A 56,520-nucleotide genomic window follows, 5' to 3' on the forward strand; every position below is an offset into this window, starting at 1 on the left:
ATTGCCCGAGGCTCACATGCCCCTGATTGGCGTCACGCCAAGCAGAGCCGTGATCGCGGAGGATGTCCGCGACCTCCGGGCTGGAGCGCAGCGACTTTGTGCTCTGGCCCATAGCTGGCTTGCTGCGTTGCCGCCGATGTGTCGGCTTGTGAGGCGAGACCGGACCTCGCGATGACGTAGTCAAACCGACGCGATTGCCCCCTCGCGACACACTGTAATCCGCACGTAATTGGTCCCTATTGGAGCAAAGCGACGTGGCCACAGTCACATGATGCCGCGGGGCTTATAGGTATGCGACCCAATCCGTCCGACGAGTACTACGCATTCACCCAAACACGTACGACGCCATCGCAACGCTAGCGACCTCGTCGACGAAAACGCGCTTGCCGACATCGCTGCCGGCAGCACCTGCCGCCACCATCAGCGGCAGAAGATGGTCCTCGCGCGGATGCGCCAGACGCGCGCTCGGCGCCTTCTCCCAATCGACCAGCATCGCGTTGCGGCGCGCCGCGTCCGGATTGCTGATCGCCTCGTTCAGATAGGCTTCGAAATCGTAGGAGACGGGTTTCGATTCCGCGCGCCCGAAACCGCGCATGTTGTGATAGGTGAGCCCGCTGCCGACGATCAGGATGCCCTCGTCACGCAGCGAGGCGATCGCTTCTCCGACCTTGATGTGCTCGGCTGCGTCATAGCTCGACTTGAGCGACAGCAGCACGATCGGCCTGTCGGCATTCGGATACATCAGCCCGAGCGGCACGAAGGTGCCGTGATCAAAGCCCTGATTGGGATCTTCCCGGCAATCGAGGCCGGCGCGCGCAAGCAGCGCCTTCACGTCTGCTGCGAGCTTGGGCTGGCCAGGCGCCGGATATGTGATGTGATAGGTATGCTCGGGGAAACCGTAGTAATCGTACACCATCGGCGGGTGCGCCGAGGTCGACACGGTGAAGGCGTCGGCCTCCCAATGGCCAGTGATAACAAGCACCGCCTTCGGTCTTTCAGGAAGCAGCTGCGGCAGCCGGCCGAACTCCGCGGCCGTCTTGGCATATTGCACCCGCCGGTCCTCCATGAAGGGCCAGGGGCCGCCGCCATGCGACAGAAACAGGGTCGGAAATCGCGTCATGTTGTCAGGCTCGCCTCGAAGACATCTTGCGCGGATGAGACCTCCGCGCGCTTCGCGGCGAGCATAGGCAAACCGGCATGGTTAGCAAGTCGTTAACGATTTGCCGCTCACAATCCTGATGTGGCCGAAGGAATCGGCCAGAAGACAAGCGAGACGTAAGATGAAGAAGTTTGCGCTGGGGGACGTCGTCAACAGTGACAAGGGCCGTCGCGGCGTGGTCCGTGCCGCCTACCGGTCCAAGGAAGGCCAGCAGTTCTATGCCGTCGAGAAGGACGGCACGATGGACTATCTCGAAGAAGACCGCCTGACGCCGGCGCCGCGCGTCGAGCTCGCGGCCTAAGTCCAACTCACTTCTTGCTCTCGCGCGCGAGCCGGTCCAAACGCTCCGACAACGGGTCATCGCCGCTCGCGATGCGATCGTTTGCGATCAGCAGCAGCTGGTCGCTGTCCGCGGCCGCATCCCAATGCGGTAGCTCGGGCCCGTTGGGGTCGCCGTTTTTCGCAAAATTGATCCAATAGGACCGCATCCGATTTGCGACCTCGCGATCCCGTCGCGAGAAGATGCCCGCGCCGGGCACGCCCTCGACGCCGAAGACGAACTGCAACTCGCGCCCGTGGCCCTCGTCGGGGTTGCCGCGCCGGGCTTCCGGCACGTAAGTGAAGCGATAGCGGAAGGTCGGCGCTCCGGTTGCGGCATGAAGCCGGGCGAGCATTCGCACCGGCTCGGAGAACACCTTGTCGGTGTAGAGACTGGCGGCAATTTCAGAGGGCGTCCTGGCGTCAGGATAGAGCTTGCGCAACTCATCGAGGCTCTCGGTGGACGATGACAGCACCTCCGTGACTTCCAGTTCGCTGTCGAAGCGGGTCTCGTCGTCGTTCGAACCGATGATGAGGGGAATGCGGCTCTCGTGTCCTGACGCAAACCCCGCGCCGATGTCTTCGGTCGTGAGGTTTCCGTCCATCGCCGGCGCAAATCTGCGCGGCGATTTTTCCAGCAATTTTCTTTCAGCAGCAAGCAGCCGCGCCGGTTTGACGGCACGCAGATCCGTCGCCTGTCCGAGCGCGGCGACGAACTGCCGCCCCGCGGCCTCGGCCTCCTGCGACGAAGCCAGACGCGCACGGCCGGGTATCGATTGCAGGATTGCTTTCTGGAAGAGATCGCGTGATTGGGCGCACAGCATCAGCAGCGCGATCGATGTCGCGCCGGCGCCGTTGCCGAACAGTGTGATGTTGTTCGCATCGCCGCCGAAGGCCGCGATGTTGTCGTGCACCCAGCGTAGCGCCGTGATCTGATCCATCAGGCCGAAATTGCCGGAGCTGTTCTCCGACAATGCGGGATGCATGAACCAGCCGAGCGCGCCAAGCCGATAGTTCACGGTCACGACGATGAGGCCGGCCTGCGCGAATCTTGCACCGTCGAACAGCGGATCATTGGCGGTGCCGCTGACAAAGCCGCCGCCATGGATGAACACCATCACCGGCAGCGGCCCGTCGACGCCGAAGGGCCTGAACACGTTGAGCGTGAGGCAATCCTCGCGCGCGGCCGGCAGCGACGGCTGCGGACAGGGCGAGCCATAATTGTAGGCCGTGCTCATCTCCGAGCTCTCGGGCAGGGCCTGCGGTGGACGCCAGCGCAGGCTGTCGACCGGCGGCGCCGCGTAGGCCAGCCCCTTGAAGGAGGCCACTTCGCCTTCGACCGCGCCGAGCATCTGACCTTCGCGCGTCAATGCAAATGGATACTGGCCGACCGGCTGGGCGACGGCGCGGCCGGCGCAGAGCAATGCAAGGGCTGCAATGAGCGCAAGCAGGGATCGCATCTTCAGGGGATCTCGATGCGCGGAAATGGTCCCTGGCAGGTTACGTCCGCAACGCGCGAAGAGGCAAGCGCCGAGGCGCGTCAGCTAACCGCCCTTGGCGATGATGTCCGCCAGCGCGCGTCGCGCGATGATGCCGAGCTCGCCGAGCGTGGAGTGGCCGGATTGCGCCGCCTCGATCAGGCGCTCGGCGATGAACCGGCGACTGTCGTGATCGCCGCCATGCGGCAATTGCCGGCACGTCTCCTCCAGGACGACGTCCATGTTGGCTTTGGTTCGCTCACTCAGCTCTGTCATGGCGCCCTGGATACGCGTGGCTAGTAGCCGCAAGCATACACAGACGGATCATCCATGATTAGCCCGGGCAATCACGGCCATTGTGCATCGCGATGCGTGCATCGAAGCAACGTTCGCGCCGCCACGATGATGCCGCAAAGGGACTACCGAAGATTGCACTTGTTCTGATGACAAGCCGGGCCTGCGGGACTAGCCTGCCGGCAAAACAAAGACACGGGAGGAATAACCATGCCGGAAGCAATGGTCGCCGCACGTGAGTCCAAGGCGGGAAGCGGAACCGTCCAAAACGTCGATGTTGCCGTGGTCGGCGCCGGTTTTTCCGGCCTCTATCTTCTCCATCGCCTGCGCAAGGCCGGCCTCTCCGCCGTCGGTCTCGAAGAAGCCGGCGACGTCGGCGGCACCTGGTACTGGAACCGCTATCCCGGCGCCCGCTGCGATATCCAGACCATCGACTACAGCTACACGTTCGATCCGGAGCTCGACAAGGCGTGGACCTGGTCGGAGAAATACGCGACCCAGCCCGAGATCCTGCGCTATCTCGGCTTCGTCGCCGATCGCTACGATCTCAGGCGCGACATCCGCTTCAGGACCAAGGTCACCGAAGCCAAATGGGACGAGAAAGCCGAGCGCTGGCAACTCACCACGGACAACGGCGCTGCCGTCTCCTGCCGCTTCTACATCATGGCGACCGGCTGTCTCTCCGCGCCAAAACCGCCGGAGATCGACGGCGTCAAGGATTTCAAGGGCGAGGTCTATTTCACCGGACGCTGGCCACATGACGGCGTCAATCTCGCGGGAAAGCGCGTCGCCGTGATCGGCACCGGTTCGTCGGGCATCCAGTCGATCCCTCTGATCGCCGAACAGGCGGCCCACCTGACCGTGTTCCAGCGCACGCCGAATTTCGCGCTGCCCGCCCATAACGGCCCCTCGCCGGCCGATCGCAGGGACCTGTTCCAGAGCGACCGCGCGGCCTATCGCGAGCAGGCGCGCCAGTCGATGGCCGGCGTACCCTATCCGCAGCAGACCGTCGTCAGCTGGCAGCTCAGCGATGCCGAGCGTCGCGAGCGGTTCGAGCGCGCTTGGGCTGCCGGCGACCTCGTCCACATCCTGACGCAGCTTTGGGCCGACCAGGCGGTCGATGTCGACGGCAACAAGATCGTCCAGGACCTGATCCGCGAGAAGATCTCGGCGGCCGTGAAGGATCCGGTGACGGCGGCAGCGCTGATGCCGGACGATCATCCGTTCGGCGCCAAACGTCCCTGCCTCGAAACCAACTATTACGCGACCTACAACCGGCCGAACGTCACGCTGGTCAATCTGCGCCAGGAGCCGATCAAGGCGATCACCGCAGGCGGCATCACGACGGCCAAGCGCAATGTCGATGTCGACGTCATCGTGTTCGCCACCGGCTTTGATGCCATGACCGGCGCGATCCGCGCCGTGCATCCGATCACCGGGCGCGGCGGCAAGTCGCTCACCGATGTCTGGGCACAGGGGCCGCAGAGCTATCTGGGGCTCACGGTCGAAGGCTTCCCGAACTTCTTCATGATCACCGGGCCCGGCAGCCCGTCGGTGCTGTCGAACATGGCTGTTTCGATCGAGCAGCATGTCGATTGGGTCGTGGACCGCCTCAAAGCGTTGGGCGAAGCCGGCTTCACCACCATCGAGCCAACCGAGACGGCGCAAGCCGGCTGGAACAGGCACATGGCCGACTGCTCGATGCTGACGCTGCATCGGCTCGCCAACACCTGGTACACGGGCGCCAACGTGCCCGGCAAGGTTCAGGGCCTGATGCCCTATACCGGAGGTGTCGGTCCCTATCGCAGCCTTTGCGACGAGGTCACCAGCCGCGGCATGCTCGGCTTCAGGCTGACCGGACCCAATGTCGCCGCACAATGCAATGACGGCGAGGTGGTGCGGCTGCAGCCGGACGTGCGGCTGGTGCTGAACCTGCTGGCCTCGTTGAACCTGCCACCGATCGAGTCGATGGGGGCGGCAGGCGCGCGCGCCTTCGTCAATGAGTTCAACAAGGGCCGGCCTGCGGGACGGCTGATCGGCGAGATCGTCGACGGCACGCTCCCCGGCGCCGACGGCCCGCTGCCCTACCGCGTCTACAAGCCGGCCACGCCGGGGCCGCATCAGGTCGTGGTGTATTTCCACGGCGGCGGCTGGGTGCTCGGCGACGAGCAGTCGGACGAGCCGTTCTGCCGCGACATGGTGCGACGGACCGGCATGATGTTCGTCAGCGTCGGCTATCGCCACGCGCCGGAGCATCGTTTCCCGGCGGCCATCGAGGACGGCTACGCGGCGACGCGCTGGATCTCGGAGCATCTGGCCGAACTCGGCGGCATCCCGGGCCCGGTGCTGGTCGCCGGCTGGAGCGCCGGCGGCAACATCGCGGCCGTCACCTGCCAGCTCGCACGCGATCGCGGCGGGCCGGAGATATCAGGTCAGCTGCTGGTATGTCCGGTGACGGACAGCAGCTTCGACCGGCCCTCCTACAACGACAATGCGACCGGCTACTTCCTGACGCGCTCGCTGATGTACTGGTTCTGGGACCTGTACTGCTCACCGGCCGACCGCACCGATCCGCGCGTCTCGCCGCTGCGCGGCAAGGTCTCGGGCCTGCCGCCGGCCTTTGTGGTGACGGCCGAGTTCGATCCGCTCCGCGACGAGGGCATCGCCTACGCCGAGGCGATGGCCGCCGCCGGCGTCCAGGTCGAGCAGTTGAAGGCGCACGGCCATTTCCACTCGTCCTTTGTGATGGTGGACGTGGTGATCACAGGCGTCCAGGGCCGGGTGCAGATGGCGCAAGCCCTGCGGCGCTTTGCAGGGCTGCCGCCCGAGGTCAGCCGCGACGAGAGAGCCCACGGCCATGCGAGCCCAGGGGATAAGATCGCAGCCGCCGCGAGCTGAGCCGCCATCGGCCGGGAACCTTTTCCCGGCCGCCGCGTTCTCGGTGCGTGGCATTGAGATGCAGTGATGGGTAATGGGCCCTGGCACGCAAGGTAAGCGTGTCAGGGTTCTTTTTGCGTGAGGCGGGGGACAATGGGGGACGCATCAAAGGTCGATTTCAGCGCGCTCGCCGTGCTGCAGAAATGGCCGTCCCTGGGAAATCAGCGCCGGCTGGACCGCGAGCCCTATCAGGTCAGCGAGGGCACGCTCGATGACTGCATCTCGGCATTCATGGCAAAGCCCGCGCCCACAAGGCATCTCTATGAGATCCGCACGGCCGCGCAGCCGCCGCTGGTCACGGACATCCTCTCGCCCGAGCATGTCATCGAGCTGTCGCGCTTGAGAGAATTTCTCTGAACTGTAGGCCAGCACCTACACGCCAGGGACATTAGTCTCATCCGCATCCCGAAATCTCGGCAGGAACCTTCCTCCGGTTTTTCCCGTTAACGGAGATCGGAAAGCCGAGATGTGAGCAATCCAGATGCTTGACGCTGGCGTACCATCCCCGGTCGTGCCCTATGGCGCCGACCAGACTCTGTTCGTGGTGATCGATCGCCTCGACGAGGCCACTGAAATTCGCGTCGAGCGAAGCGATCTCGATGCAGCAATCAACGATCTCGTCGCCGGCTGCTTCAACGATCCCATCAAGGTGATCTCGTTCAACACGCTCGAGCACTGGATGAAAGACATCTCGACCGATGTTGCCGATGAAATCCAGGCGCGCTGCGACATCGACGGCGTGACGCTTCCTGATTATCTCAGCGATTTCGTCGAGAGCCACAGCTGAGCGTGCTGTCGTAGCGACAAGCTTGCAGGCAACAAAAAGCGCCGCTTTCGCGGCGTTTTTCGCATCTTATCACGCTCTCAATGATGCCAGAAGATCGCCAGCAGCAGGATGACCGGCAGCGGCACGCCAAGCAACCAAAGCAAAGCACCTCGTCCAAAGCCCATGACTTCCTCCTCCATATTCATGACTGACATGACGCCGGAGAGAAGAAGAAGTTCCGCAGATGGCAGAGAGGCCAAATGCGTTCAGAGCATGGATCTAATGGGGTTAGACTACCCGCGCCGGCGGCCGGCGATAACCTCGATCTCGCGGCGGCGCTCGCCGGCGAAAGTCAGGAGCTTTTCGATCGTGGGCGTATCCGTGATCCGTTTGGCCAGCCGCTCGGCGCGCGCCGCCTGATCTTCGAGATACTGGATCGTGTTCAAGCGCCGTCCCCCCAAAGCCCCGAATTGCCGGACGCCTATGGTGCGGGAGAGCCGCTAATAGTCGGTTAAGCGCGGCAAAGGCGATTTATTGTTTGAGCATGATCTCCGCGCAAACGCGTTCCGCGTTTGTCGCGAGGGAAAACCGATACACACTTTTCCGGATCACGCTCTATTGCACGACGTCGAGCCTGACATTGGCGAGGCCCTTGTCGACCATGCCGAGCGCCTCGGCCGCGGACGGCGAGATGTCGACGACGCGGCCGCGCACGAAGGGCCCGCGATCGTTGACCCTGACCGTCACGAAGCGACCGGAGGAGACATCGGTGACGCGCAGCTTGGTCCCGAACGGCAGCGTGGGATGGGCCGCAGTCAGCTCGTTCTTGTCAAATCTCTCGCCGCTCGCGGTCTCCGTGTCCGAGTAGAAGCTCGCCACGCCCTGCGAGGCCGACGACTTGGCGCTTGCTGTGTCGACCGACCGATGCGGCCTGTAGATCGGACGCGGATGCAGCGCCGCCACGCGGTGCGGCCGCTCGATCGCAGCCTGCTTTGTGGTCGGAGCGAGATCGGCCCTCTGGCGGCCGACCGGTGATTGCGCGCAGGCGGCGAGCGATGCGGCCCCCATGATGACCAGCAGCAACCGTGACGAGGTTGCCGGCGAGGTCAGGGTCGTTTCGGCACGTGCAATGCGAGACATGATGCGCCCTCCGAACACCCCTGAGTTTCGGTGGGCAATGAGGGCAGAACCTTGGCTGAACAAAAGCGGCCTTGCGGCCGCCATCGTTTCGCGCCGGCTGTGATGAATCCACCACAGTCACCTGTCCTGAATCGACACAAAATGGCGAGAAATCAGCCCGATACGACGCGCCAGATGACCGGGCGCGTCTCCGGCCGCGCCTCGCCGGTCTCGACCTCACCCCTCATGAGCCGCGCGAGCTCGCGTCGATAGAGCAGCTGCCAGCCGGTTTTCAGGCTGGCAAGAAAGTCGAGCTCCCGTTGCGTCAGCATGCACATCATGAACCCGATCCGCCTGCGGGCCGTCCCTGAGGTCCCTAGCCGGCGCCCGCATCGAACATCCGCGGCAGACTGCCAAGCGTAATGTTACACAGCGTAACGGTTGCGGCAGACGGGCGCAAGCCGGGATCGGCCGCCTGCGCCCCTGATCACGACAACGCGAACGCAGCTAGAAATTGGGCCCGAGCGCGATCTTGGTGATCGTCCCATTCCTGACGCCGATGCGCCATTCCGCCGAGCCGTTGGCGAACTGGGCGAGATAGATGTCGCTGTCGAGCGCGGTGACGCCGCGGAACGAGACGGCGCGCAGCGCACCGAGCCGAGCCAGGATCGCCTGGTCGAACGGAAGCTGCGCACGCGTGATGTTGGCGACCTCGCTCGTCATATGATCGTAGTCGGGCTGCCCCTGGCCGATGCCTTCGATATAGTGCCGCAGCATCACCTCACCATTGGCGATCGGAACGGCGCGCCGCGCGGCGCGTCCCTGCCGCGCGAGAAGGTTCGAGGCCTCGACATTGTGGAAGCGCGTCTGCCGACCCGGCACCAGGATCTCCATGCACTTGCCCGACTTGTCGGCAATGACCCACGGATTGTTCACGCTGGTCAGCGTCGCCCAGGTCATGTCCGACCTGACGACGCTCTGCGCCCTGCGCTCGCCATTCGCATCGAGATTGAAGACCTGAATGTCGTCCGCGGTCTCGTTGTAGAGCATGATCCTGATCGGCGACGTGCCGGCGCGGCCGCGCACGTTCGCCTCCTCCGAACAGGGGACGATGCCGCCGAGCTCGTCGTTGCCGTCGGGCCGGAAGATCACGTCGCCGGCCTTGCCGTCGGGCTCGATCAGCAGGCGGAATTCCGCGGTGCCATTCTCGAACTTGGCGCCATAGATGTCGTAGCCACCGGGCCCGACGCCGCGGAAGAAGATCGACTCGACCGCACCGAGCGCTGCAAAGGTCGCGCGCAATTCGTCGAGGCGACGGTGGATGTTGGCCGCCAGCGGCGCGCTCATGCGATCATAGCTCGGCGTGCCGCGGCGCAGATCCTCGATTCCTTTCAGGATCATCTCCTTGCTGCCGGCCGCCGGGACCTGCTCCCTGAACCTGTCAGGCACTTCCGCCAGGCGCCGGGCGAAGTCGGCCTCGATCGCCTGGGCCTGCGCCGCGTCGATCCGCGGCGCGAGGCGAGCGCCGGACGCGGCGTTCTGGACCAGCACGCGCGAGACCGAGGCTGCATCGTCGCGCAGGAAGATCAGGAGATGATCGCCATGGACGGAGAACGCGTCAGTGCCCTCGGCCAGCACCGCCGATCGGCCCTGCCCGGTCTCCTGCACCTGCAGACCATCGCCGTCGCGCCTGATGGTGAGCACGCGGCTCGGCGCAATCTTGTACCAGCCGACATATTGATCAAGCGACACCGGATCCGTCGTCGATGCCGGCATCTCGGCGACGTTGATAGCGCGCACGTCGCGGCCGTTCATATGCAGCGTCAGCTCGGACGAGCGGCGCTCCATATCAACAGCGAACGTGATCTCGCCAAATGAGGCCGCGTAGGACGCGGTGCCGTCGCCTGCAACGGTCAAGCGCAGCTTGCGCTGGCCGGTGAGCTGACCGTAGAGGTCGTCGCCCTCGCGGAAGATCGCGAACACCGAAGCCGGGCCCATGGCGTAGAAATTGACCAACGGATGGTAATGCTCGGCCGGCACCTGACCGATATCAGAACCTGATGGCACAGGATCCGGCGTGCGGTAGGCGATCATGCCGGCCGACACGATCACGACAGGCACGATCGCCGCCGCGATCCACAGCCGCTTGCGCCAGCCGACCGCCACGGGCATGGCGGCAGCGGCGATGATGCGTTCGACCCGTGCGCGCACGGTCGAGACCTGCGCCATCGCAAGCTCCATCGGCCGCGGCTTCACCGACGTCGCGACATCGAGCAGGATTTCCGCATAGGACAGCCGGTCGTCGATCATCTCGATCGCGCGGGCATCGCTGATGATCTCCGCAAGCTCGGCCAGACGCGCCAGCTGCCACCACGAGAACGGGCTGAACCAGAACACCACGCGATTGAGCGAGGCGAGCAGCAGGACGTAGAAATCCCTGTTGGCGACATGCGCGCCCTCATGCGCGAGCACCGCGAGGCGCTTCTTGGCGTCCCAGCCGAAAAACTGCGGCGGCACCAGGATGGTCGAGCCGAAAGTGACGGGGCCGCCGACGTCGCGGCTGACGCGCACGTCCGCTCCGATCAGGCCTTTCACCGGCTTTGCCGCGCGCGCAAGACGCCATGTCAGGCAAAGGCCGATCGCCAGCCGCATCAGCAACAGGCCTGCGACGCAGGCATAAACGGTGGTGGCAATTGTCCACCAGTCGATCGGGATGCCATGCTTTGCCATCGGCGCGATGGCCGCACCTGATGCGGTCGGCAAGGACGGCTGCGGCCGGTCCAGCATCGCGATATCGGCCGGCCAGACGTCATCGGGCACTGGCACGGACAAGGGCAGCCGGTCGATGGTGAGCGTCGGCCAGTGCATCACGAACGGCATCGCCAGCGATGCCAGCAGCACGACCACCCACACCGTCATATGAACGTGCGGATTGCGCACACGAAAAAGGATGAGACCGATCCAGACGACGCCTCCCAGCGCGAAGGAGCGTAACGCCGCCTCAGCCAGAGCTGCGATCATTCTTTTTTCACTCCCCTCGCCTTCTTCGCCTTGGCCACCTGGTCGGCCAGCGCGCGCAATTGCTGCTGGTCGAGCATCGCATTGTCCACCATGCCGACGAGGACCTCCTCCATCGAGCCGTTGCAGAACCAGTCGACGATGCGCTGCACCGCCTTGGCCGCGACCCGGGCGCGCGCCTCGGTGGCGTGGTAGACGTAAGTGCGTCCGTCAACCGTGTGGCGAGCATAGCCTTTTTCTTCGAGGCGGCGCAGCACCGTTCGCACCGTCGATTCCTTCAGACGCCGCGACAGACGCTCGCGCACGATTTCGGCCGTGACCGGCCCATGGGCCCATACTATCTGCATGACCTCGTGCTCGAGATCGCCCAGGTCGGGCAAACGATCGTCCATGGTGGCTTACCTATTGAGATTCTTGTAACGCTACGAAGCGTCGCACATAAGGCCACGGCAGACAATTGCGATTGCGGTGATGCCGACCGGGCCGGGGAAAGGCTCTTGATGAGGCAGGCAGGGTGCCTCGCCCCTCACCCGGATCGCCCTGGACGGTGCTTCGCATCGCCGAGGCGATCCGACCTCTCCCCGCAAAGAGCGGGGAGAGGTTAGGCACATCAACTCGGCGCGCGCGGTAAGGCGCGCACCCGCTCTCTCACCCCCTCGCCCCGTTCTCACGGGGAGAGGGTGGGATGAGGGGCTGCCTCCGCGGATTCGACCGCATTGTGAGCGTCAGTATTTCGGCTCGTACATCTGCGACTGGACCAGGCCCTTCACGTCATTGGGCGCAGGCCCATCGGCGAGCCCTCGCTGAAAAGCGACATCAGCCACGGCCGCCGCAATGCGGGCCGAGACCTCGCGGATGCGCGGCAAAGCCGGATACAGGCTGCCCTGATCGAGATCCTCCTTGCCGACGCAATTGGCGAGCGTATGAGCGGCCGCCATGAACATCTCGTCGGTCACGAGCCGCGAGCGGCTGGCGATGACGCCGAGGCCGACGCCGGGGAAGATGTAGGAGTTGTTGCCCTGGCGCGGCACGAAGGTGCGGCCATTGAGCGTCACCGGGTCATAGGGACTGCCACAGGCGAACAGCGCGCGGCCCTCGGTGTAGCGATAGGCATCCTCCGCCGAGCATTCCGCCTTCGAGGTGGGGTTGGACAGCGCGAACACGATCGGCTGTTCGTTGAGCTCGGCCATCGTCTTGAGCACCTCGGGCGTGAAGGCGCCGCCGACCGCGGCAACGCCGATGATCGCCGTCGGCTTGAGCGTCTTGATTGCGGTGAGGAAGTCGGCGATTGGCGCCTGGTCGGTGTGGGCATAGCGGAGCTTGTGGCCGTGCAGGCCGTCGCGGCCGCTGACGACGAGGCCACGGGAATCCACCAGCCAGTTGCGACGGAGCGCCTGGGCCTCCGTTGCGCCCTCCGCCATCATGGCGGAGACGACGAGATCGGCGATGCCGGTCGCCGCCTCGCCAGCGCCGAGGAACAGGATGCGCTGGTCCCGGAGCTTGCCGCCGCTGATACGCAGCGCCGAGAACAGGCCGGCGAGCGCGACGGCCGCGGTGCCCTGGATGTCGTCGTTGAAGACGCAGGCTTCGTCCCGGTATTTGTGCAGCAACTTGAACGCGGAATGATTGGCGAAATCCTCGAACTGGATCAGCACGCCGGGGAAGGTCTTTCGCGCGGCGGTCATGAACTCGTCGACGAAGCTGTCATAGGCTTCGCCCGTCAGCCGCCGTTCGCGCAGACCGAGATAGTAGGGATCGCTCAGCAGCTCCGCGTTGTTGGTGCCGACGTCGAGCACGATGGGCAGGCACTGCTCGGGATGCACGCCGGCGCAGGCCGAATAGAGCGACAGCTTGCCGACGGGAATCCCCATGCCATTGGCACCGAGATCGCCAAGTCCCAAAATGCGTTCGCCATCGGTGACGACGATCAACTTGGCCTGATAGGGCCAGTTCTTCAGGATCTCGGCGATCTGGCCGCGATCGTGCGAGGAGATGAACATGCCGCGCGGCCGCTGGAAGATCAGGCCGTATTTCTGGCAGGCGAGCCCGACCGTCGGCGTGTAGATGATCGGCTGGATCTCGTCGATATTGTCGACGACGACGCGGAAGAACAGCGCCTCGTTGCGGTCATGCAGCGCGTTCAACGCGACGTATTTCTCCAGATCCGTCGGCAGCGAGCGCAGATTGATCAGCACGCGCTCGACCTGCGCCTCGATCGTCAGCACGCAGGGCGGCAACAGGCCGCGCAGGCCGCGCGCGGCGCGCTCGGCTTCCGTGAAGGCCGTGCCCTTGTTGAGCAGGGGGTCGCGCAGCAGCGTCATGCCTTGCGCGGAATCGGATGATGTCGAATGGGCGCTGACCCGAGCAGGTCTATTCACGAATTCCCCCAGGGAGTTTCTTATTGAAGGGCGAGCATTGTCGGCCAGCGGTCCATCGAGATCAAGGACGTTGCCCCCTGGGCCACGATTGTGATCTCGCACCGCAGCGAGGTTTTCGCGAACGATCCGCAGGTTGCTCTCTCCCCTCGTCATTCCGGGGCGCGACGAAGTCGCGAGCCCGGAATCCATTCATCCACTAACTCTGCCGCCCGATGGCTTCCGGGTTCGCGCTGACGCGCGCCCCGGAATGACGAGAAATCCTCAAGATGAGGGCGAAATGTGCCGCAACAGCTCTACTCCGGCCTGATATCCGCAGCTTTCACGACAGGCCACCATTTCTCGATCTCGGCCTTCTGGAAGGCGCCGAGAGCTGCGGGCGATTGCTGGTCCACCGGCGGAATCTCCTGCCCAAGTTCGGCAAAGCGCTGCCTGACGGCGGGATCGGCAAGAGCTGCGACAATGGCTGTGTTGAGCTTTGTGATAGTCTCCTTCGGCGTATTCTTCGGTGCCCAGATGCCGTGCCAGTAGGAGATGTAGAGACCGGGTAGCCCGGCCTCGTCGACGGTCGGAATGTCGGGCGCGGATGCAAGCCGCGTCGGCGAGGTCACGGCGAAAGCTTTGATCGCGCCACTCTTGACATGCGGCAGCGAATTGGTGGCCTGGTCGAACATGATGTCGATCTGTCCAGCGACGAGGTCGATCATCGCCGGCCCCGCGCCACGATAGGGCACGAACTGGAAGTCGGTGCCGGTCCTTTCCTTGAAGAAAACGCCGGCGACATGCGCGCCGGTGCCGGCGCCAGCCGTGCCCGCGGTGGCCTTGCCGGGATTGGCCTTTAGCCAGGCGATCATCTCTTTCAGGCTGTTTGCCTCGAGCGACTTCCGGCCGACAATCAGCTGCGTGCCCATCGCGACCAGCGCGACGGGCTCGAAATCGGCGAGCAAATCGTAGGGCAGCTTGAAGATCGCGCCGTTGAGCACATGCGTGCCCCAATGGCCGATGGTGATGGTGGTGCCGTCGGGCGCGGCCCGCGCGACGCGGGCGCCGGCGATACTGCCGGAGGCGCCGGCGACGTTCTCGACCACGATCGTCGCATGCAGATCGGCCGCGATCCGTTCCGACAGGATCCGCGCCAGCGTATCGGTCGGCCCGCCCGCCGCGAACGGGACCACGAGGGTGATGGGCCGAGAGGGGAACGATTGCGCACCGGCCGGTGCGGTCCACGCCGCGCATCCGATCACCGCGCACACGACGATTACATGACCGCGCAATCCGGCCCACAGCCCCCGCATCACTCTCTCCCACCGTTCTTGACGTCCGCATGTCGTCAGCGGACTGGAGGGCGAGTGAACGCCGCCGGTTGAGCGGAGGCAAGGCGGAAATTTACCGCGTACCTATCCGGCTGCCCGTCTTGGCGTCAGGTTGGCGGCGAGATCGACCGGCGGTGCGACATGCATCAAGATGGTCTGGGTCGCTGATGCGACCTCGATGCCGTTCTGCTGGAAGCGCTGCTTCATGCGACGGTTGAATTCGCGCTGGACCGGCCAGCGGCCAGCCTCGGTGCAGCGGATCTGGCCGACGATCGAGACCATGGCACCATCGACCTTGTCGATGCCCCAGAGCTCGAGGTCGCCGCGGATCAGCGGGCGGAAGTCGGGCTCGCGGCGCATCTCCTCGACGATCTCCTTGAGGATCTGGCCGGCGCGATCGGTGTCCTCCTTGTAGGCGACGTTGACGCTGACGGAGGCATTGCCGGCACCACGGCTGGCATTGGTGATGGTCGTCACCGCGCTGAACGGCACGATGTGCACGGCGCCGTCACCCGCACGTAGGCGAATGGTGCGGATCGAGACGTTCTCGACCACGCCAGTAAGCCCCGACACGCTGACGGTGTCGCCGACCTGCACCGTGTTCTCCAGCAGCAGGAACAGGCCGGTAATGAGATCCTGCACCAGCTTCTGCGAGCCGAAGCCGATGGCGATGCCGACGATGCCGGCGCCGGCGAGCAGCGGCGCGACATTGACACCGATCTCGCTGAGTGCCGTGAGGCCGACCACGGTGGCGATGAGGCACAAGAGCGCTGTCCGCAGCATCGGCTGAAAGGTGCGCAGGCGCGCGGCGCGGGCATAATGTCCGTCGCGCGACAGTGTGTTGATCTGGCGATCCAGCAGCGCATTGCTGGCCTCCCAGATCGCCGCAGCGATGACGACGGCGACGCCGATCGTCGCAACGGCCGAGAGCAGCCGGCTGCCGATCTGGCCGCCATAGAACCAGACGATGGCATCGACGCCCCAGACCTCGAGCACCGCAACGAAGCCGACGAAGGCGATCGCGCCGGAGACGATCTTGCGCAGCAGCGGCAGATAGCGATTGGCGCGGATCTCCAGCCCCGGAAAGCGCTGGAGGATGTCTGGCCGGATGCGAAAGCCACGATCGATCAAGCTCAGCGTCACCATGATGGCGACGCGCGTGATCAGCACGACCGCGATGGTGCCGACGAAATATTGCAGCAACAGCGAATAGCCGTTGTGGATGTTGAGCGCCCAGACCGCCCACAGGGCCAAATCGAGCGCGATCGCCAGATAATGCCAGCCGCCGGCGATGCGGTTGCGCAGACGCGCCGCAATCCCCTGCCGATCCGCCGGCGCGCGGATGGCGTCGGCGACCTGGCGGCGGCATTGCAGGATGATGACGACGACGAACAGATGCACGACCAGCATGACCATGCGAATGAGCGCGGCGTAGCCGGCACGATGAAGGCCGAGCAACAGCGCCACATTGGCGAACGCAATGCCGGTCACCGCGACACCGACAATGCGGCGCGCCCAGATCTCGATATAGGCCGCGGTCTCGGCCCGCGCCGGAAACAGGCCGAAGGGCCCGGCCAGGGCGCGGATGACGCAGATCAGCCCGCGCGAGAACGCGTAGGCGTTGACGACCGCAAGGATCACGAGACGGACGGTAGCGGGCTCGCCGATCTCCGTTCCGAGCAATGCGGTCGAGATGCCAAGGAAAGCAACGACCGGTAGCAGTTCGAATAGCAATCGTCCCAGCACCAAGGGCAGCCGCAGCATTAGCTGCCAGACACGCGCAAGGCTGTGCCGTCGCTTGTGCAAATCTGGCTCGGGCGTGACATCGGCGACCGATGACGGTGGATCGGCGATGGGCAGCGCCTGCACCGGCAGGCGTGCAGTCTGAGGCACGCGCCCTTCGAGGAAGGCGACCGGTCGCCGGATCAGGCGGACGCCAACCCATTCGGCCGTGAGCGCGCAGCCGAACACCAGCGCCAGCTTCCAGCCGATCTCGATCAGGAGATTGTAGGCATCAGGGTCGTCAGCGGTCCGGACGATCCAGTAGTAGAACGCCCAGAAATGCGTGAGCGTGCGCGCCATATCGACGACATCGCGCGAGATCTCTCCGATCTGTTCGGACACCGTGAGCAGAAGCTGGGCGCCGAGGCCATCGGCCGCGAGCGGGATCGGCAACTTCTGCTCGGGCGCGGGCGGTGCGGCCTGCTGCGGGCCAGACGCATTGGCGATCGCGCGCAACGTATCGATCATTTGCGCGCGCTTCTTGTCGTCCTGGAGCGTGTCCAGCGCCCGCCTCGCCTCGTCAGGCGACAATGCGACCGCGCTCCTGGGGGCAGGCGCAGGCGTCTCAGCGCGGGCTCCGGAGAACGACGAGATGGCGAGGAAGAGCGCTGCGAGAAGCGCCGAGGCAAGCTTGTGCGACACGCGGAATCCCCAAAATAAATGAAGCGCGCCGGCGGAATCGGGACCGCGCGAAGCACTGCGTCATGTCGGATCGGCGCTATTCGCCCCGATCGTGTGTCGGAAATTTGCCGATCAGGCGGCCATCTCTTGGCATTTCCCGCAACGCAAACGGTGGAACCGCGTCATGGTCAATGTTGCGAAGGCGTGCAAAATTGCTGATCGGAATTCGGGGCATCGAATGGCAGATTTCGATCGGCGCGAGCTCATGCTTGCGGGAGCTGCGCTCCTGCTCGGCACGCCGTCAGCGATCGCACAGAGCGGACCCAGCTTCATCTATCGCGGCATCACACGCTGCACGACAAACAGCCGATCTACTATCAATGGATCGGTGATCTCTTCGGCCTGCAGAAGAAGGCGTAGCCACCGAGGCGGTTTACAAAACGCACAGCGCCGGGCAGGTAGGGGCTCTGCCTTGCTGATGCAGCCCACTAAACCTTGACCCGGCGTGCCGTTCGCGGTTTCTGCCGCTATGCGATAGTCCGAACGAGCTCCATCGCACTTAACGCGGCTGGATTTGCGGAGGTGGAGTCATAGACCTCCCCTTGCTCATGAGGTGGACGTTACGCGTCGCGCTGATCGCGACCACAGGCATGCTCCTCCCGTGACATAAAACTGTCAAGCGGGATCGATGTCCCCAAGGATCACATTTGCACAGCTGTTCCGCGACAGACTGTCCGGGTGAGAGCGCGGAATAAATCCCTCTCCGCAGCGTTTGTGTGAGAGACAATTCTCCCTCTTCCCCGCCATCCTTTTTTCAGAAAGCCAGAGATGAAAGCATTATCTTGCATCGCCGTTCTCGCGGCCCTCGTCACCGGTTCAGCTTTTGCGCAAGCGCCACAGACCTCGACCAAGAAGGTCGACGGCACCGACAACGTCTACATCTTCCGCTATGGCGGCCATCAGTCGATGTTCGTGGTGACGCCGAAAGGTGTGATCGCGACCGATCCGATCTCCTATTTGCGTCCGGCAAAGCCCTATATCGACGCGATCAAGGCGGTCACCGACAAGCCGATCAAGTACGTCATCTACAGCCACCATCATTACGATCACATCGCCGGCGGCCAGCCGTTCAAGGACCTCGGCGCCACCTTCATCGCGCATCGCCGCACCAAGGAGCGGCTGCTCGAATTGAAGAAGCAGAATTCGCTGCTGGCCGATATCGTCATGCCGGACCAGATCGTCGACGACCAGAAGATCATCACGCTCGGCGGCACCACGCTGGAGCTCGACTATGTCGGCCGCAACCATTCCGACAATTCGCTCGTGATGCGGCTGCCGAAGGAGAAGATCGTCTTCGTCGTCGACTTCGCGCCGATCGAGAGCGTCCAGTTCCGCAACATTCCTGATAACGCCTCGCCGCTCGAATATATCGCTTCGCTGAAGAAGCTGGCCTCGCTCGACTGGGAGCGCATGATCCCCGGCCATCCCTATGCCGGCGGCCGGCTGGGCACCAAGAAAGATGTCGAGGACGACATTGCCTACATGGAAGACCTCTCGACCGAGGTGAAGAAGGCGGCTGATGCCGGCAAGTGCTTCGACACCGCGATGAAGGAAGTGAAGCTGCCGAAGTACGAGAAGTGGGCGAATTACGAGGCGAGCCTGCCAGCCAATATCGAGCGCTTCTGCTACTGGTGGGGCCGGGGATACTAGCGGCGTGCACAGAAGTCGCAGGGTGGGCACAGGCGCGTCAGTGCCTTGCCCACCCTGCGAGACCTGCCGCGATGATGGCATCATGCACGTGTTTTGCCCGACGGGTCAATCGATTTTTCTATAAATCCGAATATCGGGTGCATTCGCCGGCAGGCCACTGATTCCATGCCCCCGGCTACTGTGCATGGGGTTGTTTTCGCAACCTTTGTCGATGGCCGGCTCAGCGGCCCAAAAGCATGATCAGGAAAAGTGCGAAGCGGTTTTCCGAAAAGATCATGCTCAAACAATAACCTAAAGCGCGATGACGATTCATCCCAATCTCATCGCGCTTTAGAGAAACATGTCTGTCAGGTCGACCGTCGAGGCCCTTCCGATCCGGTCAAAGTTTTTCGTCAGCCAGCTTCGCGCGGCCTCGCGGCCCTCATCGCGCAGGCGACACAAGAGGCTCCATTCGGGATGGAACTGCGTCGCCGTTCCGAGTTGCGACATCAGCTGGTCGTTTCCGATCCAGTGCATGAACATGCGGCTATGCGTATCGCGATCGAGCTCGCCGTTGTCGATAAGCCGGGTCGCGAAGGCAATCGCGCGCATCTCGCGCATCAGTGACGAATTGAAGCTGATCTCATTGATGCGATGGAGGACGTCGGCGGCGCTTGCCGGAAGCTCGTCACGCCGGATCGCGGTCACCTGCACGATGATGACGTCGTGACTGCCCTTGCGATAGATCAGCGGAAAGATCGCGGGATTCCCGAGATAGCCGCCATCCCAATAGTGCTCGCCGTCGATCTCGACCGCCTGGAAATATGGCGGCAGGCAGGCCGACGCGAGCACCGCCTCAGCGCTGAGCAGCGGCGTCTGGAATACCTTGATCTTGCCGGTTCGGACATTGGTGGCGTTGAGAAAGAGCTGCGGTGCGTCCGGCGACGAATTGAGCCGCTCGAAATCGATCACGCGTTGCAGCAAGGACCGGAGCGGATTCAAGTGGAATGGGTTGAGCAGGTTCGGCGGCACCGTATGCGTCAGCGTGTGGATGAAGGCATGGACGGGGTGATATTCCGGCGGCAGCTTGAGGGCCTGGATCAACTGGTTGACCGGTGAGAACAGGTCATAGACCTGGTCCATCCGCGAGACCTCGTTCCAGAACGCATGCAGGTTCTGCCGCGCAGCCTCGGCTCCGCCGATAGCCATGCCCGAGGCAAGCGCCACGGCGTTCATCGCGCCCGCGCTTGTGGCGCTGATCGCCTCGATTGCGAGCCTCCCGTCCTCGAGCACCTGGTCGAGCACGCCCCAGACGAAGGCGCCGTGCGCGCCGCCGCCCTGCAGCGCGAAGTTGACGTTCTTCTGGTTCCTGGTCTCGGGAGCGGTCATTTTTCGCGCTTCCGTCCGCCCTTCCCCTCGCTCTCCAGCGCTTTTCGAACATCGGCAAACTCACGCAGCGAGGCCTTGTCGGCACGGGGGAAGCGCAGGTCCAGCTTTTCCAGCTCCGCGACGATGACGGAGCCGATCACGACGCGCGCGAACCATTTGTGGTCGGCCGGCACGACATACCAAGGCGCATGCGGCGTCGCGGTGTGGCGCACGATGTCCTGATAGACCGCCTGGTAGCGCGGCCACAGAGCACGCTCCTCGATATCGCCCATCGAGAATTTCCACTGCTTGCCCGGCTCTTCCAGCCGGTCGAGAAAGCGCTTGCGCTGCTCCTCCTTGGAAACGTTGAGGAAGAATTTCAGCACCACGGTGCCGTTGCGCATCAGGTAGCGCTCCCAGGCGGCAATGTCCTCGAACCGCTCCTTCCAGATGTTCTTGGTCACGAGCTTTTGCGGCAGCTTCTCCTTGACGAGCAGCTCCGGATGCACGCGCGTCACCAGGCATTCCTCGTAATGGGAGCGGTTGAAGATGCCGATATGGCCGCGCTCCGGAAGCGCGACCACGTGGCGCCAGAGGAAATCGTGATCGAGTTCCTTGCTGCTCGGTGCCTTGAAGGCGGAGACCTCGCAGCCCTGCGGATTGATGCCCTCGAAGATCGCCTTGATCGCGCTGTCCTTGCCGCCGGCGTCCATGGCTTGGAATACGATCAGGACCGACCAACGATCCTGCGCGTAGAGCTTTTCCTGGAATTCGACGAGACGCTTCTTGTTGGCGTCGAGAATCTCCTGCGCCGCCTCCTTGTCCAGATCGCCCCTCGCGTCGGTCTTGTAGTCTTTCAGGTGAAACTTACCGGACCCGTCATGGCGGAATGGCGTGATGTAGCGGTCAAGTTCCTGGGCGAGCGATTTGGACGGCTTTTTGCTCATGAGCGCGGGGCACCTTGCGTTGCGGCTTCAATCGATCGAGCAGGCTACCAAGGATGCCCTTCGGAAGGAATATGATGAAAAGCACCAACAGCACGCCGTAGACGAGATTGTCCCAGCCGACCGCCCTGGTGCCGAAGCCGATACGCAAGGTTTCCGCGAGCAGGATGGTGATGACGGCACCGACGGTCGGACCCAGCGAGACGAACAGACCGCCGACAATGGCCGCGAACACCATCTGCAGCGACACCGCGATGCCGGAGACGGTGTCGGGCGTGATGAACATCTGGTACTGGCAATAGATCGCGCCGGCCAGCGCCGTCATCAGGGCGCTGATCAGCGTGATCTTCAGCTTCTCCGCGGTGACATTGACGCCGGCGGCGGCAGCGGCGTCCTCGTCCTCCGATATCGCCTCCAGCGCGTAGCGGCTCATGCTGCGATCGATCAGATGCCAGACGACGATGCCGCCGAGCCAGACCGCAAGCGCGATCAGGTACCAAGTGGTCTTGTCGTCGAATTGCAGCGCCAGCAGCTTGTTGCCGGACGCGCGGTTCGGCGTGTAGCCGAGCGAGCCGCCGGTATAATCGCGCGTTGCCGTGATGACCTGAAGCACGATGCCTGACAGCGCCAGCGTCACCAGCACGAAATAGTGTCCGGTGATGCGGAAGCGGAAGCAGGGATAGCCGACGATCAGCGCCAGCGCGCCGGCCGCGACCATGCCGATGGGAATGCCGATCCATGGCGACAGGCCGAGATGGTTCCACAAGAGCGCGGTGACATAGGCGCCGATGCCCATGAAACCGCCGTGCCCAAGCGAGACTAGGCCGAACCGCCCCATCATCGACCACGATGTGTAGGCGAACGACCAGATCAGGATCAGCACCAGAATGTGCAGATGATAGGGATCGCGATATACGAAGGGCAGCGCGACCAGCGCCGCCAGCCCGATCCCCCACGCTGCAAATCGCCCCTGCCCCGTCATCGGCGCCTCGCGAGCAGGCCCGCGGGCCGGATGAACATCATGACGATGAAGAAGGCAAAGGCGAGCACGTAGCCCCATTCGAGATCGGAGAACAAGCCACCAAGCGAGATAATCTCGGCGAACACGAACGCGGCGATGAAGCCGCCGATGAAATTGCCGAGGCCGCCGAGCACGCAGATCAGGAAAGTGATCGGGCCGAAGGAGAGGCCAACGAAGGGATGCACGTCATATTGCAGCACGAGCAGGCAGGCGGCGAGCCCGGCCAGCCCGCCCCCGATCGCGGAGGTTATGAGATAGATGCGTTTGGTATCGACGCCCATCAGCGCCATGATCTGCCGGTCCTGCGAGATGGCGCGGATCGCCGTACCGGTGAAAGTGCGGGTCATGAACAGATAGACCGCGACCATGCCGACCAGCGCCGCCAGGAACGAGAGGAGGCGTGCATAGCTGAAATTCATGTCGCCGAACGCGAGCACCGGCAGCCGGATGCCGAGGTTGCGGAAGTCGATGCCGAAAGCGACGGTGGCAAAGCTCTGCAGCACGAACAGCACACCACCGGTGGCGAGCAATTGGTTGATCGGCGGCGCGGTGAGCAGCGGCGCGATCACCAGATAATGCAGGAGAGCGCCGAGGATCGCGACGAGCAGGATAGTGAACGGCGCTGCGATGAAATAGCTGATGCCGTAATACTGGACCATGAAATACATGGCGTACATGCCGATCATCACCAGCTCGGCGTAACAGATCCAGGTCACGTCGATGACGCCGAAGATCAGGTTCAGCCCGAGCGCAAGCAGCGCCAGCACGCCGCCGAGCAGGATGCCGTTGATCACGGCTTCCAGCAGATAGATGTCGAAGATATCCAGAAACGCCTGCATATGCCGCTCACACCCCGAGATAAGCTTCCTTGACCGTGTCGCTCGCCAGCATCTCCGCCGAGCTACCGGACGCCCTGATCGTGCCGGCCTCGATCAGATAGGCACGGTCGACCACCTTCAGCACCTGCTGCACGTTCTGCTCGACGATCAGCACCGTCAGCCCGCTGGCGCGGATCCGCTTGACGAGCTCGAACACCTGCTGCACCACGACCGGCGCCAGCCCGGCCGATGGCTCATCGAGCAGCAGAAGCTTTGGCTTCGACATCAGTGCGCGGCCGATGGCGCACATCTGCTGCTCGCCGCCGGACATGGTGCCGGCCATCTGGTGGCGGCGCTCCTTCAGCCGCGGAAACAGATCGAACACGACCTCGAGCCGCTCGGCATAATGGCCGCGCGCCTCCTTCATGAAGGCGCCCATCTTGAGATTGTCGTCGACCGAGAGCTGCGGAAACAGCCGCCGGTTCTCCGGCACATGCGCGATCCCGAGGCTGACAATCTTGTGCGGCGGCGTCGCGAGGACGTCGACACCCTCCATCGCGATCGATCCGCGCGAGGGGCGGATCAGGCCGGAGATGACGCGCATCAAGGTGGTCTTGCCGGCGCCGTTCGGGCCGATCACGCCCACTGCCTCGCCAGCCTTGACCTCGAGATGGACGTCGAACAGCGCCTGGAAGGTGCCATAGCCGGCGCTGACGCTACGGAGCTCCAGCATCATTGACCTCCCGCGCGACGGCGCGCTTCGGCGGCCGCGGCCTGGGTGGTCTCGGCATCGGTGCCGAGATAGACCTCGATGACGCGCGGATCGCCGGCAACCGCGCTGGGCAGCCCCTCCGAGATCTTCTCGCCGTGGTCGAGCACCATGACGCGGTCGACGACGCGCATCAAAACGCCCATGATGTGCTCGACCCAGATGATGGTGATGCCGAGCTCATCGCGGATGTTGCGCAGCATGTCCGCCGCCTGGTCCATCTCGGCCTCGTCGAGGCCGCCGAGGCTTTCGTCTGCGAGCAGCAGCTTGGGCGCGGTGGCGAGCGCCTTCGCAAGTTCGAGCTTCTTCAAACCGGCCGCGCCGAGGCCGTCGACGCTGGCATGACGATCGGCCGGCAAGCCCACCATCCTAAGCGAACGCTCGGCCGCTTCCTCGGCCTTGACGCGGCTATGGCGACCCTGGCCATAGAAGCCGGCAAGGGCGACGTTCTCGAAAATGGAGAGGCGGCGAAACGGCCGCGGGATCTGGAAGGTGCGACCGACGCCGCTGTTGATGATCCGGTGCGGCGCGAGGCCCGCGATCTCCGAACCATCGAACAGGATCGATCCGGCGCTCGGCGAAAGCGTGCCTGAGAGCATGTTGAAGATCGTGCTCTTGCCCGAGCCGTTGGGGCCGATCAGGCCGAGGATCTCGCCCTGCTCGACCCTGAACGACACGTTATTGACGGCGGTGAAGCCACCGAACCGCTTCACGAGCCCGCTGACCTCCAGCACCGTCCCGCTCTCCTTGTCAAAAGTATTGCGCTACTGGTTGCTGTAGGTGGTGCCCTTCGGCAGCGGCAGCACGGCTTCGCGCTGTGCCTGGCTCTTCGGCCAGACCACCGAGGACTTATCGTCGATATACTGGATCACGACCGGGAATGACCGTTCGTTCTGCCCCGCCATTGGCGTGCCCTCGCCAAAGAACTTGACGCCGAAGCCGAGCATGGTGCCGCCCTCTGGGATGTCGGTGTCGAGCGCAGCCTTGCGCAACGCCTCCGGATCAATCCCGCCATACTTCTTGATGGCGCGCGGCAGCACATCATCCATGAAGACGTAGGTGTTGGACGCACCGATGCCGACATGGGCGGAGCGGATGGCGACGCCGGGCCTGATCTTGTCGAACTCCTCGCCGATCATCTTGATGACGGGCGCAAGCTTCGGATCCATGGTCTTCTGGTTGGCGAGCCAGATCGAGATCGGATCGGTGTCGAAGAGATAGTTGGCGTCGGCGCCAAGGCCCTCTTTCAGCTTCTCATAGACCCCGTAGCCCGCGCCATGGCCGACGAGAGCCGCGAATTTCAGCCCCTGTTCGCGCGCCTGCCGCAGCAACAGGGTGATGTCGGGGTTGTAGCCGGTGTGGAAAACGACATCGGGCTTGGCGCGCTTCAATTTGGTCACCAGTGCCGACAGATCAGGCGCGGTGGCGGAATAGCCTTCCTTCAGCACGACGTTGAAGCCCGCTTTCTTCGCGCCGGCCTCATTGCCCTTGGCAACGTCGACGCCATAGGCGCCGTCCTCGTGGACGATGGCGACACGCAGGTCGCTCGGCTCCTTGCCGAACTTCGCCTTGGCGTTCTGCGCGATGAAATCCATCGTCATCGTGCCGAATTGATCACCGCTCGCCTGCGGGCGGAAGACGTATTTGTAGTTCTTGTCGGCAACCACGGCGGATGAGATGCAGGTCGTGATCCACATGAACTTCTTGAGCTGCTCGACGCGGGCGGCAACCGGCACGCATTGCGCCGAGGAGAAGAAGCCGAGCACCATGTCGACCTTCTCCTGCTCGAGCAGGCGGACGGATTCGTTGATGGCGACGTCGGGCTTGCTCTGCGCGTCGGCGTAAACAGCCTCAACCTTGTAGCCCTCGACGCCGGTCTTGGTGAAATGGTCGAGGATGATCTTGGTGCCGAGATATTCGAGCTCGGAGCCGCCACCCGCAAGCGGGCCGGTCAGGTCGAAAATCACGCCGATCTTGATTTTCTTGTCTTGAGCCTGGGCCGAAACGGTCAAGCCCATCGCTGCAATCGCGATCAACAGCCCACGTACCAAGCGGGCAGCCATGCGCAGGCGCATCTAAACCTCCCTGGACGATTGTGCATTGCAGTTTCTTGTTTTGCTTTTCGCCCATCACATGGGCTGCGTCGCGCGATGTCAAGCCTTGCGCTTCAGCGCGAGGCGAACTGCTGCGCGATAAAGGCCGTGACAAACCGCGGCATGGTGGGGGTGAGATCATCGATCCCGCGCACGAGATGAATGGCCGAAAGCTCCGGCTCAGCCTGGCGAGCCAGATTGGCTTCGATCCGCGCACGAGCCGCCTCCCCCGGCATGTCCAGGTTGAGGATCTGGATCATTGCAAGCGCGGTGCCGGTAACGACACAGTGCCAGTCGGCCTCGGCCGAGTAATCGGCAGGCGAGAGACCGGTCTCTTCCTGGAGTTCGCGGACGACGCTGCCGGGAATGTCGAGGGTGCCGTCCCTGACATCGTCGAGGTCGGGGGTACCCGACGCGAAATAGATGCGTCCGGCATTGGCCGTGTGATGTGCCATCTCGCCCATCACAAAGGCGCCATCGGAGGTGCGCAGCGCCCCCATGCCGAAGCCGTTGAACACGGCAGGGTCGGGAAAGCCCCAGTCGCGCCAGGCCAGGAAGCTCGCGAAATCCGTCTCGAAATAGGTCGCCGAGAGATGACCGTCCGTGAATAAGGCATCGCGCCCGAGCAAAACCCGGCCGTTCCAGAGCTTCGGCCGCGCGCGCTGCTGCTCGGCGAAGTGCGCGGTGATCTCATCCCGCCGTTCCTCGGCAAACGGCCAGACGACGGGGTGCACGGCAAGATCAAGCGTCGTGACGCGATGAATGGAAGGTGACGTCATGACGCCTGATTACCAAGCTTTCGCGTCAGTTATTTGGCGCTGCCCGTGGTCTTCTTCGCCTGTTCGACAAATTTGTTCGTAAATGTCTTGCTGACGTCGATCTTGGCGTTCGCGACCTCGGGCGAGCCGACGCTGAACACCGCGAGCACGGCGTCTGCGCCCTTCGGGTCCATCTTGCCGGTCTCGGAGAACATCGGGATCGTGTTCTTCAGCGCGGCGAGATAGAGGTCCTTGTTCTTGCCAACCATCTCCTCCGGCATCTTCGCCATGATTTCCTCGGGCGAGTGCGAATGGATCCAGGCGAGCGTCGACAGCATCGCGTTGGTGAGCGCCTGCACCTCCTTCTCGTGGCCAGCGACCCAAGCCGCCGTCGAGTACAAGGCGCCACCCGGATATTCGCCGCCGAAGGTCTCGAGCGTGTCCTTTTGCGTCCGGGTGTCGCTGAGGATACGCAGGTCCGGATGGCTGCCCTTGAGCACGGTGACCGAGGGATCGAGCATGACTGCGGCGTCGATCTGCCCCTGCTCCATGGCAGCCACCGCGGTGGCGCCGAGGCCGACGCCGATCACGGCGGTGCCGGCGGGATCGATCCCATTCTTCTTCAGAAGATATTTCAGGAAGAAATCGGTGGAGGAGCCGGGCGCACTGACCCCGACCTTCTTGCCGGCAAGATCCTTGATCGACTTGATGTCCGCCGTGTGCGAGGGCGCAACGACCAGCACGAGGCCCGGATAGCGGTCATAGACCACGAACGCCTGCAGCTCCTGCTTCTTGGCCGCCAGGTTGACGCAATGGTCGAAATAACCCGAAACGACGTCCGCGCTGCCGCCGAGCACGGCCTTGAGCGCGTCCGAGCCGCCCTTGAGGTCCACGAGGTCGACATTGAGGCCGGCCTTCTCGTACTCGCCAAGCTGCTTGGCCAGCACCGTCGGCAGATAGCACAGGCAGGCGCCGCCGCCGACGGCAACCGTGATTTTGGTTTGCGCTGCGGCAAGCGAGGTGGTGAGCGTCAGCGCAAGCAGCGCGCCCGCGAGCCTCGCAATCGTGTTCTTCATTGGTTTCCTCCGTTCGGCTGGCGGCACCATAGAGCAGCAGGGCTGGCTTGAGAAGGACGCCCAACTGCACTGGCCATCAGCCTTTTGGCGCAATAGCATGCGCCCACAACAACAATCTCTGATGGGGAGGATCATCCATGAATCGCCTTGTTGCCGGGCTGTCGATCACCGCCGCCTTCGTCGCCGGATGCAGCGCGACCTATTTGCTTGGGCCCGCGCTGGCCGCCGAAAACATCACAGCGCAGATCATCCACACCGGCGAGATGGAAGGAGATGCACTGGGCCCCGCCAACCAGGTCGGATACCGCTCCAAGACGTTCATGACCGCGGATGGCTCGACCGTGTCGATCCAGGTCGGCAATGTGCCGAAGCACCTGCATCCCAACACCAATGAGATCCAGTACATTCTTGATGGCACCGGGACGATCTGGCTCGGCGACAAGGAAGTGACGGTGAAGCCGGGCGACCTCGTCATCATCCCCAAGGGCACGCCGCATGGCGGCACCAAGCCAATCAGCGGCCAGGTCAAGGCGATCGCGATCAAGACGCCGCCGCAGGCGCCTGACGACGTCAAGCTGCTGGATTGAGGTTGCGCGATCCGGGCTCGCGCCAGCGCGCGGGCCCCTTTTTACGAAAGCTAGATCGGGCCTGCCTGCTTCCGGATTTCGTTCGCGATCGGCTTGAGGATCTCCCCCGAAAGCTGGCCGACGAGCGTATAGCCCATGCCACGGTCCGCCCACGCGAAGCCCGCGACGTCGCCGGCCACGTGCGGAAGCATCGGCGTGTCCCGACCACCGCTGCTCATTGGACGTGTCAGCACGACGAGACGGTCGCCCCGATCGTCGTCATACATGAACATCGCGGCCGGGCCGTGCGACGTTGCAACCAGGCGTCCGCCCATCAGCCGATAGCCTGACACCGAGAGGTCCGGCACCTTGATCGGCTGCTGCAGCCGGTTGGAGACCCACCGCGTGAGCTCAGCACTGTCGGAGGCCCGTATCTCGACCGGCCGGACACGGTCCGGTGCATAGACGTTGTAGGAGTAAGCGGCCTCCTGAGCCAACGACGACAGCCCATTCGATCCCTCCTGGAGCAGGCTACGCATGGACCAGCCGCCGACAGCGCCGATACCGAGGAGCAAGACCGCCGCAATCGCACCCCACCCCCGCACAGGACGCCGCGCCCGATTCTCGATGATGCGCGACAAATTCAGCTCCGCCGGCAAAGGCTCGTCGGCAATTGAGGCGAGCGCGCCCCGCAACTGTTCGCGCTGGGTAGTGAAGGCCGCGACGCGCCCGGCGACATCAGGATGATCGTCGAGATAGGATGCGACCTCCGCGCGACGCTCGGGCTCGAGCGCCTGGTCCACATAGGCGTGAAGATCATCCTCAGTGATCGGCCGCTGGCTCATTTCACGCTCCGCAATGCCACGACATTTCCTGGCGCCACGCCATCCATCTCCTGCTGCAGCCTCTCCCGCGCGCGCGACAGTCGCGACATCACGGTGCCGATGGGAACGTTGAGGACCGCTGCGGCATCCGCGTAGGAGAGATCCTCGACCGCAACGAGCAGCAAGGCGGCCCGCTGCTCTTCCGGCAGCCTCGCAAGCTTGCCCAGAACATCCTGATAGATAAGCCTTTGCTCCTGCCCGGCCGCGCTGACGAGTTCCTGCTCGCCTGCTTCGTCGATCGGCATATGTCTGCCCCGCGCTATCGCCTGGCGGAATTGCGTGACCGCCAGATTGTGGAGGATGGTGAACAGCCAGGCGCGCACGCTGCCGTCACGCCGTTGATGCCATCGGCTGACGGCGCGCTCCAGGCAATCCTGGACCAGATCATCGGCCGCCGCGCGGTCGCGCATCAGCGCGCGCGCATAGCGGCGGAGCGCGGGGATCAGCGGTTCGACCTGAACCAGCATGTCCTTCATGATGCGCTCCGCCTGCTCTCCATCGCCGTTCGGCTGGACGTCATTGCGCCTCGATCTGGACGGCATCGCCGGGCATCGCCGCGTCGCCGGAGGCAATCACGAGATAGCGCCTCGCGGGGGCAGCAGAACGGTCGACAATCTGCCGGATCGGGCCGGCCGCATTGACGATAGCCGATCCGGCCGGGTTGGTCATGAATGCCGCCAGAGGCTGCAATTTACCACTTCCGTCGCCGTGGTCCGCCAGCGCAAGCACATATTTCTGCTTGGGCTGAAGTCCTGTCACCGAGGCTTGCAACACCTGAATCAACCCCTGATCGAACAGCGACACGCTGGTCGCCGTCTTGCCATCCTTGGTGCCATCCTTCGGCATGAGCGCAAGATGAGCAACCTGGCCGGCAACGCCGAGTGCCTGTAAGTTCTCGCGGTCATCCGGATTAGGTGCGGCGTTTGGGACATAGGCGATTGCTTGCGGAGCCTGGCCGATGGGGACGTTGGCAACGACCTTGTTGGTCGTACTATCGATGACTGCAAGCGCGTCGGCGTTCTCCAATCCCACATAGACGCGAGTGCCGTCGCCGGACGGCCAGACGCCGTGCGGGAGATTGCCGACGGGAATCGTCGCGACCTGCGAGAAATCGTCGGTGCGGAACACTTTCACCTCGTTCAAACCGCCGATTGTGACGTAGGCGAACGTGCCCTGGGCGGTGTGCGCGAAGTTGACGTGATTGGTGATCGGCCCGGTGTCGATCGTCTTGATCGGGTTGAACGGCGGCTTGGCGTTGAAAACCTGGGTCCGGCCGACATCCTTCAGCGTGAACCAGACCTGGCTGCCATCCGGCGTCGCCGCGATGTTCGGGCAGAACGGGCTCTCCTGCTTCACCGTGGCGATGATCTTGTGCTCGGCGACCGATACGACATCGGTCTCGGGATTGAAGGACGAGCAGATGTAACCGTACTTGCCGTCGGGTGAGAAGATCTGCATGCCCGGCCCGTTCGGGGTCGTGATGCGGGTTTTCTCTTCAAAGCTCCCGGGGTCGATGACGGAGATGTAGTTCTCACCGCGCACGGTGACCCAGACCTCCTTGCCATCGGGCGTAAAGAATGCCTCGTGCGGCGATCGTCCGACGTAGGTGATGTGCTTCACCGAGTTGGTCGCGGTGTCGATGAACGTCACCGAGTTCGAGCCGATCGAAACCACGGCGAGTGTCTTGTGATCGGGCGAGAAGCCCATGCCGTGCACAAGCACCTGGCCCTTGTAGAGCGGGCTGAAATTGCCGGGCTGTGGGTCGCCCAGACGGATCACACCAAGCAGCTTGTTGTCGGCGGGGTCGGTGACGGAGACCGTATTCGAGAACTGTTCTGCCGCGTAGACGCGGTCGTGGTGGCTAATCGGGATATCGGGAGCCGACAATCCGCCCGGCGCCTGTCCCGCCCGTGCGAGCGAACCCGTCGCGAGCATGGTGGCCGCCAGAAGAACGCTCTTCCCGATCGTGTTTCTTAAACTCGTCATGCGTGGCTCCTATTTCTTCATTCCGGCAGACATATCCATCTGCATGCTGGGATGGTGATGGACGTCGGCGACTGGAACGGATTGCGACTGAGTCGGCGCAGGCGTCGTGTCCGTCGCGGGCTCACCGATCGCGAGCTTCATGGCCGCGATCTCCTGCATCTGGTCGACGATGATTTCCTGAGCGATGCGCCGCAACTGCTCGTTCTTGCCGTAACGCAGCTCGATCACCGCCATGTCGATCGCGCCCTGATGATGCGGATTCATCATCGCGACGAAGTCGCGATCGATGTCGCCGGTCGGCTTGGCGGCCATGTCGTTCATCATCTTGGTCATGGCGGCGTCGTTCTCCTGCAGGAACGCACTTTCCTCTGCGCTCAGGGCAGCCTGTGGAGCGGCCGGGTGCGCTTCATGGGCGAACACCAGCGGAGGCACCGCGAAAGCGACAAGGATACGCGCGGCAAACAGCGTCGTGCCAAGACCGGGCCTTGGCCATCGGCATCTGCTTGCGAGCGCCGCAGCGACGCGGTGAAACGGGGACGGGTGCATCCAAAACTCCCATGCAGGCGGTTGCATGGGGGTATGACGCGTGGCCGTGCGTTCTATTCCGACCGGCCAATCACATAAATGTCAGCAGTCAGGCGAGGCGGCTAGCCACGCCCGTCCACGGTCGGCCGCCAGACCAGCAGCCGCCGCTCCACCAAAGTCACCCCGAAATCGATCAGGATGACGAAGGCTGACAGCACGAACATGCCGGCGAAGACGCCGGCGACGTCGAACACGCCCTCTGCTTGTTGAATGAGATAGCCGAGGCCGGCCGCTGATCCCAAATATTCGCCGACGACGGCGCCGACCACGGCGAAACCCACCGACGTGTGCAGCGAGGAGAACATCCACGACAGCGCCGACGGCCAATAGACATGCCGCATCAACTGCCCCTCGCTCATGCCGAGCATGCGGCCGTTGTCGAGCACGGTGCGGCTGACTTCCTTCACGCCCTGATAGACATTGAAGAACACGATGAAGAACACCAGCGTCACGCCGAGGGCAACCTTGGACCAGATGCCGAGGCCCAGCCACAGCGCGAAAATCGGCGCCAGCACCACGCGCGGCAGCGCATTGACCATCTTCACGTAAGGGTCGAACACGGCGGCAACCAGCGGCTGCCGCGCGAACCAGAAGCCAATGAGGACGCCGCCGAGCGAGCCGATCACGAAGGCCAGGATCGACTCCACGAGCGTGATCCAGAGATGCTTCCAGATCACGCCGGAGACGAACCATTTGACGATCTGCTCGAACACGTCGACCGGATTGGAGAAGAAAAAGGGCGGCAGCAGGATCTTGCCAAACACCGGCACCGTCGACAGCAACTGCCACAGCACGATGCAGACGATCGCGACCAGGACTTGCAGCGCAAGCAGCGAGACGCGCGACATCAGACTGCCTCCGCCGCATGGGTGGATTGGGCGTAGCCCTTCATCACCTCGTCCTTGAGCACGCTCCAGATCTCGCGATGCAGTGCATGGAACTCCTTGTCCAGCCGCACCTCGAAAATGTCGCGCGGGCGCGGAAGCGTGACGCGCCAATCGCCGATGATGCGCGAGGACGGCCCCGCGGACATGATCACGACTCGGTCGGCAAGCGCGATCGCCTCCTCGAGGTCATGGGTCACGAACAGCACCGCCTTGCGGTCGGTGTTCCAGAGATCGAGGAGCAGATTGCCCATCACCTGGCGGGTCTGCGCGTCGAGAGGCCCGAACGGCTCGTCCATCAGGAGGATCTTGGGATCGCGGATCAGGACCTGCGCCAGCGCCACGCGCTTGCGCTGGCCGCCAGAGAGCATGTGGGGGTAGCGGCCCGCAAAGGCGCCGAGGCCCACGGACGTCAGCCATTTCTGGGCCTGGAGCAGCGCCTCGGCACGCGGCGTGCCCCTGATCTCGAGGCCGATGGCAACGTTGTCGAGCGCGGTCTTCCAGGGGAATAGCGCGTCGGCCTGGAACAGATAGCCGGCCTCCCGGTTCAGCCCCGCGAGCGGCCGATCAAAAATCCTGACGCTGCCGGCGGCCGGCTTGAGCAGGCCGGCGGCGACGTTGAGCAGCGTGGATTTTCCGCAGCCGGTCGGCCCGACAATGGCGACGAACTCGCCCTGCGCGACCGTCAGATGGGCCTTCTCCACCGCTGTATAGACCCGCCCGTCCCCCAGCCGGAACGCGACCTTGGCATCTTCCAGCGCCACTGCCGTGGGCGTCGTCATGTGTTCCCTCCAAACTTGGCTTGATGCCTTAGCCGCTCGCGCGACCAAGTTCAATCAAGCGGCCAAGCGTGCTACGCATGGGGCTGGCCCTGCTCTCACCCTCCCTGGAGGGGGAGGGTAAGAGAACAGCGAGCCCACCAGCGATGCCTTCCAAGCCGGCGATCAGCTACCGAAACGTCAGCAAGAGCTTCGGTCCCCTCAGGGCCGTCGAGGATGTGTCGCTCGACATCGCCGAGGGCGAGTTTCTGGCCGTCGTGGGCGGCTCGGGCTCGGGCAAGACGACGCTGCTGCGGCTCGCCAACCGGCTGATCGAGGCCGATGACGGGACCATCACGATCGAGGGCGGGAACGTGCAAGACATCGATCCGGTCGCGCTGCGGCGCCGGATCGGCTACGTCTTCCAGAGCGGCGGCCTGTTTCCGCATTTGAGCGTCGCCGACAATATCGGGATCACGCCAAAACTGCTCGGCGCGCCGGCAACCGATATTGCCGCGCGCGTCGACGAATTGATCGAGCTGATGCAGCTCGACCGTGCCTCCCATCGCGACCGGCTGCCGGAAGCGCTCTCGGGCGGCCAGCGCCAGCGCGTTGGCGTGGCGCGGGCACTGGCAGCCAAGCCGCGCATCATGCTGATGGACGAGCCGTTCGGCGCGCTCGATCCCCTCACTCGCGACGCCCTCGGCGAGGATTTTCGCGAGCTGCACCGCAAGCTCGGCCTGACCACCGTGATGATCACGCACGACATGACGGAGGCGATCTTGCTCGCCGACCGAATCGCGGTGATGCGCGGCGGAAGGCTGCTCGCGCAGGGTACGCCGGCAGAGCTGTCAGCGAGCACCGACGCCTATGTGCTGGAATTGCTGCGCACGCCGCGGCGCCAGGTTGAACGGCTGAACGCGCTGCTGCCACAGGGCGGTGCGGCATGAGCCTCTTCAATGATCCGCGCTGGGGCGAGGCGCTGTCGCATTTGCCCGACTATCTCGGCAATCATGTGCGGGTGAGCCTCGCCGCGCTCGCGCTCGGCCTCGTTGTCAGCCTGCCGCTCGCGATCCTGACACGCAATCGTCCGGCGCCGCGCGCCATCCTGCTCGCCGTCGCGAGTATCGTGCAGACCGTGCCAGGGCTCGCACTGCTCGCCCTGTTCTATCCGCTGCTGCTGCTCGCCGCCTCCGTGACACTGAAATGGTTCGGCGTTTCGTTCTCCGCGTTCGGCTTCCTGCCGGCGATGCTGGCGTTGGCGCTCTATTCGATGCTGCCGGTGCTGCGCAACGGGATCACCGGGCTGAACGGGATCGATCCCGCATTGATCGAAGCCGCCAAGGGCGTCGGCATGACGGCGCGACAATCGCTCGTCATGGTCGAGCTGCCGCTGGCGTTGCCGGTGATGATGGCCGGCATCCGCACCGCCGCGGTGTGGGTAATCGGCACCGCGACACTGTCGACGCCGATCGGACAAACCAGCCTCGGCAATTACATCTTTGCCGGGCTCCAGACCCAAAACTGGGTGTTCGTTCTGTTCGGTTGTTTCGCTTCAGCGCTGCTGGCGCTCGCGGTCGATCAGCTGCTGGGCCTGATCGAGAGTGGCCTGCGTCAGCGCGGCCGCCTGCGTACGGCGCTCGGCGCGACCGGGATCGCGGCGCTGGTTGCGGCAACGCTGGTGCCGACAATGGGGCGTTCGTCGTCCGGCTACGTTGTCGGCGCGAAGACCTTTGCCGAGCAATATGTGCTCTCGGCCCTGCTTCGAGACCGCCTCCAGGCGGCCGGTCTCACCGCTACAGCACGGTCCGGTCTCGGCTCGAGCGTGGTCTTCGGGGCGTTGAAGGCCGGGGATATCGATCTCTATGTCGATTATTCCGGCACGCTCTGGGCCAATCAGTTGCACCGCACCGACATCAAGCCGCGCGCAGAGCTGGTGGCGGAGTTGAAGACGGCCCTCGCCAAGGACAACATCACCCTGCTCGGCGAGCTCGGTTTCGAGAATGCCTATGCGCTGGTGATGCCGAAGAAGCGGGCCGACGCGCTTAGCATCCACACCATCGCCGATCTGGCCGCGCATACGTCGACAATGTCGATCGCCGGCGACTACGAGTTCTTCTCACGACCGGAATGGGCGGCGCTGCAGAAGGCCTATGGTCTTCAGTTCAGCGCGCAGCGCCAGATGCAGCCGGACTTCATGTATGCGGCCGTGGCCAGCGGTGAGGTCGACGTGATCGCAGGCTACACCAGCGACGGCCTGATCGCGAAATACGATCTGGTGGCGCTCGACGATCCCAAGCAGGCGATTCCGCCCTATGATGCGATCCTGCTGCTCGCACCGAAGCGCGCCGGCGACGAGCGGCTCAAGGCGGCACTGAGCCCACTGCTCGGCAAGATCGACATCTCCACCATGCGCGAAGCAAACCTGCGCACCAGCGGCAACGATGCGAATTCCTCGCCGGATGCCGTGGCGAAGTGGCTGTGGGAGAAGGTCGGCGGGCGCTAGGATATTCCTAAGCGCAACGCCCGGCGCGCTCCCACACCGCCGCTTGCTATATGACCGGCTTCTCGATTGCACCGCCGGCGTCGACCCAATCCTTGAAAGCGCCGACGTTGTAGACGTGGGCGTAGCCCATGTCCTTGAGCATCTTGCCGGCCAAGGCGGAACGACCGCCTGAGGCACAATAAAGAATCACGGTCTTCTCCTTGGCAAAAGCCTTGTCGTGATACGGCGATTCCGGATCAGCGCGAAACTCCAGCATGCCGCGCGAGACGTTCACCGCGCCGTGAATCTTGCCGCTCTTTTCAACCTCCGGCGCATCGCGCACGTCGAGCACGAGCGTGTTGCCCTTGCCGATCATCTCCTTCGCCTGGGCCGGCGTGATCTTGGTCACGACGGCGTTGGCAGCCTCCAACATCTGCTTGACGGAAATTGCCAATGACTCCTCCTCTCGTTTGCGGTTCTATCGAGCGCCTCCATTAGCCGGCCTCGCCTCTCGTCGCGTCCCTCGTTCGGAGGACGGCGCGAGCAATGTACCATGGATGCGGCAAACTGGCTCTGCGACAGGATGGGGGACGGTAGGCAGAGTTGAGGGGGCAGCCGCAGGGGACTTTCGGCCACCCCCTCCTGCCCTCTCCTGGAGGACGAGAGGGCAAAGCGCAATCAGCTCACGCCCTCACCTCCTGCCGCTGAAACAGCACATAGCTGAATGCGAACAGGACGATGGTGCCGGCGACGAGACCGACGGTCTGCGGCCAGGCGAGCATGACGCTTTCGCCGAACGGCAGCGGCGCGCCCATAACGGCACCACGGAGCTGATCGAGGAACACCGGTCCGAGTGAGCGGGTCGTCGGCGACAGCACCGCCAGCATCGCTTCTTCAAACAGATCGTTCGGCGATAGCCGCAACAGCTCCTGCGCCCACACTGCAGTCGCCGGATCGTTCAGGCCGAGCAGCGCATAGCGCGGGTCAGGGGGCGCGACCACCTGTGCCAGGGCTGGGGCCAGCATCGGCCAGAGTATTGTCAGGAATAGCCAGACGCCCAGCGAGACCAGGGCCGCGGTAGCAGCCGAGCGGAACACCGTGGACAGCAGCATCGCCAGCGATAGCCAGACACCCGCATAGAAGATCGCCACAACCAGGAACACCAGCGATCGCGCGACCTCCTCGCCGCCGGGCGGCACGCCGAGGAAGATCAGGCCGAGGCCGATCACCAGCAGCCACAGGGCGGCAAGGCTGATACCGATGGTGGCGAGCGCCGCAAGGAACTTCCCCATCAGCAAGGCATCGCGATAAATCGGCTGCGCCAGGATGCGCGACAAGGTTCGCCTGTTGTGCTCGCCATTGACTGCGTCGAAGCCGAGTCCAATGGCCATCAGCGGAATGAGGAAGCCGAGGATCGCGACAAAGGACGGCAACGGCGCCTGGTCGATCGTGAAGAGCCGCAGCAGCAGGAACGGATCTTCGGCGGTGTTCTGCCTGAGGCTGTTGATCGCCTCGTACAGCGCAGCAAGTGCCGTGAAGACGATCAGGAGCTGCAGCATCAACATCCGGACGCTGGAGATATGGTCAGCGAGCTCCTTGACGAGGACGGTCGACATTCCCTGGAAAGGTGATCCCTCACGCCGCATGACGAACGCCTCCCGCAGGCTGGTCCTGGAAATAGCGTGCATAGATCGCCTCGAGGCTCGGCTCGTCGACGGACAGTCTGCGCAAGGCGCCGTCAACCGCGACCACCGCGCGGGCCGCATCCGCTCGCACGTCACGCTCCGCAGTCATGCGGAAGCGATCGGTGGAGAGCGTCTCGACGTGGGTGACGCCGGGAATCATGGCGAGCCGCCTGGCGATACCCAGCCCTTCAGCCTCGACCTCCACGACAAAGCCAGCGCCCAGCACCTTGACCGCAAGCTCCGGCACCGCCCCCACCAGCACGATATGACCGGCCTTGAACAAGGCGACGCGATCGCAGATGCGCTGCACCTGGTCGAGCATATGGGACGACAGCAGCACTGTGATGCCTTCGACCTTGAGCTCTCCGATCAGCCCCAGAAACTCCTGGGTCGCTTGCGGATCGAGGCCCGATGTCGGCTCGTCCAGGATCGCGATCTCGGCGCGCTTCATGATGATCTCGGCAAGGCCCAGCCGCTGTCGCATGCCGCGCGAGAAGGTGGCGACCCGCTTCGAGGCGACGTCGATCAGCCCGACACGCCGCAGCGCCTGCTCGATCCTGCCCGCACGCTCCGCGCGAGCGAGCCCCATCAGCTTGCCGGTGTAGGCGAGATTTTCCGCCGCCGTGAGCTGGTCATAGAAGCCCACGGCATCCGGCAGATAGCCGACGCGGCGCTTGACCTTGAGCGGCTCGCGGGCCGGATTGAATCCGAGCACGCTGATCTCACCCGACGATATCTCAGTGAGACCGAGCATCATCAGAATAGTCGTGGTCTTGCCGGCACCGTTCGGGCCGAGCAGGCCGAACACCTCGCCCCTGACAATGTCGAGGTCGATGCCGTCGACCACCGCCGTGTCGCCGTAGCGCCTTGTGAGGCCGCGTGCGTGGATGACAGGAGGAGGCATGGTTTGCGTCTGCTGCTCGTTCATCGCCGCCCGAACCTCGCAACGGCCCCAAGCATCAACAGCAACGCGACGCCGATGACGCCGGCGCCGGCCATACCCCATACGGTCGAGGTGCCGACTGTGATGCGGAATTGGCTCGAAGCGGCTTCACCCTTCGAGGTGGCGCGGATATTGGCCTGATAATCGCCGGCCAGCGACTTGTCGCTCGGTGTGAGCAGCGCCTGGACTTCGCTGTCCTTGCCTGGCACGAGACGATCGATCGTCGCGGGCTCGAATGTCACCTTCCATCCGTTCGGCGCCGTGGCGGCCAGCGTGATATTCTCGGCCGGCGCCGTCCCACTGTTGCTCACGACGATCGGAATCGAGCTCTGCTTGCCCGCGACGGCGCGCGCGCTCAACAGGCCATCGCGGCCGGAGATCTGGAGCTGCGGCTCGCCGACCACGTCGAGCGCAAGCTCGGTCGTGGCTGAGGCGTCGCCCGCCTTAACCGTCACCTTCACTGGAAAATGGCCGGCAGCGGTCGAGCTGGGTGGCCGCACCTTCAGCTTGATGTCCTTGGATTGACCGGCATCGATCGGGATCGAGGACAGCTCCTGCGTGCCATAGGCTTCGGTGAATGAGGTTTCGAAATTGGCGGGCGCATCGGCAGCGAAGCTAGCGACGACGTTGCGGCCCGAGTCGTTCTTGATCGAGAGCGTATAGTCGAAATTCGATTTCGGACTGCCCCGCAGCGACGGCAGGCTGGACTTCAAGGTCAGCTTGGCGGGCAGCTCCTTGGCGAGCGACACGGCGATGGGAAGTTCGGCGTTGGTGCCCTGCCCCTCGGCCGTGACCGTGAGCGTATGTGCGGTGAGATCGCTGGTGGCCGGGATGTCGAGCCGAAGCTGGAGCGCGACACTGCCATCGGGCGCCGGCATCGCCGCACCGACCGGCTGGCCGCCGCCCAACAATGTCGCGGTCCAGCCGCTCGGTGCGCCGGTGACCGAAAGCTGATAGCGCTCCGGCGCGAGGCCGTAGTCCTGCAGCCGCAGCGACACATTGGTCGTGGTCCCCGGCCGCACCGTGACCGCCGGATAGTCGGTCATGAGGTAGAGGCCCTTGATGTCGTGCACCGGCTCGGCCGCATAAGCGGACGAACCGAGCAACATGAGGGCAAATGCAAGACGCGCAGCATCAAGCGCTCGCATGGACGATACTCCTGCAAGGAAAGTTGAATCGGATCGGGCACCGCGACCCCGGAACGACTGAGTTGCGGCGTGACGGATGATGGAAACAATCGTGACGAAGTTTTGGAAACGAAGCGGCCCGCCAATTACAAGTCGGTGATTTCGGCCATGTTCGGCTCAGACTTTAGTTTGAACTGCGTGCGCGCTCGAAAGATTACAACATCGTAATACGATGCTTTCACGCGAACGCCGTCGCCAGAAAGGCCGCGATGACGCCACCGATCAGCAGATACTTCACGACATAGTACACACGCCTGTTCCAGGCCTTCATCCGCTTGCCGAGCAGCCGCACCTGATAGGCATAGGCGAAGACGCGGTTGATCCAGCCGACGCGCTCGCCCTCCACATTCTGCGTCGCGCTTTCACTGATGATGTGCCTGGAGACCCAGCGGTTGACGGAGATCATGGCGCGCGTCTTGAGTGGCCGCTCGACGTCGCAGAACAGGATCAGGCGATCATCGCCGGTCGTGTTCTCGGCATAGTGCAGATAGGTCTCGTCAAAGAGCAAATCTTCGCCGTCGTGCCAGACATAAGGCTCGCCGTCGATGAAGATGCGGCACTCGCCCGGCGACGTCGGCACTTGGAGGCCGAGGTGATAGCGTAGCGACCCGGCATAGGGATCGCGATGCTGCACCAGCCGACCGCCAGGCGGAAGGTTCGCAAACATCGCGCCCTTGATGATCGGAATGGCGTCGAGCAGCGCCACCGTCTTCGGACAATTGGCGAGGGCCGACGGCAGCGGCTCTTCGTACCACTTCAGGTAAAAACGCTTCCAGCCTGTACGGAAGAAGGAATTAAAGCCCCAATCATTGTACCTGTCGGCTGCCTTGATGGCGCCCTGCGCAAAAAGTTGCTGCGCCTCCTCACGGATTATCTGCCAATTCTGGCGCAAGATGAGGAGTTCCGGAACCATTCCGACATCGAGGATCGGTCGGTTCGGCACCGCAGAAAACATGTACATCAGGACATTGTACGGCGCCATCAGGGTCGAGTGATCTGACAGCTGACGCCAAAATCCCAGCCGCACGCGTCCGCGGAAATGGACCGCGAACGTCGAGCCGATGAAGGCCCATAGCACAAGAAATTGCGGCGACAGCAGACGCATGACCATCGCAAAATCCGCAAGATATTGAATGCCGGAATGTTAGCAGTCGGCCGAGCCCGGCTCAAGCGGGACGTCCGGCCTCAAAGCCCATGGATCATCCCGGCGTTGATCAGCAGCCGGTTCAGCCGCCGCGCCTCAACGCCGTCCTTGCAGCCGTAAAAGATCCCATTGCAGCGGAGCATGATCTGTTTCTGCTCCGCGAAGGACGGGTCGAGCGGAATACCGGCGGCTTCCTGGATGACCAGCGGCAGATAGGGGCCGTCGATCGTGTCCATCACGGCCTCGCTCTTGACCGGCTCAAAATTGACCGCGTCGATTGCGTAATAGGTCGCATAGAGACGCGGATCGTAGGCGTCGAGCTTCTTGCCGATCGCGCCTTCGTCGAGCCCCGGCTCGAGCAGGTTGGGCGCAAATTCAGGCTGGTGATCGCCATAGCGCACGATCAGGAACGGCTCGCCCGGAAAATTCTTCTTCAAGCCTGCGAGGAAGGCTTTGTATTGCTCGGCGCTCATCGCCTGCCGGCGCAGATATTCATCGATGGACGCCACGTTGCCCGGCGCACGCCAGTTCGGCAGCAGGTCGGGGCGGAAGCGTGTCTCCCAGGGGAAGTGATTGGCGCCGAGATAGATGAAGGTGAACAGCGGCTTGTTCGGCGTGCGCTCGCCCATCAGCCGCAGCGCCTTGTCGTAGAAGAAGCTGTCGGGCTCGACGTCTTTCGCCCCGAGATCGTGAGAATCGAGGAAGCGCTCGACGCCGGTCGTCTGCTGGAAACTGCGCGCGCCCATGAAGCCGCCATAGGCCGGATAGAGCGACATGGTCTCGTAGCCGCAACGGCGCAAGCCGAGCGGTAGGCCACGTTCGACGCGCCCCGACGCAATGCGCGTCACGAAATAGGCGAAGCGGCCGAATGAGCGCGAAGACAGACCCGCAAGCACGTTGTATTCGGTGAACCAGCTCGGCCCGCCATTGCTTTCAGCCAGGAAGGTGCGCTCCTTGCCGTCCCAGGACTTGAAATGGCTGCCATAGCCCGGCGGCACCTTGATGCCCTGCGCGGCGCGGATGTCGAAGCTCGATTCATCATGGATCATGATGATGTTCGGCCGGCGGCCGGCCGGATGGCAGGCGTCGACCAGCGGCATATTGAGCCGCTCATTGGTTGCGGCGGCCGACTCCATGAAACCGTACTGCACGAAATCCGAGACCGCAGTGACGCCGGAGCGGAAGAATTTCGAGAGATAGCCGTCGTCGTAATAGCCGCGCCAGGCTTCGTCAGGATGATAGGCGGAATAGAAGACCAGGGCGGCGAGACAGGCGAGCTTGCAGGCGAGCGCCGGAAGGCGGCGGATGCGGAACGGATCGAGCCACCACAACGCGTACATCAGGGGCAGCGTGACTAGGCCAGCCCCGATCACCGACCAGCGCAAATTCGGGAAGATTGTGAAAAGGAACGCGACCGTGTCGCGATCGATCATCATCAGGTCGATGAAGTTGACGGTCATCTGCACGACGTCGTGCTTGAGCCGGGACAACAGCACCAACACCACGACCATCGTGAGCGACAATGCGCCTGACAGCGCCGGCCGGCGGAGCAGCGCGATCCAGAAAAAATTGAGAATGCCCCAAGCGAGCAGGAAGGACAGACGCGAGCCGAAATCGGTCTCGGTCTCATACATCAGCGCAAGCGCAGCGACATGCGGCGCGGCCACCGCAAGCAGCCGCCAGATGCCGAGCGCGGCGACGCTCGCCATGACGGCGGTGGCGGCAGAAGGACCAGGATTGGACGCGGACGCCATCGACGACACGCTGAACTTGGGTCCGGCGCGGTGATGCCAAGCCTGTTGGCCGGCCTCGAGACCGCCAGGGCACCCGGCGCAGCCGGCTGCACCGTGTCACAAAACTGTAACGGAACGGTCACGGACAGGCAACGCGCGCGACGATCCGACCTTCGCTTAATGTTAGCGGGTGGCGAAGGGCCGCACCTGCACGACCTAGCCCTTGGCGATCCCTGCGATGAACAGATCGATCACCCCCTCTGCCATCCGCTCGATCTCGCCCTCCTCCACACCCCAGCGCGGGAAATGGCCGTCGAGGTTCATCCGGGCAAAGCCGTAGATCAGAGCGCGGCCGGCGATCAGGATGCGTTTCAGATCCGGGGAACGTAGCAGACCCTGCGAGGCTGCCTCCGCCAACATCCGCTCGGACAGTGCGACGAGCTCGGCATTGTCGCGGATCAATTCGGCCGAGCTGCCATACGCGAAATAGCGTCCCGTGGAGATGATCTCGAAATGCGCAGGGTTGTGCATCGCCCAGCGCACATAGGCGATGCCGAAGGCGCGGAAGCGCGCCAGCGGGTCAATGGAGCTCGCTTCCGCCAGCGCGGCCTCGATCTCGACGCGAAAGCGCCGCTGCGCCTCCTCAGCCACCGCGGCCATCAAGGCGTCGCGGTTGGGAAAGTGCCGGAATGGCGCTCCGGGCGACACGGCGGCACGGCGCGCGGCCTCGCGTACGGAGACTTCGGCACCCTCGGCAGCCAGTTGCAACGCAGCATCGATCAACACGCGGCGGAGGTCACCGTGGTGATAGGGCCGGGTTTCGGGTGTCTGGCGACGGGCGCGGGGCTTGGAAATCCGGGGCTTGGAGGTCTGACGGGCGGGCATACAGCTTCCTAGCATCACCCGAACGTGAATGTAAGCAGCGATTACACCGTTGACGATCGCGTCACCCCGAAATGTAATCGATGATTACATAATGGAGGACCACCACGATGTCGCAACGTCACAACTGGTTCGAGGGCTGGCGGCTGCTCGCCGTGCTCACGCCAAGCCTGCTCGCCTTGAGCCTCTGGATCGCCTCAATGCGACAGTTCGAGGTCGAGGGCGTCCGCATGGTGATCCGCTTCACGGCGCGCAGCTCGCTGCTGCTGTTCTGCCTGGCTTTCAGTGCTGCGGCGCTGGCCCGGCTCTGGCCCAACGCCTGGACGCGCTGGCAACGCCGCAACCGCCGATATCTCGGCTTGAGCTTTGCGGTCTCCCACGCCATCCATGCGGTAGCGATCATCGTCTTCGCCAGGATGGATCCGGCAGGCTTCGCGGAAGCGACCTCGCCGGCCTCCTACATCTTCGGCGGCGTCGGATATGCCATGATCATTGCCATGAGCGCGACCTCGTTCGATCGTACGGCCGCACTGATCGGACCGCGCGCCTGGCGCACGCTGCACCTCGTCGGCGGCTACTATCTCTGGTTCCAGTTCGTGGTGTCGTTCGGCAAGCGCGTACCGGCCATGCCGGCCTACGCGGCGTTCCTCATTCCGCTGCTCGCGGTGATGGCGCTACGGATGATCGCGATGGCTCGCCACCCGCGCGGGCAAGCCATCACGGCGAGCTGAGAGCACGGCTTGCAAGAAGGCGTATCGGGTGTACGCTCTTAAGATGAAGCAGCGTGCGAGCGTCGCAAATTGCTGCTGATGATGACTTGAGAGCACAGATGAAGAGCCGAGTCCTAGACTCTGAGGACACAACGCTTTTGGCGATTACGAGTTCTGAAAAAATCTTGGAGAAACGACGCGAACACAAGAATATGGTTTAAGCGTCAGTTCTTGACTCTCTGGAAGCACTTCAACTCGCGAAGAATTTGAATGAAGCAGCAATGCTTCGCGCGAGATGAAATGAGCGAGACCGCTGTTTGCGATCTCGCTCAGATATAACCGCGAAGGTTTAAGATTTGGTTTGACGAGTGAAGCTTGTGCTTTCGCTCTTGTCCCGGACAAGCGCAGAGCCGGAGCCAGAAGCGGCAATGGGCCTCGGATCAGCAGCGCACCGCTTGAGCGCTGCGCTGCATCCGGGGCACGCAGGCCTTAGTTCTTCGACTTGTCGACCAGCGCGCCCTTCTTGATCCAGGGCATCATGTCGCGCAGCTTGGCGCCGACTTCCTCGATCGGGTGCGCGGCAAGCTTGGCGCGGGTCGCCTTGAACGAGGTCTGGTTGACCTTGTTCTCGAGCATCCAGTCGCGGGCGAACTTGCCGCCCTGGATGTCGGCGAGAACGCGCTTCATCTCGGCCTTGGTCTCAGCGGTCACGATGCGCGGACCGGTGACGTACTCGCCATACTCGGCGGTGTTGGAGATCGAGTAGTTCATGTTGGCGATGCCGCCTTCATAGATCAGGTCGACGATCAGCTTTACTTCGTGCAGGCACTCGAAATAGGCCATCTCCGGGGCGTAGCCGGCTTCGACCAGGGTCTCGTAGCCGCCCTTGATCAGCTCGACCAGGCCGCCGCAGAGCACGACCTGCTCGCCGAACAGGTCGGTCTCGCACTCTTCCTTGAAGGTGGTCTCGATGATGCCGGCGCGGCCGCCGCCGACAGCGGAGGCGTAGGACAGGCCGAGGTCATGGGCATTGCCCGAGACGTCCTTGGCGATCGCAATCAGGCAGGGCACGCCGCCGCCGCGCTGATATTCCGAGCGCACCGTGTGGCCGGGGCCCTTCGGCGCGATCATCAGCACGTCGAGGTCGGCGCGCGGGTCGAGCAGGTTGAAGTGGACGTTGAGGCCGTGCGCGAACACCAGGGCCGCGCCCTTCTTCATGTTGTCTTGCAGGTGCTCGCGATAGATGTCGCCCTGGAGCTCGTCCGGGGTCAGCATCATGACGAGGTCGGCCCATTTGGCGGCTTCGGCGACTTCCATCACCTTGAAGCCGGCGGCTTCCGCCTTCTTGACCGAGCTCGAGTCCTTGCGAAGCGCAATGGCGACGTCCTTGACGCCGGAGTCCTTCAGATTGAGCGCATGGGCGTGGCCCTGGCTGCCATAGCCGACGATGGCGACCTTCTTCCCCTTGATCAGGTTCAGGTCGGCGTCGCGATCGTAATAAACACGCATAGTCGTTTCCTCGTTGAGGGCCGGAAATCGGCCGATGGTCGGTGTCCGAAGGGTGGAATTTGCGGATTTCGGGGGCTGTCTAGAGCATTTCAGCCCCTGAGGGAAACCCGTTTCTGCATGGAAGTCCGCGACATCATGCATCCATGAAAACGGGGTAGAGGGAGGCGAGCAGCAGGAGCGCCATCAGGATATTGAAGGCCCGGACCAGCCGCTCCGAGGTCAGCACCGGCCGTAATGCAGTGCCGAAGAACGCCCAGACCACGGTGGAGACGGTGCCGACCAGGAGACTGATCAGGGTCTGGATCGCGATATTGACCGGAAACCGGGCAATGGCCGCATAGGCGGTGATGGTGCCGATCACGATCACCCAGCCCTTGGCATTGATCCATTGGAACATCGCCGCGCCCCAGAAGGTCATTGGGCCGCGGACGTCTGCCTCGCCCGGCTTGGCCGGGCCGGAGAACGCGATCGCGGCCGCGAGGTAAATCAGGTAAGCGGCGCCGGCATATTTCAGGATGGTCTGGAGGATCGGATAGGCCAGGAACACAGTGCCGAGGCCGAGACCCACCGCAGCGACCATGAAGGCAAAGCCGAGGACGATGCCGACGATATGCGGAATGGTGCGGCGGAAGCCATACGTCAGGCCTGAGGATAACAGCATGATGTTGTTCGGCCCCGGCGTGAAATACATCACCACCATGAAGGCGAGAAAGGCATAGAACAGCGAGTTGGCCATCATCACCTCACGCGGTCTTCGAAAGCGGCTGCAGCCGCCTGACCAGCACCATCACCGCAATGCCAGCGATCACGGTCAGCATCCCGGCGAGGCGCAGCGGCCCAAACCGCTCGCCGAACACAATGCTCGACGCCGCCGAGCCAACAAACGGCACCAGCAGCGCAAACGGGACCACTTGCGCGGCGGGATAGTCCCGCAGCAACCGGCCCCACAGCCAATAGGCGATGCTGGTGGAAACGGCGCCGATCACCAGTAGGCAGATCAGGCCCGTCAGCGACATGTGGATCAGCGAGTGGAAGGTCGGGACCGGCCCGTTGACGACGAGCGCGAGCGCGAGCAGCGGCACGGCGGCCGTGAGGCACAGCCACGCGAACAGGTCGAACATCGGTGCCCCGCGGGCGCCGCGCAGCAGGAGGTTACCGATCGCAAAGCAGATCGGCGAGATCATCAGCACCGCAAAAGCGCCGATGCTAAAATCATAGCCGACAGTGCCGCAGATCATCAGCAGACCGGCTGCGGCAATGGCTATGCCGAGCGCCTGCATCGCGGTCGGCCGTTCACCGAAGGCGACCGCAGCAAAACCGATCGTGAACAGCGCCTGGCTCTGCACAACGACGGAGGTCAGCCCCACCGGCACGCCATGGGCGATGCCGTAAGCCTGGCTCAGGAACTGCCCCAGAAACAGCGTAAAACTGATCGCGATCAGCAACGACCAGGCGACCTTCGGCTTCGGAATGAACAGACACGGCAGCGCGGCAATGGAAAAGCGCATCGCCGTCATCAGCTCTGGTGAAAACTCGTCGAGCGCAATCCGGCTCGCCACGAAGGCAAGCCCCCAGATGATCGCCACCATGAGGGCGATGAGAATGTCGGCCGGCTTCATTGTTGTTTCCGGTTCTGCCCTGTCGTGCAGCCCTGCTTGTTCTTCTCGTCTAGCCTTGCTCGCCGGCTTTCGGTTTACGTAAGAGATAAGTACCGTGCATCGGCGCGTGATAGTCGGCCGAGACCAGCATGAAGCCGACATCGGTCAGCATCCGCTCCATCACCCAGCCGAAGGTGGAATATTCGTCGCGCATATGCGTCACCACGCTCTCCCTGGAGAAATCGTGGTTCTTGATCTGGTAGTCGGCCCACTGCTCGACATCGCGCTCGACCGCATCCGGCATCGAGACATAGACGATATCGCGCAGATAAAAGCTCGCACCGGGCCTGAGCGCGCGAAAGATCCGCGACATCGCCACGACCTTCCAGAAATCGGGCAGATGATGCAGCGTGAATTCGCTCACGATCAGATCGTAGGATTCCGGTCGGTAGGCGAAGCTGAGCAAGCCGGCGGACTGCGTGCGCACGGGCGCCTTGCGGTCGCGCGCATAGATCTCGGCAAGCGCCAACATCGCCGGCGAGATGTCGATGGCGTCGACCTCGGCGCCCATCAGCGCCGCTTCGGTGGCGAGAACGCCGTTGCCGCAGCCGATGTCGGCGATACGCCAGCCGCGCTGGACTCCCAGCATCTTCAGTGCGGCGCGCGCCCGCAGATCGGCATCGTCGTGGGCGTCGTAGATCGACGCCACCGCGGGCTCGATGCCCATCCGGTTCCGCTCGTTATAGTACCAGTCGCGCGCCAGCATGGTTCACATCCCCTCAGGCCCGCGACCGATCGCGGCAACACCGGTGCGCGACACCTCGACAAGGCCGAGCGGGCGCATCAGGTCGATAAACTGGTTGATCTTGTCGGTATTGCCCGTGATCTCGAACACAAAGCTCTCGGTGGTGGCGTCGATCACGCGGGCACGGAACGCATCTGCCAGCCTGAGCGACTCGACGCGATGCTCGCCTTGCCCGCGCACCTTCACCATCGCCAGCTCGCGCTCGATCGAGCGGCGGGTCTGGGTCATGTCGACGACCTGGTAGACCGGGATCATGCGGTCGAGCTGATGCTTGATCTGCGCGATCACCATGGGCGTGCCCGTGGTGACGATGGTGATGCGCGAGAGGTGCTTCTGGGCCTCGGTCTCCGAGACCGTGAGGCTCTCGATGTTATAGCCGCGGCCCGAGAACAGGCCGATGACGCGCGCGAGCACGCCCGGCTCGTTCTGGACGAGCACCGCGAGCGTGTGCGTCTCGTTGGGATCGTGGCGCTCTTCGATGAAGTAGGCGGATGCGGGCTGGTTCATTGTCGTCCCCTCTTGTCTCGTCCTCACGCCTTGCCCAACGCTTTGCTTGGCGCGTCCGTCCCGACCCAACGGCGGAACAGATCGAAATCGATATTGCCGCCGGACAGCACGAGACCGACGCGCTTGCCCTTCAGCTTGTTCTTGTCCTGCATCGCCGCGGCTAGCGCGGCCGCGCCCGCGCCTTCGGCGAGATTGTGCGTGTCAGTCCAGTAGGCTCGGATCGCGGCAGCGACCTCTTCGTCGGTCACCTGGACGATCCGCGAGGCGCCCTTGCGGATCAGCGCGAACGCATCCGCATCCGGAATACGGGTCGCCATGCCGTCGGCGCGCGTGTTGGCAGTCTCGGTGGTCACGATCTTGCCAGCGGCAAACGAGAGCGCATAGGACGGCGCTTCCGTCGACTGCACGCCGACGATCTCCGTCTTCAGGCCAAGAAGGTCGCGCGCCATGATGCAGCCGCAGATGCCGGAGCCCTGCCCGATCGGCACGTAGAGAATGTCCAGATCCGGCGCGGAGCGGAACAGTTCGAGCGCGTAGGTCGCGACACCCAGCACCAGATCACGATGGAACGACGGCACCATGTGAAGTCCGGCGAACTGCGCGCGGCGTTCGGCTTCCTCACGCGCAGCCTGAAAGTCCTCGCCATGCTCGACGAGTTCAGCGCCAAAGGCCTTCATCGCCCGGTTCTTCTCGACCGAATTGCCGCGCGGTACATAGATCACGGCCGGCACGCCATGACGGCCCGCGGCAAAGGCCAGGCTCTGGCCATGATTGCCGCGCGTCGCCGAGATGATGCCCGGCGTGTTCGGTCGCTCGCGCTTCAGACGATCGAGATAGACCAGCCCACCCCGCACCTTGAAGGCGCCGATCGGCGTATGGTTCTCGTGCTTCACGACGACCTCTGTGCCGAGGCGCCCAGCGAGCAGCGGCCAGGCATACGCCGGCGTCGCCGGCACCGCCTGCCCCACGACCGCATGTGCGCGCTCGAGCTCCGTCAGGTCGAACATGACGTCACACCAGCGCCTTGCCGCCGGCAAACGCCTTGGCCGTGGCTTCGTCGTTGGCCTGCTCGGGCAGCAGCATCTCGTTGTGCGCCTTGCCGGAGGGGATCATCGGGAAGCAGTTTTCCAGCGCGGCGACACGGCAGTCGAACAGCACCGGGCGCTTGACCGAGATCATCTCCTTGATGGCGCCATCGAGATCAGCAGGCTTGTGCACCTGGAGACCGACGGCACCATAGGCTTCGGCGAGCTTGACGAAATCAGGCAGCGCCTCCGAATAGGAGTGCGACAGCCGGTTGCCGTGGAGCAACTGCTGCCACTGCCGCACCATGCCCATGTACTGGTTGTTCAGGATGAAGATCTTGATTGGCAACTCGTACTGAACCGCCGTCGACATCTCCTGCATCGTCATCTGCACCGAGGCATCGCCCGCGATGTCGATGACGAGGCTATCCGGGTGCGCGACCTGCACGCCAACCGCGGCCGGCAGGCCGTAGCCCATCGTGCCGAGACCGCCCGACGTCATCCAGCGATGCGGCTCCTCGAAGCCGAAGAACTGCGCCGCCCACATCTGGTGCTGACCGACCTCGGTCGTGATGTAGGTGTCCTTGCCGCGCGTGGCCTCGAACAGGCTCTGGATCGCGTGCTGCGGCAGGATGATGTCGTTGCTCTTCTTGTAATAGAGCGAGTTGCGCGCGCGCCATTGCGCGATCTGCTGCCACCAGCTCTTGATGTCGGGCTTCTTCGCCTCGGCCTTGAACACCTGGAGGATGTCGCCGAGGACGTTGCCGCAGTCGCCGATGATCGGCACGTCGACGCGGATGTTCTTGTTGATCGAGGACGGGTCGATGTCGATGTGGATCTTCTTCGAGTTCGGCGAGAACGCATCGACACGGCCAGTGATGCGGTCGTCGAAACGCGCGCCGACGCACAACATGACGTCGCAATCATGCATCGTCATGTTGGCCTCGTAGGTGCCGTGCATGCCCAGCATGCCGAGCCAGTTCTTGCCCGACGCCGGATAGGCGCCGAGGCCCATCAGCGTCGAGGTGATCGGAAAACCCGTGACCTCGACCAGTTCGCGCAGCAGCTTCGTCGCCTCGGGGCCGGAATTGATCACGCCGCCGCCGCTGTAGATCACTGGGCGCTTGGCACCCGCGAGCAGCGACACTGCCTTGTGGATCTGCGTCGCATCGCCCTTCACGCGCGGCGCGTAGGAGCGGTGCACGTCGGATTTGCGCGGCGGATGATAGGTGCCGGTCGCGAACTGCACGTCCTTGGGAACGTCGACCAACACCGGGCCCGGACGACCCGTGGTCGCGACGTAGAAGGCTTCGTGCAGCACCTTGGCGAGATCGTTGACGTCGCGCACCAGCCAATTGTGCTTGGTGCAGGGGCGCGTGATGCCGACGGTGTCGCACTCCTGGAACGCGTCGTTGCCGATCAGGTGCGTCGGCACCTGTCCGGAGATGCAGACCAGCGGGATCGAATCCATCAGCGCATCGGTCAGCGGCGTCACCATGTTGGTGGCGCCGGGTCCCGACGTCACCAGCGCAACGCCAGGCTTGCCGGTTGAGCGCGCGTAGCCCTCGGCGGCATGGCCGGCGCCCTGCTCGTGGCGGACCAGGATGTGCTGGACCTCGCTCTGCTGGAAGATCTCGTCATAGATCGGAAGCACCGCGCCGCCCGGATAGCCGAAAATGTCGGTCACGCCATGATCGATGAGCGCGCGGACGATCATCGCTGCGCCGGTCATCTGGTTCGGATCGTGGCTCTTGTCGCTCATTGGCTTGCTCCGGATGCGCTGTTGTCAGCGGCTTCGTTCGTGTCGGGTTCGGGAAATAAAAAAGGCCCCGAAGAGGGACCCTGCACACCGCCTGTCATGTGGATGGCAGCTAGCCATCCCCGGCGGTGTGCCTGGGTACAACGGCGATAAGGAGCTTGGTAATAATGTTACGCATGGCAGGCGCTCGGCTTCCCAAAGGTTGCGCGAAACATAACGACCAAAGCCTCGATGTCAAGGCAAAGCGGCCACTTCCGCGCGATTTAGGCAGTGTAACCGCGTTCCCGGGGTTCGGCGAGAAGTAAATTCGGGAACCCGCGCACAAAAGCACGTCAATCGGGTTCCCGGGCCCCATGGGTGGCGGCCGTCAGCCAGCCCCTCGCCTCCGTCGGCTTCACCCACTCGAATTCAGGCAATTGGTGCCTGAACCAGGTGAATTGCCGCTTGGCGTAGTGGCGGGTATCGGCCCGGCCGATCGTGGCGGCCTCCTCCAGGCTGAGCTCACCGCGCAGATGCCGGATCAGCGCCGGCACGCCATGGGCCTTCATGGCCGGCAACAGCGGATCGAGGCTGCGGGCGGCGAGCCGCTCGACCTCTTCGAGGGCACCGGCGCGCAGCATGGCGTCGAAGCGGGCGTCGATGCGGGCATAGAGCTCGTCACGTTCGGGCGCGAGAAACACCGCCTGAAAGCTGTCCTTGGGCAGCAGCGGCGGCTGGCCCTCATGGTGCCAGTCGAGCAGCGAACGCCCGGTCGCCTCGACCACTTCGAGTGCGCGCGCGATGCGGGTGCGGTCACGTTGATTTAGTCGTTCCGCCGCACGCGGATCGCGGCGCGCCAGTTCCGCATGCAGCGCCTCGACGCCGTTCTGTTCCAGGCGCGTGCGCACGTCCTCGCGCACCTCCGCGGGGATCGGCGGCACCACCGAAAGGCCCGCCGTCAGCGCCTTGAAATACAGGCCCGTGCCGCCGATGAAGATCGGCAGGCGGCCCTCGGCCCGCACCTCGTCAAGCACCTTCGCGGCGTCGCTCACCCAGGCGCCGGCCGAAAAATTCACGGCCGCATCGACGTGGCCGTAGAGGCGGTGCGGCACCCGTGCTTCTTCGTCGAGCGTGGGACGTGCCGTGATGATGCGGAGGTCACGATAGACCTGCATGGAATCGGCATTAATCACGACCCCTCCTGCACTGAAGGCAAGCTCGAGCGCCAGCGCCGACTTGCCGCTGGCGGTCGGGCCTGCGATAAGCACGGCCTTGCCAATAGGCCTTCTGCCGACTTGCCTCTCGCTCACGAAAACCTCAAATGTCCCTCGTCGCCACGCTGATCTGCAACCCCAATAATCCCGCGCTCGACTCTACCATCGTCGATGGCGCCCGCGCCGTGCTGCCCAGCGCAGCGCCCGCACACTGGCTGTTCGACGGGGTTGCGGTCGACATCCCCTTTGGCGCCGACAGTAACCTCGAAGGCGACCGTCACGCCATCGAAGAGCGGCTCCGCGAGCTGCGCGGCGATCTGCCCATCGACATCGTGGTGCAGCCTGTCGGTGTCAGGCGCAAGAAGCTTTTTCTCGCCGACATGGATTCCACCATGATTGGCCAGGAATGCATCGACGAGCTCGCCGATCTGGTCGGGATGAAGGCTCACGTCGCTGCCATCACCGAACGTGCGATGCGCGGCGAGATCGAGTTCGAGCCAGCACTGCGGGAGCGCGTCGCGCTGCTGAAGGACCTCCCCGCCAGCGTCGTCGACGAGGTGCTCGCCAAGCGCATCACGCTGACCCCGGGCGGCCGCGAGTTGGTCGCGACCATGCGCGCTCACGGCGCCTATACCTGCCTCGTCTCCGGCGGCTTCACGCTGTTCACAAGCGCGGTCGCCGCCAGGATCGGCTTCCAGGAGAACCGCGCCAACGAGCTCGTCGTGCGCGACGGCAAGTTCACCGGTGAGGTGAAGGAGCCGATTTTAGGTCGTGCGGCGAAGCTTGCGACGCTGGTGGATCTGATGGAGTCGTTCGATCTCGACGACATCGACTCGGTCGTCGTCGGCGACGGCGCCAATGATCTTGCGATGATCCAGGCGGCGGGCCTGGGCGTGGCATACCACGCCAAGCCGGCGGTGGCGGCTGCCGCCGCGGCACGGATCGACCATGGCGATCTCACCGCGCTGCTTTATGCGCAAGGATATCGGCGGGAGGAATTTGTGGAGGGATAGCCTCCTCTCCGCTGTCATCACCGCGAAGGCAGGTGATCCAGTATTCGAGAGGCCGCAGTGCTAAAAACCGAGAAGCCGCGGCGTACTGGATGCCCCGCCTTCGCGGGGGCACGACAGTTGAGAGTAGAGCGAACCGCGCTCCTACTGCACGCTCAGTGCCACGAAGCGCAATTCGCCGTCGCCATTGGACACCAGCAGCAGCACGGACTTCTTGCCGTCCTTCTTGAGCTGGTCGATCCGCTTCTGGATGTCCTCGCCGCTCGAGACCGCTTCCTGTGCGACTTCGACGATGACATCTCCCGCGGAGAGCCGCTTCTCGGCGGCATCCGAAGTGGCGTCGACATTGGTGACGACCACACCCTTGACGCTGTCCTTGATCTTGTAGCGCGCGCGCAGATCCTTGTTCAGCACGGCGAGGTCGAGGCCGAGCGCCTTCTGCGTCACCAGCTTCTCCGGCGGCGGCTCGTCGGTCTTTACTGCGGCCTGCACCTTGTCGGGATCCTGCAGGCGGCCGAGCGTAACCTTCCTGGTCTGCTCCTCGCCCTTGCGGATGACGACGACGTCGACTTCCTTGCCGACCGCGGTGTCGGCGACGACGCGGGAGAGATCCTTCGGATCCTTGACGTCCTTGCCGTCGAACTTGACGACGACGTCGCCGGGCTCGATGCCGGCGGGCTTGGCGGGGCCCTTGTCATCGACGCCGGCAACCAATGCACCGCGCGCCGGCTTGATGTTGAGGCTCTCGGCGATCTCGTCAGTGACGCTCTGGATGCGCACGCCCAGCCAGCCGCGGCGTAGTTCGCCGAACTGGCGGAGCTGATCGACCACGCCCGCAACAGTCTTCGACGGCACGGCGAAGCCGATGCCGATCGAGCCCCCGGAGGGCGAGATGATCAGCGTGTTGACGCCGATGACGTCGCCTTCGAGGTTGAACAGCGGACCACCGGAGTTGCCGCGATTGATGGCAGCGTCGGTTTGGATGTAGCTGTCATAGGGTCCCGAGGAGATGTCGCGGTTCTTGGCCGAGACGATGCCCGCCGTCACCGTACCGCCGAGGCTGAAGGGGTTGCCGATAGCGACCACCCAGTCACCCAGACGCAGCTTGTCGGAGTCGCCGAACTTCACCGAGATCAGCGGCTTCGGCGGCTTGAACTTCAGGACAGCGAGGTCGGTCTTCTTGTCGACGCCAACCAGCTCGGCCTTGATCTTGGTGCCGTCGTTGAGAATGACGTTGATCTCGTCGGCATCGGCGATGACGTGGTTGTTGGTGACCACGATGCCGGACGTATCGATGATGAAGCCGGACCCGAGCGAGTTGGTCTTGCGCGGTGGGCTATTGTCGCCGCCCTTGCTGCCGCCGCCGGGACCTTTGCGGTTCTTGAAGAAGTCGTCGAAGAATTCCTCGAACGGCGAGCCGGGCGGCAGTTGCGGCATGGTGTTGCTGCCGCCGCCTTTGGCCTCGACCGTCTGCGAGGTTGAGATGTTGACGACCGCGTCGATCACCTTCTCGGCGACGTCGGCGATGCCCTCCGGTCCGCGTGCCTCAGCCGGCGAGCCGAACACGCTGAAAGCACCGAGCGCGAGCGCGGCCAGCCCAAATCGAGCGTGTCGGCGCAAGCGGGTCGGGACAATGGTGGCAGCGGTCATTGTGGTCTCCAGAGACAAGGATTCGGCGTCAAGACTGCGCTCGAACGGGGGCACGGCGCAAGCACGGAGCTTAACGGGCCTCAAGCTCCGAATAATACGGCGAAAACCCGCCGCTCGCCTTCACTTTGGCGTTGGCGCTGCGGCTAGATCGGACGGCGCATCGCCCAGATCAGGATCAGGCCGGCCACGGCCGAGCCGATCCCGACCGCCCGCAAGATGTTATCGGGCGTGGCGATGGCGCTCTTCATGGCCTTGCGCATCCAGTTCGGACTTGCCGCGAACATCAAGCCTTCCAGCACAAACAGGATGCCCAAGCCGATGAGGAAGTCGGCGAACGCAATGGACCTCATCGGATTGGAACCTCCCGTGGTGCTGTTTTTGTCTGGACGAAGGGCGGCCAAACCTGCCGCCCTTGTCTAACTTACGGTTTCGCCGGCGTCTCGGTCGACGTCTTGCCGGACGGGTTACCAAAATACCGGAAGAAATCCGAGTCCGGCCGTAGCAGGAAACGGGTATCGTTCGGCTTCAACCCACTTTCGTAGGCCGTCATCGACCGGTAGAACGCAAAGAAGTCAGCATCCTTGCCATAGGCTTCGGCAAAGAGACGGTTGCGCTCGGCGTCACCAACGCCGCGCGTCTGCTCGGCCTGGGAGTTCGCGTCGGCAATGATCACCGTCACATCGCGGTCGGCCTTGGAGCGAATTTCCTGCGCCTTCTGGGCGCCCTGCGCTCGGAACTCAGCCGCCTCGCGCTGGCGTTCGGACTTCATCCGGTCGTAGACAGCCTGGCTATTCTGTTCCGGCAGATCGGCACGGCGAATGCGGACGTCGACAACCTCGATGCCGTAACCACCAGCCTCGCGGTCGAGTTGCTCGCGGATGCGCCCCATCAGCTTTTCGCGTTCATCACGCACCACGGTGATGAACGTGACTTCGCCGAGCACGCGGCGCAGCGCCGCGTTCAACAGCGAGGTGAGCTGGAGGTTCGCCGCCTGGATCGAGCCGACGCTCTGATAGAAGCGCAGCGCATCCTTGATGCGGTAGCGCGCGAAGGCATCGACCACGAGCCGCTTCTGGTCGGAGGCAATGACCTCCTGTGAGGGATTCTCGAGGTCGAGGATCCGCTTGTCGATGTTGATCACGGAGTTCCAGGGCGCCTTGAAGTGCAGCCCGGGGTCGGTGACGACGTCCACCGGCTTGCCGAATTGCAGCACGATGGTCTGCTCGGTCTGCTGCACCGTGAACAGCGACATGTAGGCGACGATCGCGACCAGGAGCGCCGCAAGCAGCACGACAATGCCAGTAACCGGAGACCTC

Annotated in this window: 55 protein-coding genes (2 of these 55 cut by a window edge); 10 read left to right on the top strand and 45 right to left on the bottom strand. The window is 63.7% G+C overall.

Features of this window, described 5'->3' with window-relative positions; genetic code table 11:
- Positions 1–325 precede the first annotated feature (325 nt).
- A complete protein-coding gene (locus tag L6639_RS34445; protein ID WP_237866063.1) occupies positions 326–1,120 on the bottom strand; it encodes a DODA-type extradiol aromatic ring-opening family dioxygenase in 795 nt (264 codons plus the stop codon).
- Positions 1,121–1,280: 160 nt separating this feature from the next.
- Here L6639_RS34445 and L6639_RS34450 point away from each other — a divergent pair, with 160 nt between their 5' ends.
- The gene (locus L6639_RS34450; RefSeq protein WP_128950411.1) at positions 1,281–1,460 is read left to right on the top strand and encodes a hypothetical protein; all 180 of its coding nucleotides are present in this window, start codon (positions 1,281–1,283) and stop codon (positions 1,458–1,460) included.
- 7 nt (positions 1,461–1,467) lie between these two features.
- On the opposite strand, the gene L6639_RS34455 is transcribed toward L6639_RS34450, so the two are convergent.
- Together L6639_RS34455 and L6639_RS34460 are read right to left on the bottom strand one after the other, a co-directional pair.
- A complete protein-coding gene (locus L6639_RS34455; RefSeq protein WP_237866064.1) occupies positions 1,468–2,937 on the bottom strand; it encodes a carboxylesterase/lipase family protein in 1,470 nt (489 codons plus the stop codon).
- Between the two features lie 84 nt (positions 2,938–3,021).
- Positions 3,022–3,231 carry a hypothetical protein gene (locus L6639_RS34460; protein ID WP_237866065.1) on the bottom strand — a complete coding sequence of 70 codons (210 nt, stop codon included), beginning with the start codon at positions 3,229–3,231 and terminating at the stop codon, positions 3,022–3,024.
- Between the two features lie 228 nt (positions 3,232–3,459).
- Between L6639_RS34460 and L6639_RS34465 the strand changes: the two genes are divergently transcribed.
- From L6639_RS34465 to L6639_RS34475, 3 genes are all read left to right on the top strand, one after another.
- Positions 3,460–6,147, top strand: a complete 2,688-nt coding sequence (locus tag L6639_RS34465) for a flavin-containing monooxygenase (protein WP_237866066.1) — start codon at positions 3,460–3,462, stop codon at positions 6,145–6,147.
- A gap of 132 nt (positions 6,148–6,279) precedes the next feature.
- Positions 6,280–6,543, top strand: a complete 264-nt coding sequence (locus L6639_RS34470) for a hypothetical protein (RefSeq protein WP_237866067.1) — start codon at positions 6,280–6,282, stop codon at positions 6,541–6,543.
- Positions 6,544–6,667: 124 nt separating this feature from the next.
- Entirely contained in the window at positions 6,668–6,973 is a 306-nt protein-coding gene (locus L6639_RS34475; RefSeq protein ID WP_237866068.1) for a hypothetical protein, read from the top strand.
- Between the two features lie 272 nt (positions 6,974–7,245).
- On the opposite strand, the gene L6639_RS34480 is transcribed toward L6639_RS34475, so the two are convergent.
- The 8 genes from L6639_RS34480 to L6639_RS34515 form a co-directional block, all read right to left on the bottom strand.
- The gene (locus tag L6639_RS34480; RefSeq protein WP_212298790.1) at positions 7,246–7,398 is read right to left on the bottom strand and encodes a hypothetical protein; all 153 of its coding nucleotides are present in this window, start codon (positions 7,396–7,398) and stop codon (positions 7,246–7,248) included.
- 169 nt (positions 7,399–7,567) lie between these two features.
- The gene (locus tag L6639_RS34485; RefSeq protein WP_237866069.1) at positions 7,568–8,092 is read right to left on the bottom strand and encodes a septal ring lytic transglycosylase RlpA family protein; all 525 of its coding nucleotides are present in this window, start codon (positions 8,090–8,092) and stop codon (positions 7,568–7,570) included.
- A gap of 152 nt (positions 8,093–8,244) precedes the next feature.
- A complete protein-coding gene (locus L6639_RS34490) occupies positions 8,245–8,412 on the bottom strand; it encodes a hypothetical protein (protein ID WP_237866070.1) in 168 nt (55 codons plus the stop codon).
- Between the two features lie 166 nt (positions 8,413–8,578).
- Positions 8,579–11,092, bottom strand: a complete 2,514-nt coding sequence (locus L6639_RS34495; protein ID WP_237866071.1) for a M56 family metallopeptidase — start codon at positions 11,090–11,092, stop codon at positions 8,579–8,581.
- Positions 11,089–11,481, bottom strand: a complete 393-nt coding sequence (locus L6639_RS34500; RefSeq protein WP_237866072.1) for a BlaI/MecI/CopY family transcriptional regulator — start codon at positions 11,479–11,481, stop codon at positions 11,089–11,091. Before L6639_RS34500 ends, L6639_RS34495 begins: the two co-directional genes overlap by 4 nt.
- A 333-nt stretch (positions 11,482–11,814) precedes the next feature.
- The gene (locus tag L6639_RS34505) at positions 11,815–13,467 is read right to left on the bottom strand and encodes an NAD-dependent malic enzyme (RefSeq protein WP_338076572.1); all 1,653 of its coding nucleotides are present in this window, start codon (positions 13,465–13,467) and stop codon (positions 11,815–11,817) included.
- Positions 13,468–13,760: 293 nt separating this feature from the next.
- Positions 13,761–14,759 (bottom strand): tripartite tricarboxylate transporter substrate-binding protein, encoded by a 999-nt coding sequence (locus L6639_RS34510; protein WP_237866073.1) that lies wholly within the window; start codon positions 14,757–14,759, stop codon positions 13,761–13,763.
- A gap of 102 nt (positions 14,760–14,861) precedes the next feature.
- Complete coding sequence (locus tag L6639_RS34515; protein ID WP_237866074.1) at positions 14,862–17,201, bottom strand: mechanosensitive ion channel domain-containing protein; 2,340 nt, start codon at positions 17,199–17,201, stop codon at positions 14,862–14,864.
- A gap of 807 nt (positions 17,202–18,008) precedes the next feature.
- On the opposite strand from L6639_RS34515, the gene L6639_RS34520 reads away from it, so the two are divergent.
- Positions 18,009–18,890, top strand: a complete 882-nt coding sequence (locus L6639_RS34520; RefSeq protein WP_237866075.1) for an MBL fold metallo-hydrolase — start codon at positions 18,009–18,011, stop codon at positions 18,888–18,890.
- A gap of 330 nt (positions 18,891–19,220) precedes the next feature.
- On the opposite strand, the gene L6639_RS34525 is transcribed toward L6639_RS34520, so the two are convergent.
- The 9 genes from L6639_RS34525 to L6639_RS34565 all read right to left on the bottom strand — a co-directional run bounded on the left by L6639_RS34525 (position 19,221) and on the right by L6639_RS34565 (position 27,716).
- Positions 19,221–20,258, bottom strand: coding sequence for a patatin-like phospholipase family protein (locus L6639_RS34525; RefSeq protein WP_237866076.1), 1,038 nt, complete (start codon positions 20,256–20,258; stop codon positions 19,221–19,223).
- Entirely contained in the window at positions 20,255–21,184 is a 930-nt protein-coding gene (locus tag L6639_RS34530) for a polyphosphate kinase 2 family protein (protein WP_237866077.1), read from the bottom strand. The genes L6639_RS34525 and L6639_RS34530 overlap by 4 nt, the downstream gene beginning before the upstream one ends.
- Positions 21,144–22,163 (bottom strand): branched-chain amino acid ABC transporter permease, encoded by a 1,020-nt coding sequence (locus L6639_RS34535; RefSeq protein ID WP_237866078.1) that lies wholly within the window; start codon positions 22,161–22,163, stop codon positions 21,144–21,146. Before L6639_RS34535 ends, L6639_RS34530 begins: the two co-directional genes overlap by 41 nt.
- Positions 22,160–23,041: a branched-chain amino acid ABC transporter permease gene (locus L6639_RS34540; RefSeq protein WP_237866079.1), complete on the bottom strand. Its 882-nt coding sequence runs from the start codon at positions 23,039–23,041 to the stop codon at positions 22,160–22,162. The genes L6639_RS34535 and L6639_RS34540 overlap by 4 nt, the downstream gene beginning before the upstream one ends.
- Positions 23,042–23,048: 7 nt before the next feature.
- Complete coding sequence (locus L6639_RS34545) at positions 23,049–23,753, bottom strand: ABC transporter ATP-binding protein (protein WP_237866080.1); 705 nt, start codon at positions 23,751–23,753, stop codon at positions 23,049–23,051.
- Positions 23,753–24,523 (bottom strand): ABC transporter ATP-binding protein, encoded by a 771-nt coding sequence (locus L6639_RS34550; RefSeq protein ID WP_237866081.1) that lies wholly within the window; start codon positions 24,521–24,523, stop codon positions 23,753–23,755. The genes L6639_RS34545 and L6639_RS34550 overlap by 1 nt, the downstream gene beginning before the upstream one ends.
- 30 nt (positions 24,524–24,553) lie before the next feature.
- Positions 24,554–25,864, bottom strand: coding sequence for an ABC transporter substrate-binding protein (locus L6639_RS34555; RefSeq protein ID WP_237866082.1), 1,311 nt, complete (start codon positions 25,862–25,864; stop codon positions 24,554–24,556).
- Between the two features lie 92 nt (positions 25,865–25,956).
- A complete protein-coding gene (locus L6639_RS34560) occupies positions 25,957–26,661 on the bottom strand; it encodes an NUDIX hydrolase (RefSeq protein WP_237866083.1) in 705 nt (234 codons plus the stop codon).
- Between the two features lie 29 nt (positions 26,662–26,690).
- Positions 26,691–27,716, bottom strand: coding sequence for an ABC transporter substrate-binding protein (locus tag L6639_RS34565; RefSeq protein ID WP_237866084.1), 1,026 nt, complete (start codon positions 27,714–27,716; stop codon positions 26,691–26,693).
- Positions 27,717–27,853: 137 nt separating this feature from the next.
- On the opposite strand from L6639_RS34565, the gene L6639_RS34570 reads away from it, so the two are divergent.
- The gene (locus L6639_RS34570; protein WP_237866085.1) at positions 27,854–28,303 is read left to right on the top strand and encodes a cupin domain-containing protein; all 450 of its coding nucleotides are present in this window, start codon (positions 27,854–27,856) and stop codon (positions 28,301–28,303) included.
- A gap of 50 nt (positions 28,304–28,353) precedes the next feature.
- Here the strand turns inward: L6639_RS34570 and L6639_RS34575 are convergent, their stop codons facing one another.
- The 6 genes from L6639_RS34575 to L6639_RS34600 form a co-directional block, all read right to left on the bottom strand.
- Positions 28,354–29,127, bottom strand: a complete 774-nt coding sequence (locus L6639_RS34575; RefSeq protein ID WP_237866086.1) for an anti-sigma factor family protein — start codon at positions 29,125–29,127, stop codon at positions 28,354–28,356.
- The gene (locus L6639_RS34580; RefSeq protein ID WP_237866185.1) at positions 29,124–29,642 is read right to left on the bottom strand and encodes a sigma-70 family RNA polymerase sigma factor; all 519 of its coding nucleotides are present in this window, start codon (positions 29,640–29,642) and stop codon (positions 29,124–29,126) included. Before L6639_RS34580 ends, L6639_RS34575 begins: the two co-directional genes overlap by 4 nt.
- Before the next feature lie 40 nt (positions 29,643–29,682).
- Positions 29,683–31,152 carry a YncE family protein gene (locus L6639_RS34585; RefSeq protein WP_237866087.1) on the bottom strand — a complete coding sequence of 490 codons (1,470 nt, stop codon included), beginning with the start codon at positions 31,150–31,152 and terminating at the stop codon, positions 29,683–29,685.
- A gap of 9 nt (positions 31,153–31,161) precedes the next feature.
- The gene (locus tag L6639_RS34590; protein WP_237866088.1) at positions 31,162–31,698 is read right to left on the bottom strand and encodes a DUF305 domain-containing protein; all 537 of its coding nucleotides are present in this window, start codon (positions 31,696–31,698) and stop codon (positions 31,162–31,164) included.
- A gap of 101 nt (positions 31,699–31,799) precedes the next feature.
- On the bottom strand, positions 31,800–32,585 hold the full coding sequence (locus L6639_RS34595) for an ABC transporter permease (protein ID WP_237866089.1): 786 nt from the start codon (positions 32,583–32,585) through the stop codon (positions 31,800–31,802).
- Positions 32,585–33,403: an ABC transporter ATP-binding protein gene (locus L6639_RS34600; protein ID WP_237866090.1), complete on the bottom strand. Its 819-nt coding sequence runs from the start codon at positions 33,401–33,403 to the stop codon at positions 32,585–32,587. The genes L6639_RS34595 and L6639_RS34600 overlap by 1 nt, the downstream gene beginning before the upstream one ends.
- Positions 33,404–33,546: 143 nt before the next feature.
- On the opposite strand from L6639_RS34600, the gene L6639_RS34605 reads away from it, so the two are divergent.
- Positions 33,547–34,329 (top strand): ATP-binding cassette domain-containing protein, encoded by a 783-nt coding sequence (locus L6639_RS34605; RefSeq protein ID WP_237866091.1) that lies wholly within the window; start codon positions 33,547–33,549, stop codon positions 34,327–34,329.
- Complete coding sequence (locus L6639_RS34610; RefSeq protein WP_237866092.1) at positions 34,326–35,885, top strand: ABC transporter permease/substrate-binding protein; 1,560 nt, start codon at positions 34,326–34,328, stop codon at positions 35,883–35,885. Before L6639_RS34605 ends, L6639_RS34610 begins: the two co-directional genes overlap by 4 nt.
- Positions 35,886–35,931: 46 nt before the next feature.
- On the opposite strand, the gene L6639_RS34615 is transcribed toward L6639_RS34610, so the two are convergent.
- The 7 genes from L6639_RS34615 to L6639_RS34645 all read right to left on the bottom strand — a co-directional run bounded on the left by L6639_RS34615 (position 35,932) and on the right by L6639_RS34645 (position 43,441).
- A complete protein-coding gene (locus L6639_RS34615; protein WP_237866093.1) occupies positions 35,932–36,318 on the bottom strand; it encodes a rhodanese-like domain-containing protein in 387 nt (128 codons plus the stop codon).
- Positions 36,319–36,547: 229 nt separating this feature from the next.
- Entirely contained in the window at positions 36,548–37,510 is a 963-nt protein-coding gene (locus tag L6639_RS34620) for an ABC transporter permease (RefSeq protein WP_237866094.1), read from the bottom strand.
- Positions 37,500–38,453: an ABC transporter ATP-binding protein gene (locus L6639_RS34625; RefSeq protein ID WP_237866095.1), complete on the bottom strand. Its 954-nt coding sequence runs from the start codon at positions 38,451–38,453 to the stop codon at positions 37,500–37,502. The genes L6639_RS34620 and L6639_RS34625 overlap by 11 nt, the downstream gene beginning before the upstream one ends.
- Positions 38,454–38,473: 20 nt before the next feature.
- Positions 38,474–39,640, bottom strand: a complete 1,167-nt coding sequence (locus tag L6639_RS34630) for a COG1470 family protein (RefSeq protein WP_237866096.1) — start codon at positions 39,638–39,640, stop codon at positions 38,474–38,476.
- Positions 39,641–39,857: 217 nt separating this feature from the next.
- The gene (locus L6639_RS34635; RefSeq protein WP_237866097.1) at positions 39,858–40,790 is read right to left on the bottom strand and encodes an aspartyl/asparaginyl beta-hydroxylase domain-containing protein; all 933 of its coding nucleotides are present in this window, start codon (positions 40,788–40,790) and stop codon (positions 39,858–39,860) included.
- Between the two features lie 74 nt (positions 40,791–40,864).
- Entirely contained in the window at positions 40,865–42,577 is a 1,713-nt protein-coding gene (locus L6639_RS34640) for a sulfatase-like hydrolase/transferase (RefSeq protein WP_237866098.1), read from the bottom strand.
- 195 nt (positions 42,578–42,772) lie between these two features.
- On the bottom strand, positions 42,773–43,441 hold the full coding sequence (locus L6639_RS34645; RefSeq protein ID WP_237866099.1) for a TetR/AcrR family transcriptional regulator: 669 nt from the start codon (positions 43,439–43,441) through the stop codon (positions 42,773–42,775).
- A gap of 107 nt (positions 43,442–43,548) precedes the next feature.
- Between L6639_RS34645 and L6639_RS34650 the strand changes: the two genes are divergently transcribed.
- Complete coding sequence (locus tag L6639_RS34650; protein ID WP_237866100.1) at positions 43,549–44,169, top strand: hypothetical protein; 621 nt, start codon at positions 43,549–43,551, stop codon at positions 44,167–44,169.
- A 468-nt stretch (positions 44,170–44,637) separates the two neighbouring features.
- Here the strand turns inward: L6639_RS34650 and ilvC are convergent, their stop codons facing one another.
- The 8 genes from ilvC to miaA form a co-directional block, all read right to left on the bottom strand.
- Entirely contained in the window at positions 44,638–45,657 is a 1,020-nt protein-coding gene (gene ilvC / locus L6639_RS34655; RefSeq protein ID WP_237866101.1) for a ketol-acid reductoisomerase, read from the bottom strand.
- Positions 45,658–45,790: 133 nt separating this feature from the next.
- The gene (locus L6639_RS34660; protein WP_237866102.1) at positions 45,791–46,393 is read right to left on the bottom strand and encodes a LysE family translocator; all 603 of its coding nucleotides are present in this window, start codon (positions 46,391–46,393) and stop codon (positions 45,791–45,793) included.
- 7 nt (positions 46,394–46,400) lie between these two features.
- On the bottom strand, positions 46,401–47,276 hold the full coding sequence (locus tag L6639_RS34665) for an EamA family transporter (protein WP_237866103.1): 876 nt from the start codon (positions 47,274–47,276) through the stop codon (positions 46,401–46,403).
- Between the two features lie 49 nt (positions 47,277–47,325).
- Positions 47,326–48,021, bottom strand: coding sequence for a class I SAM-dependent methyltransferase (locus L6639_RS34670; protein WP_237866104.1), 696 nt, complete (start codon positions 48,019–48,021; stop codon positions 47,326–47,328).
- Between the two features lie 3 nt (positions 48,022–48,024).
- Positions 48,025–48,567, bottom strand: coding sequence for an acetolactate synthase small subunit (gene ilvN, locus L6639_RS34675; protein WP_092228367.1), 543 nt, complete (start codon positions 48,565–48,567; stop codon positions 48,025–48,027).
- A 23-nt stretch (positions 48,568–48,590) separates the two neighbouring features.
- Positions 48,591–49,574, bottom strand: a complete 984-nt coding sequence (locus tag L6639_RS34680) for a threonine dehydratase (RefSeq protein ID WP_237866105.1) — start codon at positions 49,572–49,574, stop codon at positions 48,591–48,593.
- A 4-nt stretch (positions 49,575–49,578) separates the two neighbouring features.
- Positions 49,579–51,354, bottom strand: coding sequence for an acetolactate synthase 3 large subunit (locus L6639_RS34685; RefSeq protein WP_237866106.1), 1,776 nt, complete (start codon positions 51,352–51,354; stop codon positions 49,579–49,581).
- A 329-nt stretch (positions 51,355–51,683) separates the two neighbouring features.
- Positions 51,684–52,640: a tRNA (adenosine(37)-N6)-dimethylallyltransferase MiaA gene (gene miaA / locus L6639_RS34690; RefSeq protein ID WP_237866107.1), complete on the bottom strand. Its 957-nt coding sequence runs from the start codon at positions 52,638–52,640 to the stop codon at positions 51,684–51,686.
- Between the two features lie 11 nt (positions 52,641–52,651).
- Between miaA and serB the strand changes: the two genes are divergently transcribed.
- Complete coding sequence (gene serB / locus L6639_RS34695) at positions 52,652–53,557, top strand: phosphoserine phosphatase SerB (protein ID WP_237866108.1); 906 nt, start codon at positions 52,652–52,654, stop codon at positions 53,555–53,557.
- 141 nt (positions 53,558–53,698) lie between these two features.
- Here serB and L6639_RS34700 read toward each other — a convergent pair whose 3' ends face one another.
- On the bottom strand, positions 53,699–55,204 hold the full coding sequence (locus L6639_RS34700) for a Do family serine endopeptidase (RefSeq protein ID WP_237866109.1): 1,506 nt from the start codon (positions 55,202–55,204) through the stop codon (positions 53,699–53,701).
- Positions 55,205–55,347: 143 nt separating this feature from the next.
- Positions 55,348–55,554 carry a DUF2065 domain-containing protein gene (locus L6639_RS34705; RefSeq protein ID WP_128950366.1) on the bottom strand — a complete coding sequence of 69 codons (207 nt, stop codon included), beginning with the start codon at positions 55,552–55,554 and terminating at the stop codon, positions 55,348–55,350.
- Between the two features lie 71 nt (positions 55,555–55,625).
- Positions 55,626–56,520: the 3' portion of a protease modulator HflC gene (gene hflC, locus L6639_RS34710; protein ID WP_237866110.1), read on the bottom strand. 2 nt of this gene lie beyond the right edge of the window; the window shows 895 of its 897 coding nt (coding positions 3–897); only part of the start codon is in view: it crosses the right edge, with 1 base visible at position 56,520; it ends in the stop codon at positions 55,626–55,628.
- On the bottom strand, positions 56,519–56,520 hold a 2-nt sliver of the coding sequence (hflK, locus tag L6639_RS34715) for an FtsH protease activity modulator HflK (protein WP_237866111.1). The gene runs 1,135 nt beyond the window's last position; a 2-nt sliver of its 1,137-nt coding sequence is all that appears in the window; its start codon lies beyond the right edge, outside the window — the gene reads right to left on this strand; the stop codon is cut by the window's right edge — 2 of its three bases fall inside, at positions 56,519–56,520. The genes hflC and hflK overlap by 4 nt, the downstream gene beginning before the upstream one ends.

The organism is Bradyrhizobium zhengyangense (assembly GCF_022012555.1).
Taxonomy (GTDB): domain Bacteria; phylum Pseudomonadota; class Alphaproteobacteria; order Rhizobiales; family Xanthobacteraceae; genus Bradyrhizobium; species Bradyrhizobium zhengyangense.

What these genes read in the sequence shown, in the direction of transcription:
- L6639_RS34445 (WP_237866063.1), bottom strand. Translation starts at nt 1,120, where the DNA reads ATGACGCGATTTCCGACCCTGTTTCTGTCGCATGGCGGCGGCCCCTGG.
- L6639_RS34450 (WP_128950411.1), top strand. Translation starts at nt 1,281, where the DNA reads ATGAAGAAGTTTGCGCTGGGGGACGTCGTCAACAGTGACAAGGGCCGT.
- L6639_RS34455 (WP_237866064.1), bottom strand. Translation starts at nt 2,937, where the DNA reads ATGCGATCCCTGCTTGCGCTCATTGCAGCCCTTGCATTGCTCTGCGCC.
- L6639_RS34460 (WP_237866065.1), bottom strand. Translation starts at nt 3,231, where the DNA reads ATGACAGAGCTGAGTGAGCGAACCAAAGCCAACATGGACGTCGTCCTG.
- L6639_RS34465 (WP_237866066.1), top strand. Translation starts at nt 3,460, where the DNA reads ATGCCGGAAGCAATGGTCGCCGCACGTGAGTCCAAGGCGGGAAGCGGA.
- L6639_RS34470 (WP_237866067.1), top strand. Translation starts at nt 6,280, where the DNA reads ATGGGGGACGCATCAAAGGTCGATTTCAGCGCGCTCGCCGTGCTGCAG.
- L6639_RS34475 (WP_237866068.1), top strand. Translation starts at nt 6,668, where the DNA reads ATGCTTGACGCTGGCGTACCATCCCCGGTCGTGCCCTATGGCGCCGAC.
- L6639_RS34485 (WP_237866069.1), bottom strand. Translation starts at nt 8,092, where the DNA reads ATGTCTCGCATTGCACGTGCCGAAACGACCCTGACCTCGCCGGCAACC.
- L6639_RS34490 (WP_237866070.1), bottom strand. Translation starts at nt 8,412, where the DNA reads ATGATGTGCATGCTGACGCAACGGGAGCTCGACTTTCTTGCCAGCCTG.
- L6639_RS34495 (WP_237866071.1), bottom strand. Translation starts at nt 11,092, where the DNA reads ATGATCGCAGCTCTGGCTGAGGCGGCGTTACGCTCCTTCGCGCTGGGA.
- L6639_RS34500 (WP_237866072.1), bottom strand. Translation starts at nt 11,481, where the DNA reads ATGGACGATCGTTTGCCCGACCTGGGCGATCTCGAGCACGAGGTCATG.
- L6639_RS34510 (WP_237866073.1), bottom strand. Translation starts at nt 14,759, where the DNA reads ATGCGGGGGCTGTGGGCCGGATTGCGCGGTCATGTAATCGTCGTGTGC.
- L6639_RS34520 (WP_237866075.1), top strand. Translation starts at nt 18,009, where the DNA reads ATGAAAGCATTATCTTGCATCGCCGTTCTCGCGGCCCTCGTCACCGGT.
- L6639_RS34525 (WP_237866076.1), bottom strand. Translation starts at nt 20,258, where the DNA reads ATGACCGCTCCCGAGACCAGGAACCAGAAGAACGTCAACTTCGCGCTG.
- L6639_RS34530 (WP_237866077.1), bottom strand. Translation starts at nt 21,184, where the DNA reads ATGAGCAAAAAGCCGTCCAAATCGCTCGCCCAGGAACTTGACCGCTAC.
- L6639_RS34535 (WP_237866078.1), bottom strand. Translation starts at nt 22,163, where the DNA reads ATGACGGGGCAGGGGCGATTTGCAGCGTGGGGGATCGGGCTGGCGGCG.
- L6639_RS34540 (WP_237866079.1), bottom strand. Translation starts at nt 23,041, where the DNA reads ATGCAGGCGTTTCTGGATATCTTCGACATCTATCTGCTGGAAGCCGTG.
- L6639_RS34545 (WP_237866080.1), bottom strand. Translation starts at nt 23,753, where the DNA reads ATGCTGGAGCTCCGTAGCGTCAGCGCCGGCTATGGCACCTTCCAGGCG.
- L6639_RS34555 (WP_237866082.1), bottom strand. Translation starts at nt 25,864, where the DNA reads ATGCGCCTGCGCATGGCTGCCCGCTTGGTACGTGGGCTGTTGATCGCG.
- L6639_RS34560 (WP_237866083.1), bottom strand. Translation starts at nt 26,661, where the DNA reads ATGACGTCACCTTCCATTCATCGCGTCACGACGCTTGATCTTGCCGTG.
- L6639_RS34565 (WP_237866084.1), bottom strand. Translation starts at nt 27,716, where the DNA reads ATGAAGAACACGATTGCGAGGCTCGCGGGCGCGCTGCTTGCGCTGACG.
- L6639_RS34570 (WP_237866085.1), top strand. Translation starts at nt 27,854, where the DNA reads ATGAATCGCCTTGTTGCCGGGCTGTCGATCACCGCCGCCTTCGTCGCC.
- L6639_RS34575 (WP_237866086.1), bottom strand. Translation starts at nt 29,127, where the DNA reads ATGAGCCAGCGGCCGATCACTGAGGATGATCTTCACGCCTATGTGGAC.
- L6639_RS34580 (WP_237866185.1), bottom strand. Translation starts at nt 29,642, where the DNA reads ATGAAGGACATGCTGGTTCAGGTCGAACCGCTGATCCCCGCGCTCCGC.
- L6639_RS34585 (WP_237866087.1), bottom strand. Translation starts at nt 31,152, where the DNA reads ATGACGAGTTTAAGAAACACGATCGGGAAGAGCGTTCTTCTGGCGGCC.
- L6639_RS34590 (WP_237866088.1), bottom strand. Translation starts at nt 31,698, where the DNA reads ATGCACCCGTCCCCGTTTCACCGCGTCGCTGCGGCGCTCGCAAGCAGA.
- L6639_RS34595 (WP_237866089.1), bottom strand. Translation starts at nt 32,585, where the DNA reads ATGTCGCGCGTCTCGCTGCTTGCGCTGCAAGTCCTGGTCGCGATCGTC.
- L6639_RS34600 (WP_237866090.1), bottom strand. Translation starts at nt 33,403, where the DNA reads ATGACGACGCCCACGGCAGTGGCGCTGGAAGATGCCAAGGTCGCGTTC.
- L6639_RS34605 (WP_237866091.1), top strand. Translation starts at nt 33,547, where the DNA reads ATGCCTTCCAAGCCGGCGATCAGCTACCGAAACGTCAGCAAGAGCTTC.
- L6639_RS34610 (WP_237866092.1), top strand. Translation starts at nt 34,326, where the DNA reads ATGAGCCTCTTCAATGATCCGCGCTGGGGCGAGGCGCTGTCGCATTTG.
- L6639_RS34620 (WP_237866094.1), bottom strand. Translation starts at nt 37,510, where the DNA reads ATGCGGCGTGAGGGATCACCTTTCCAGGGAATGTCGACCGTCCTCGTC.
- L6639_RS34625 (WP_237866095.1), bottom strand. Translation starts at nt 38,453, where the DNA reads ATGCCTCCTCCTGTCATCCACGCACGCGGCCTCACAAGGCGCTACGGC.
- L6639_RS34630 (WP_237866096.1), bottom strand. Translation starts at nt 39,640, where the DNA reads ATGCGAGCGCTTGATGCTGCGCGTCTTGCATTTGCCCTCATGTTGCTC.
- L6639_RS34635 (WP_237866097.1), bottom strand. Translation starts at nt 40,790, where the DNA reads ATGGTCATGCGTCTGCTGTCGCCGCAATTTCTTGTGCTATGGGCCTTC.
- L6639_RS34640 (WP_237866098.1), bottom strand. Translation starts at nt 42,577, where the DNA reads ATGGCGTCCGCGTCCAATCCTGGTCCTTCTGCCGCCACCGCCGTCATG.
- L6639_RS34645 (WP_237866099.1), bottom strand. Translation starts at nt 43,441, where the DNA reads ATGCCCGCCCGTCAGACCTCCAAGCCCCGGATTTCCAAGCCCCGCGCC.
- L6639_RS34650 (WP_237866100.1), top strand. Translation starts at nt 43,549, where the DNA reads ATGTCGCAACGTCACAACTGGTTCGAGGGCTGGCGGCTGCTCGCCGTG.
- ilvC (WP_237866101.1), bottom strand. Translation starts at nt 45,657, where the DNA reads ATGCGTGTTTATTACGATCGCGACGCCGACCTGAACCTGATCAAGGGG.
- L6639_RS34660 (WP_237866102.1), bottom strand. Translation starts at nt 46,393, where the DNA reads ATGGCCAACTCGCTGTTCTATGCCTTTCTCGCCTTCATGGTGGTGATG.
- L6639_RS34665 (WP_237866103.1), bottom strand. Translation starts at nt 47,276, where the DNA reads ATGAAGCCGGCCGACATTCTCATCGCCCTCATGGTGGCGATCATCTGG.
- L6639_RS34670 (WP_237866104.1), bottom strand. Translation starts at nt 48,021, where the DNA reads ATGCTGGCGCGCGACTGGTACTATAACGAGCGGAACCGGATGGGCATC.
- ilvN (WP_092228367.1), bottom strand. Translation starts at nt 48,567, where the DNA reads ATGAACCAGCCCGCATCCGCCTACTTCATCGAAGAGCGCCACGATCCC.
- L6639_RS34680 (WP_237866105.1), bottom strand. Translation starts at nt 49,574, where the DNA reads ATGTTCGACCTGACGGAGCTCGAGCGCGCACATGCGGTCGTGGGGCAG.
- L6639_RS34685 (WP_237866106.1), bottom strand. Translation starts at nt 51,354, where the DNA reads ATGAGCGACAAGAGCCACGATCCGAACCAGATGACCGGCGCAGCGATG.
- serB (WP_237866108.1), top strand. Translation starts at nt 52,652, where the DNA reads ATGTCCCTCGTCGCCACGCTGATCTGCAACCCCAATAATCCCGCGCTC.
- L6639_RS34700 (WP_237866109.1), bottom strand. Translation starts at nt 55,204, where the DNA reads ATGACCGCTGCCACCATTGTCCCGACCCGCTTGCGCCGACACGCTCGA.
- L6639_RS34705 (WP_128950366.1), bottom strand. Translation starts at nt 55,554, where the DNA reads ATGAGGTCCATTGCGTTCGCCGACTTCCTCATCGGCTTGGGCATCCTG.